Origin of the sequence: Streptomyces sp. NPDC058534 (genome assembly GCF_042717365.1) — a bacterium.
Taxonomy (GTDB): domain Bacteria; phylum Actinomycetota; class Actinomycetes; order Streptomycetales; family Streptomycetaceae; genus Streptomyces.
In genome coordinates this window covers 1-55,533 of sequence record NZ_JBHXNW010000038.1, presented here as the reverse complement: position 1 = coordinate 55,533, position 55,533 = coordinate 1, and the positions used below count along the sequence as shown (strand labels likewise).

General features: G+C 73.5%; 49 protein-coding genes, 3 pseudogenes and 3 riboswitches (1 of these 55 only partly in view). Of the genes and pseudogenes, 22 read left to right on the top strand and 30 right to left on the bottom strand.

From position 1 onward, the window contains the following. The 4 genes from ACFWR9_RS23290 to ACFWR9_RS23275 all read right to left on the bottom strand — a co-directional run. Window positions 1–628: the start of an APC family permease gene (locus tag ACFWR9_RS23290; protein ID WP_383845268.1), read on the bottom strand. The gene continues 737 nt to the left of window position 1, outside the view; 628 of the gene's 1,365 nt are visible here — the first part of the coding sequence; its start codon is at window positions 626–628; its stop codon lies beyond the left edge, outside the window. Window positions 629–724: 96 nt separating this feature from the next. Beyond that, complete coding sequence (locus ACFWR9_RS23285) at window positions 725–949, bottom strand: MbtH family protein (protein WP_383845266.1); 225 nt, start codon at window positions 947–949, stop codon at window positions 725–727. A gap of 80 nt (window positions 950–1,029) precedes the next feature. Further along, the gene (locus tag ACFWR9_RS23280) at window positions 1,030–1,413 is read right to left on the bottom strand and encodes a DUF6083 domain-containing protein (RefSeq protein WP_383845264.1); all 384 of its coding nucleotides are present in this window, start codon (window positions 1,411–1,413) and stop codon (window positions 1,030–1,032) included. 441 nt (window positions 1,414–1,854) lie between these two features. Next, window positions 1,855–2,250: a RidA family protein gene (locus tag ACFWR9_RS23275; protein WP_383845317.1), complete on the bottom strand. Its 396-nt coding sequence runs from the start codon at window positions 2,248–2,250 to the stop codon at window positions 1,855–1,857. A gap of 136 nt (window positions 2,251–2,386) precedes the next feature. Here ACFWR9_RS23275 and ACFWR9_RS23270 point away from each other — a divergent pair, with 136 nt between their 5' ends. Then, entirely contained in the window at window positions 2,387–3,358 is a 972-nt protein-coding gene (locus ACFWR9_RS23270) for a helix-turn-helix transcriptional regulator (RefSeq protein WP_383845262.1), read from the top strand. 67 nt (window positions 3,359–3,425) lie between these two features. Here the strand turns inward: ACFWR9_RS23270 and ACFWR9_RS23265 are convergent, their stop codons facing one another. The 3 genes from ACFWR9_RS23265 to ACFWR9_RS23255 all read right to left on the bottom strand — a co-directional run bounded on the left by ACFWR9_RS23265 (window position 3,426) and on the right by ACFWR9_RS23255 (window position 5,172). Continuing rightward, a complete protein-coding gene (locus ACFWR9_RS23265; RefSeq protein WP_383845260.1) occupies window positions 3,426–3,959 on the bottom strand; it encodes a GNAT family N-acetyltransferase in 534 nt (177 codons plus the stop codon). Between the two features lie 4 nt (window positions 3,960–3,963). Next, complete coding sequence (locus ACFWR9_RS23260) at window positions 3,964–4,398, bottom strand: hypothetical protein (RefSeq protein WP_383845259.1); 435 nt, start codon at window positions 4,396–4,398, stop codon at window positions 3,964–3,966. A gap of 87 nt (window positions 4,399–4,485) precedes the next feature. Further along, entirely contained in the window at window positions 4,486–5,172 is a 687-nt protein-coding gene (locus tag ACFWR9_RS23255) for an SDR family NAD(P)-dependent oxidoreductase (protein WP_383845257.1), read from the bottom strand. A 99-nt stretch (window positions 5,173–5,271) separates the two neighbouring features. Here ACFWR9_RS23255 and ACFWR9_RS23250 point away from each other — a divergent pair, with 99 nt between their 5' ends. After that, window positions 5,272–5,880, top strand: a complete 609-nt coding sequence (locus tag ACFWR9_RS23250; protein WP_383845255.1) for a TetR/AcrR family transcriptional regulator — start codon at window positions 5,272–5,274, stop codon at window positions 5,878–5,880. A 556-nt stretch (window positions 5,881–6,436) separates the two neighbouring features. Here the strand turns inward: ACFWR9_RS23250 and ACFWR9_RS23245 are convergent. Next, window positions 6,437–7,039: a TetR/AcrR family transcriptional regulator gene (locus ACFWR9_RS23245; protein ID WP_383845253.1), complete on the bottom strand. Its 603-nt coding sequence runs from the start codon at window positions 7,037–7,039 to the stop codon at window positions 6,437–6,439. A 127-nt stretch (window positions 7,040–7,166) separates the two neighbouring features. Between ACFWR9_RS23245 and ACFWR9_RS23240 the strand changes: the two genes are divergently transcribed. Then, complete coding sequence (locus ACFWR9_RS23240) at window positions 7,167–8,630, top strand: amidase (protein ID WP_383845251.1); 1,464 nt, start codon at window positions 7,167–7,169, stop codon at window positions 8,628–8,630. Between the two features lie 18 nt (window positions 8,631–8,648). On the opposite strand, the gene ACFWR9_RS23235 is transcribed toward ACFWR9_RS23240, so the two are convergent. After that, complete coding sequence (locus ACFWR9_RS23235) at window positions 8,649–9,260, bottom strand: DUF998 domain-containing protein (RefSeq protein WP_383845249.1); 612 nt, start codon at window positions 9,258–9,260, stop codon at window positions 8,649–8,651. 29 nt (window positions 9,261–9,289) lie between these two features. On the opposite strand from ACFWR9_RS23235, the gene ACFWR9_RS23230 reads away from it, so the two are divergent. Continuing rightward, on the top strand, window positions 9,290–9,499 hold the full coding sequence (locus ACFWR9_RS23230) for a hypothetical protein (RefSeq protein ID WP_122617925.1): 210 nt from the start codon (window positions 9,290–9,292) through the stop codon (window positions 9,497–9,499). A 25-nt stretch (window positions 9,500–9,524) separates the two neighbouring features. Beyond that, entirely contained in the window at window positions 9,525–10,145 is a 621-nt protein-coding gene (locus tag ACFWR9_RS23225; protein WP_383845315.1) for a dihydrofolate reductase family protein, read from the top strand. 58 nt (window positions 10,146–10,203) lie between these two features. On the opposite strand, the pseudogene ACFWR9_RS23220 reads toward ACFWR9_RS23225, so the two are convergent. Then, window positions 10,204–10,628: pseudogene (locus ACFWR9_RS23220) on the bottom strand (superoxide dismutase). Window positions 10,629–10,673: 45 nt separating this feature from the next. Continuing rightward, on the bottom strand, window positions 10,674–14,309 hold the full coding sequence (gene cobN / locus ACFWR9_RS23215) for a cobaltochelatase subunit CobN (protein ID WP_383845247.1): 3,636 nt from the start codon (window positions 14,307–14,309) through the stop codon (window positions 10,674–10,676). 29 nt (window positions 14,310–14,338) lie between these two features. Next, a riboswitch (cobalamin riboswitch) is annotated at window positions 14,339–14,487 on the bottom strand. Between the two features lie 55 nt (window positions 14,488–14,542). Between cobN and cobG the strand changes: the two genes are divergently transcribed. The 3 genes from cobG to ACFWR9_RS23200 are packed head-to-tail and all read left to right on the top strand — an operon-like array spanning window position 14,543 to window position 18,017. Then, window positions 14,543–15,856, top strand: a complete 1,314-nt coding sequence (gene cobG, locus ACFWR9_RS23210) for a precorrin-3B synthase (RefSeq protein ID WP_383845313.1) — start codon at window positions 14,543–14,545, stop codon at window positions 15,854–15,856. Next, a complete protein-coding gene (locus tag ACFWR9_RS23205) occupies window positions 15,853–16,524 on the top strand; it encodes a precorrin-8X methylmutase (protein WP_383845245.1) in 672 nt (223 codons plus the stop codon). Before cobG ends, ACFWR9_RS23205 begins: the two co-directional genes overlap by 4 nt. Beyond that, the gene (locus ACFWR9_RS23200; RefSeq protein ID WP_383845243.1) at window positions 16,521–18,017 is read left to right on the top strand and encodes a precorrin-2 C(20)-methyltransferase; all 1,497 of its coding nucleotides are present in this window, start codon (window positions 16,521–16,523) and stop codon (window positions 18,015–18,017) included. Before ACFWR9_RS23205 ends, ACFWR9_RS23200 begins: the two co-directional genes overlap by 4 nt. On the opposite strand, the gene ACFWR9_RS23195 is transcribed toward ACFWR9_RS23200, so the two are convergent. Further along, on the bottom strand, window positions 18,002–18,787 hold the full coding sequence (locus tag ACFWR9_RS23195) for a cobalt-precorrin-6A reductase (protein WP_383845241.1): 786 nt from the start codon (window positions 18,785–18,787) through the stop codon (window positions 18,002–18,004). The two genes, ACFWR9_RS23200 and ACFWR9_RS23195, sit on opposite strands and share 16 nt — an antisense overlap. A 59-nt stretch (window positions 18,788–18,846) precedes the next feature. Here ACFWR9_RS23195 and ACFWR9_RS23190 point away from each other — a divergent pair, with 59 nt between their 5' ends. Beyond that, window positions 18,847–19,965: a cobalt-precorrin-5B (C(1))-methyltransferase gene (locus ACFWR9_RS23190; RefSeq protein ID WP_383845239.1), complete on the top strand. Its 1,119-nt coding sequence runs from the start codon at window positions 18,847–18,849 to the stop codon at window positions 19,963–19,965. Between the two features lie 15 nt (window positions 19,966–19,980). On the opposite strand, the gene ACFWR9_RS23185 is transcribed toward ACFWR9_RS23190, so the two are convergent. Genes ACFWR9_RS23185 through cbiE form a run of 3 tightly spaced genes read right to left on the bottom strand, consistent with a single transcriptional unit; the run spans window position 19,981 to window position 22,353 of the window. Next, window positions 19,981–20,364 (bottom strand): glyoxalase superfamily protein, encoded by a 384-nt coding sequence (locus tag ACFWR9_RS23185; RefSeq protein ID WP_383845237.1) that lies wholly within the window; start codon window positions 20,362–20,364, stop codon window positions 19,981–19,983. Next, complete coding sequence (cobM, locus tag ACFWR9_RS23180) at window positions 20,354–21,103, bottom strand: precorrin-4 C(11)-methyltransferase (RefSeq protein WP_383845235.1); 750 nt, start codon at window positions 21,101–21,103, stop codon at window positions 20,354–20,356. Before cobM ends, ACFWR9_RS23185 begins: the two co-directional genes overlap by 11 nt. Further along, the gene (gene cbiE / locus ACFWR9_RS23175; protein WP_383845233.1) at window positions 21,100–22,353 is read right to left on the bottom strand and encodes a precorrin-6y C5,15-methyltransferase (decarboxylating) subunit CbiE; all 1,254 of its coding nucleotides are present in this window, start codon (window positions 22,351–22,353) and stop codon (window positions 21,100–21,102) included. Before cbiE ends, cobM begins: the two co-directional genes overlap by 4 nt. Before the next feature lie 197 nt (window positions 22,354–22,550). Between cbiE and ACFWR9_RS23170 the strand changes: the two are divergent. Together ACFWR9_RS23170 and ACFWR9_RS23165 are read left to right on the top strand one after the other, a co-directional pair. After that, window positions 22,551–22,941: pseudogene (locus tag ACFWR9_RS23170) on the top strand (GNAT family N-acetyltransferase); the annotation flags it as partial. Window positions 22,942–22,977: 36 nt separating this feature from the next. Beyond that, window positions 22,978–25,626 carry a SpoIIE family protein phosphatase gene (locus tag ACFWR9_RS23165; protein ID WP_383845231.1) on the top strand — a complete coding sequence of 883 codons (2,649 nt, stop codon included), beginning with the start codon at window positions 22,978–22,980 and terminating at the stop codon, window positions 25,624–25,626. Window positions 25,627–25,635: 9 nt separating this feature from the next. On the opposite strand, the gene ACFWR9_RS23160 is transcribed toward ACFWR9_RS23165, so the two are convergent. Next, window positions 25,636–26,322, bottom strand: coding sequence for a (2Fe-2S)-binding protein (locus tag ACFWR9_RS23160; RefSeq protein WP_383845230.1), 687 nt, complete (start codon window positions 26,320–26,322; stop codon window positions 25,636–25,638). Between the two features lie 33 nt (window positions 26,323–26,355). Then, the gene (locus tag ACFWR9_RS23155) at window positions 26,356–26,751 is read right to left on the bottom strand and encodes a (2Fe-2S) ferredoxin domain-containing protein (RefSeq protein WP_383845228.1); all 396 of its coding nucleotides are present in this window, start codon (window positions 26,749–26,751) and stop codon (window positions 26,356–26,358) included. A gap of 62 nt (window positions 26,752–26,813) precedes the next feature. Then, a riboswitch (cobalamin riboswitch) is annotated at window positions 26,814–26,938 on the bottom strand. Window positions 26,939–27,062: 124 nt separating this feature from the next. After that, a riboswitch (cobalamin riboswitch) is annotated at window positions 27,063–27,245 on the top strand. A 37-nt stretch (window positions 27,246–27,282) separates the two neighbouring features. Between ACFWR9_RS23155 and ACFWR9_RS23150 the strand changes: the two genes are divergently transcribed. From ACFWR9_RS23150 to ACFWR9_RS23140, 3 genes are read left to right on the top strand one after another with little or no spacing between them, the layout of a single operon-like run. Beyond that, complete coding sequence (locus ACFWR9_RS23150; RefSeq protein ID WP_383845311.1) at window positions 27,283–28,308, top strand: ABC transporter substrate-binding protein; 1,026 nt, start codon at window positions 27,283–27,285, stop codon at window positions 28,306–28,308. Next, window positions 28,305–29,411 (top strand): FecCD family ABC transporter permease, encoded by a 1,107-nt coding sequence (locus tag ACFWR9_RS23145; RefSeq protein ID WP_383845227.1) that lies wholly within the window; start codon window positions 28,305–28,307, stop codon window positions 29,409–29,411. Before ACFWR9_RS23150 ends, ACFWR9_RS23145 begins: the two co-directional genes overlap by 4 nt. After that, window positions 29,408–30,220, top strand: a complete 813-nt coding sequence (locus ACFWR9_RS23140) for an ABC transporter ATP-binding protein (protein ID WP_383845225.1) — start codon at window positions 29,408–29,410, stop codon at window positions 30,218–30,220. The genes ACFWR9_RS23145 and ACFWR9_RS23140 overlap by 4 nt, the downstream gene beginning before the upstream one ends. A gap of 30 nt (window positions 30,221–30,250) precedes the next feature. Here the strand turns inward: ACFWR9_RS23140 and ACFWR9_RS23135 are convergent, their stop codons facing one another. After that, window positions 30,251–30,664, bottom strand: a complete 414-nt coding sequence (locus tag ACFWR9_RS23135) for a DUF4190 domain-containing protein (protein ID WP_383845223.1) — start codon at window positions 30,662–30,664, stop codon at window positions 30,251–30,253. 188 nt (window positions 30,665–30,852) lie between these two features. Between ACFWR9_RS23135 and ACFWR9_RS23130 the strand changes: the two genes are divergently transcribed. The 3 genes from ACFWR9_RS23130 (at window position 30,853) to ACFWR9_RS23120 (ending at window position 34,442) form a co-directional block, all read left to right on the top strand. Beyond that, window positions 30,853–32,868: an ATP-binding protein gene (locus ACFWR9_RS23130; RefSeq protein ID WP_383845221.1), complete on the top strand. Its 2,016-nt coding sequence runs from the start codon at window positions 30,853–30,855 to the stop codon at window positions 32,866–32,868. Window positions 32,869–33,057: 189 nt separating this feature from the next. Continuing rightward, window positions 33,058–33,669 (top strand): ECF RNA polymerase sigma factor SigK, encoded by a 612-nt coding sequence (gene sigK / locus ACFWR9_RS23125; RefSeq protein WP_383845219.1) that lies wholly within the window; start codon window positions 33,058–33,060, stop codon window positions 33,667–33,669. Beyond that, on the top strand, window positions 33,666–34,442 hold the full coding sequence (locus ACFWR9_RS23120) for an anti-sigma factor domain-containing protein (RefSeq protein WP_383845217.1): 777 nt from the start codon (window positions 33,666–33,668) through the stop codon (window positions 34,440–34,442). The genes sigK and ACFWR9_RS23120 overlap by 4 nt, the downstream gene beginning before the upstream one ends. Here ACFWR9_RS23120 and sbnA read toward each other — a convergent pair. The 6 genes from sbnA to ACFWR9_RS23090 form a co-directional block, all read right to left on the bottom strand. Continuing rightward, window positions 34,423–35,457 (bottom strand): 2,3-diaminopropionate biosynthesis protein SbnA, encoded by a 1,035-nt coding sequence (gene sbnA, locus ACFWR9_RS23115; protein WP_383845215.1) that lies wholly within the window; start codon window positions 35,455–35,457, stop codon window positions 34,423–34,425. The two genes, ACFWR9_RS23120 and sbnA, sit on opposite strands and share 20 nt — an antisense overlap. A gap of 38 nt (window positions 35,458–35,495) precedes the next feature. Continuing rightward, entirely contained in the window at window positions 35,496–36,566 is a 1,071-nt protein-coding gene (gene sbnB, locus ACFWR9_RS23110) for a 2,3-diaminopropionate biosynthesis protein SbnB (protein WP_383845213.1), read from the bottom strand. Next, complete coding sequence (locus tag ACFWR9_RS23105) at window positions 36,563–37,594, bottom strand: TauD/TfdA family dioxygenase (protein WP_383845211.1); 1,032 nt, start codon at window positions 37,592–37,594, stop codon at window positions 36,563–36,565. The genes sbnB and ACFWR9_RS23105 overlap by 4 nt, the downstream gene beginning before the upstream one ends. Window positions 37,595–37,619: 25 nt before the next feature. Next, entirely contained in the window at window positions 37,620–40,091 is a 2,472-nt protein-coding gene (locus ACFWR9_RS23100; protein WP_383845209.1) for an amino acid adenylation domain-containing protein, read from the bottom strand. Next, window positions 40,091–42,613, bottom strand: coding sequence for a Pls/PosA family non-ribosomal peptide synthetase (locus ACFWR9_RS23095; protein WP_383845207.1), 2,523 nt, complete (start codon window positions 42,611–42,613; stop codon window positions 40,091–40,093). The genes ACFWR9_RS23100 and ACFWR9_RS23095 overlap by 1 nt, the downstream gene beginning before the upstream one ends. 325 nt (window positions 42,614–42,938) lie before the next feature. Further along, a complete protein-coding gene (locus tag ACFWR9_RS23090) occupies window positions 42,939–43,505 on the bottom strand; it encodes a DUF4383 domain-containing protein (RefSeq protein ID WP_383845205.1) in 567 nt (188 codons plus the stop codon). Window positions 43,506–43,672: 167 nt separating this feature from the next. Here ACFWR9_RS23090 and ACFWR9_RS23085 point away from each other — a divergent pair, with 167 nt between their 5' ends. The 5 genes from ACFWR9_RS23085 to ACFWR9_RS23065 all read left to right on the top strand — a co-directional run bounded on the left by ACFWR9_RS23085 (window position 43,673) and on the right by ACFWR9_RS23065 (window position 49,350). After that, entirely contained in the window at window positions 43,673–44,542 is an 870-nt protein-coding gene (locus tag ACFWR9_RS23085) for a cryptochrome/photolyase family protein (RefSeq protein WP_383845203.1), read from the top strand. A 102-nt stretch (window positions 44,543–44,644) separates the two neighbouring features. Then, a complete protein-coding gene (locus tag ACFWR9_RS23080) occupies window positions 44,645–45,790 on the top strand; it encodes a polyprenyl synthetase family protein (RefSeq protein WP_383845201.1) in 1,146 nt (381 codons plus the stop codon). Continuing rightward, window positions 45,787–47,364, top strand: a complete 1,578-nt coding sequence (locus ACFWR9_RS23075) for a phytoene desaturase (RefSeq protein ID WP_383845199.1) — start codon at window positions 45,787–45,789, stop codon at window positions 47,362–47,364. Before ACFWR9_RS23080 ends, ACFWR9_RS23075 begins: the two co-directional genes overlap by 4 nt. Next, window positions 47,351–48,346, top strand: a complete 996-nt coding sequence (locus ACFWR9_RS23070; RefSeq protein ID WP_383845197.1) for a phytoene/squalene synthase family protein — start codon at window positions 47,351–47,353, stop codon at window positions 48,344–48,346. Before ACFWR9_RS23075 ends, ACFWR9_RS23070 begins: the two co-directional genes overlap by 14 nt. Continuing rightward, window positions 48,343–49,350, top strand: a complete 1,008-nt coding sequence (locus tag ACFWR9_RS23065) for a DUF5914 domain-containing protein (protein ID WP_383845196.1) — start codon at window positions 48,343–48,345, stop codon at window positions 49,348–49,350. The genes ACFWR9_RS23070 and ACFWR9_RS23065 overlap by 4 nt, the downstream gene beginning before the upstream one ends. Here ACFWR9_RS23065 and ACFWR9_RS23060 read toward each other — a convergent pair. The 6 genes and pseudogenes from ACFWR9_RS23060 to ACFWR9_RS23035 form a co-directional block, all read right to left on the bottom strand. After that, window positions 49,299–50,852: an FAD-dependent oxidoreductase gene (locus ACFWR9_RS23060; RefSeq protein WP_383845309.1), complete on the bottom strand. Its 1,554-nt coding sequence runs from the start codon at window positions 50,850–50,852 to the stop codon at window positions 49,299–49,301. The genes ACFWR9_RS23065 and ACFWR9_RS23060 overlap by 52 nt on opposite strands. Window positions 50,853–50,902: 50 nt before the next feature. Next, window positions 50,903–51,637 (bottom strand): methyltransferase domain-containing protein, encoded by a 735-nt coding sequence (locus ACFWR9_RS23055; protein WP_383845195.1) that lies wholly within the window; start codon window positions 51,635–51,637, stop codon window positions 50,903–50,905. Continuing rightward, window positions 51,634–52,875 (bottom strand): lycopene cyclase family protein, encoded by a 1,242-nt coding sequence (locus ACFWR9_RS23050; RefSeq protein ID WP_383845307.1) that lies wholly within the window; start codon window positions 52,873–52,875, stop codon window positions 51,634–51,636. Before ACFWR9_RS23050 ends, ACFWR9_RS23055 begins: the two co-directional genes overlap by 4 nt. A gap of 29 nt (window positions 52,876–52,904) precedes the next feature. Further along, on the bottom strand, window positions 52,905–53,615 hold the full coding sequence (locus ACFWR9_RS23045; RefSeq protein ID WP_383845193.1) for an SDR family NAD(P)-dependent oxidoreductase: 711 nt from the start codon (window positions 53,613–53,615) through the stop codon (window positions 52,905–52,907). Between the two features lie 103 nt (window positions 53,616–53,718). Continuing rightward, window positions 53,719–54,108 (bottom strand): annotated as a pseudogene (locus ACFWR9_RS23040) (FAD-dependent oxidoreductase); the annotation flags it as partial. Between the two features lie 99 nt (window positions 54,109–54,207). Continuing rightward, window positions 54,208–55,203: a MerR family transcriptional regulator gene (locus tag ACFWR9_RS23035; RefSeq protein WP_383845191.1), complete on the bottom strand. Its 996-nt coding sequence runs from the start codon at window positions 55,201–55,203 to the stop codon at window positions 54,208–54,210. Window positions 55,204–55,533: the final 330 nt, after the last annotated feature.

The window sequence follows — 55,533 nt, the reverse complement described above, 5'->3', positions numbered from 1 at the left end:
TGACCAGCGCGTAGCCGGAGCCCCCGGCCTCGAACTCGCCGAGCCGGGAGGGGTCGCCGTCCCCGGTGAGGACCGCCCAGGCGCCGACGGCGAGGATGACGAAGAGGCCGGTCAGTTCGACCAGGGTGAGGACCACGTTGGTCTTCACCGACTCGGACACGCCGCGCAGGTTGAGGGCGGCGAGGGCGAGGATGAACAGGATCGCGATGAGCGTGGGCGGGAAGAAGTCCGTGAACTCGGAGAGGTAGTCGCCGCTGAAGGCGCGGGCCGCCGCGCTGGCCGAGGACAGGCCCGAGCACATCACCATGAAGGCGACGATGAAGGTGAGGAACGGCACCTGGAACGCCTTCTGCGTGTACAGCGCGGCTCCGGCGGCCTTCGGATACTTGCCGACCAGTTCGACGTACGAGGCGGCCGTCAGGATGGCGACCACGAACCCGATGGCGAACGGCAGCCACAGCGCGCCGCCGACCTTGCCCGCGACCTGGCCGGTGGTGGCGTAGATGCCGGTGCCGAGGATGTCGCCGATCACGAAGAGGATCAGCAGCTTGGGGCCGATGGCCCGCTTCAGCGAAGTGTCGTCCGCTCCTCCCGGCGAGGCGGTGGCGTCGCTTCCGGCTTTCGTCACGAGGTTCCCCCTGGGGCGGCTGACACGGACAAGGTGTCGACTGCCCTGCGGATCACCGAGTCATGCCCCCGCTTACTCCAGGCGGAAGCATGCGCGCTACCCCAACGGCGTGTCGGACGCCGTGCTCTCGATCAGGCTCTTGGGCCGGAGATCGGTCCAGTGCTTCTCCACGTATGCGAGGCACGCGGCGCGGGTGTCCTCTCCGTGGACGACGGTCCACCCGGCGGGCACATCCACGAAGGAGGGCCAGAGGGAATGCTGTCCCTCGTCGTTGACGAGTACCAGGTACACACCGCTCTCGTCGTCGAACGGGTTGGTCACGACTCCTCCTTCGACTTAACTTAGGCGAGGCTAGCCTTAGTCCGTCGCGGGAGGCAACATCGCACGTTCCGGAGGTCGCCCTACCCGGCGTCCGGCCACTCGTGAGGCTGCTCGGGCGGCTCGGGGTCGCTCTGCCGCGCCGCCGCCCGGGCGTTCTCGTCCCGGAGTGCCGTCAGCCAGGGCCAGAGGTCCGGCAACCGCTGCTTCGCGCAGGCCAGTCGATGCTCGATCCGGCACCGCTGGTCCCGCTCGGCCGGATACACGGCGTACACCGTCACCCGTCCGTCGGACAGCTCGATCCACCGGTGTTCGGCCGGCACCAGGTGTGCCAGCACCCTGACCTCCGGTTCCAGCAGCACCCAGTCCTGGTCCAACGTCATCACCCGGTCCTGTGGCAATCCGCAGAACGGGCAGGCGTACTGGCCGACTTCCAGTCGGCGGACGTCACCATGCGAAGCCGTCATTCCTCCAGCGTCCGCAACAGGTCGGCCGAGGCGTAGGGCGCGAACCGGACGGGACGCCCGGGGCACCGTCAGGCGGGAGGGGCGGCGCAAGACCCGGCAGGTGCATCCGGCACCCACCGTCGGCCGGCGGAAGGCCGAGATGCCCGGGACCTGTCCGCCGGCCGCGCGACCGCACAGGTCAGCCGGTCAGGGTGAAGGTCTGGGCGGCGGACTGGGAGCAGGGCTGCCGGGAGAGGCGGGCTCGCCCTCTTCCCCACTCCCTCGGTGTGGGTGAACCCCTGCGAGACGAGGGTGACCGGCATCGCCATCACCTCGGCGAGCCCGGACCAACGCGGGTGCGCCGAACGCCTCCTCGACCTCACCCTGGACGCGCCTGGCGACCCGCCCTGCTGCTCGCGCCGGTTGAGTCGGCACGAGCAGCAGGGGCGTGGCGAGGTCGCGTCACGCGACGGCGGTTCCCTCCAGCTCGACCAGCTGGCCGGGGATCGCAAGTCGCGAGACCCCGAGCATCGTGGAGGTGGGCGCCACCCCTGCGGCGCCCAAGCGTGCCGCCAGCACGCCGTAGTGCGGGAAGAGGAGATCGACGTCGGTCGTGTAGACGTTGAGCCGGACCAGGTTCGCGAGGGACATGCCCGCCTCGCCGAGCACGGCCTCCAGGTTGTCGACGCTCAGCGCCAACTGCGCGGCCATGTCGCCGTCGTGCTGGGGTTTGCCGTCGCCGTTCATCGCGGTCTGGCCCGAGATGTACAGGGTCCGTGTGTGCCCGGAGACGACCTCGCCCTGGTTGAATCCCAGTTCCTTCGACCACGTCACCGGGTTGACCGCGGTTCGTTCCACTGCCACGTCAGCTCCATTCGGTTCATCGGGAGTACGGACGACCATCGGCCCGGTTGTCGCCGGCTTCGACGTCGTGTCAGCCAGCGTGCCAATGAATCATGACACCCATAGTCATGTATTCGGATAGAGTTCCCGCGTGCGCGCCGACCGGCTGGTCTCACTGGTGCTACTGCTCCGACGGCGTGGTCAGTTGACCGCGGACACGCTCGCTCGCGAGCTGGAGGTGTCCACCCGCACCGTGCTGCGCGACATCGAGGCGCTGTCCGCGGCCGGCGTCCCGGTCTACGCCGAACGCGGCCGGCACGGCGGTTTCGCGCTGTCGCCCGGTTTCCGGACGGAGCTCACCGGCCTCAATCACGACGAGACCCTCGCCCTGCTGACCACCGGATCGAGCCGCGGCGAGCAGGTGTTCGGCCTCGGCCCGGCGCTCGCCTCGGCCCTGCGCAAGGTGGTCGACTCGCTGCCCGAGAACCATCGGGCCACCGCCAGCGACGCGGCACAAAGGTTTCTCGTCGACCCGGAGGCCGACCTGCTCTCCCGTCGGGTGGCGACCGAGCAGGTACCCAACGCCACGATGATCGAGGTCCGGCGCGCGGTGCTCGCCGGACGCAAATTGCGCATCCACTACGCGGCGGTGGACCAGAGCCCGAAGTGGCGCACGGTGGACCCGATCGGCCTGGTCACCGTGCGCGGCCAGAGCTATCTGCTGGCCACGAGATCGGGCGCGGACCGCACCTACCGGCTGTCCCGGGTCCTGGCCGCCGAGGAACTCCCCGAAACTGCGGAGCGGCCGGACCGGGTCGATCTGGACCGGATCTGGCGGGAACGTTCCGCGCGGTTTCTCTCCAGCGGCGACCACGTCACCGTGCTGGTACGGCTGAGCCCGGCCCGGCGCGAGGACCTGCTGGACACCGCCCTGGCCGTCCGCGCGGAGGAACCCGACGCGGATGGCCGGCTGCGGCTGGAGGTCACCTTCCAGGACGCACGACACGCCGAGTGGGCGTTGTGGCGGCTCGGCATGGACGCGGAAGCCCTGGCCCCACAGTCGTTGCGTACCGCCCTGCGCGACCGCGCCGCCGCGATCGTCGCCCGCTACGAGGACACGTGAGCCGGAGGGGGCGACGGGCCCTGTCGGCAGGCGGCTGCTGTGCACGGCCGGGAGACCGGGACGTTCCTCAGCCGTCGCGGGCGATGCGGAACAGCACGTTCGGGCGCAGGGGGCCCTCGGGTGCGGCCGGGTCGTCGAAGTCGTCGGCCGTGTCCCGGGTCATGCCGATCCTGCGCATCACCGCCTGGGAAGGGACGTTGGTGGCCGTTGTCACGGCGAGGATCTCGGGAAGGTCCAGGACCTCGAAGCCGTGTGCCAGCACGGCCCGCGCGGCCTCGGTGGCGTAACCCCGGCCCCAGGCCGACCGGGCGAGCCGCCAGCCGATCTCCACACCGGTGAACGGCAGCCCGTCCTCCACCTCGTCCAGCCCCGCGAAACCGATGAACTCGCCCGTGGCCCGGACCTCGACGGCCCACCATCCGTAGCCCCGCCGGTCGAAATCGGCCTGGAAGCCGGCGACGGAGGCATCGCTCTGTTCACGGGTGAGCGGGTCGCCCAGGTGCTCGCGCACGTCGGGATCGGCGTTCATCGCCGCCCACGGTTCGAGGTCGGAGTCGCGCCAGCGGCGGAGGACGAGGCGATCGGTACGCAGTTCGGTCATGCGCTCAGCCAAGCCAGCCGTGCCTTGCGAAGCAATCGCATTTACCGGTCCGCCGGTTCAGCCGAGGCGGCGGGCGGCCGCGTCGTAGGTGTCGGCAGGGGTGGTGTTGAAGGCGATCGCGGCGTCGGGAGCGTGGCGGCGGATCAGGTTTGAGCACCTGCTCGAAGAGGTCCAGCTGGTCGTCGGACGTCCGCAGGCCGCCACCGACGACGACGCACTCCCAGGGGCGGGCCGCCAGTGCGGCGGCGACCACGGCCGCCACGTCGTCGCTACCGTCCAGGCCGAACAGGCAGGTCTCCACGCCGACGCCGTGCTCGGCGAAGCGGGCGATTCCCGCCTCGATGGCGTCGGCCACCGGCTCGGGGTCCCAGGGCCCGAGCACGCGATACGGGTCGAGCCCGATGACGAGGACGCGGGGCGCCGGGGGCGTTGTGGCCACCTCTGGACCCTACGTCGCGGTGGCCGGGCGGACCAGCCGGTGGTCGGCCGGCGGTCCGTACCGCCCCGCGCGATCGTCGCTACGCGCCTACCAGCGCAACTCCCCGTTCTCGTCCTGGAAGGTCCCTGTCGGACCGTCCGCGCCCAGCGTCGCCAGCCGCACGATGGTTCTGGCGCTCTCCTCCGGTGTCCGGCCGCCTTCGAATCCCGCGGTCATGTCGGTGGCGGTGAAGCCGGGCTCGATCGCGTTGAACCTGATGTCCGGCTGGGACTTGGCGTACTGAACCGTCAGCATGGTGGCCGCCGACTTGGAGGCGGAGTAGAGCGCGGCCGGCAGGTGGTACTCCGGTCGGTCGGGGTTGTTCACCGCCCAGAACGACCCGGCGCTGCTGGAGACGGTGACCACGGTGGGGTTCGATGATCTGCGCAGCAGGGGCAGTGCCGCCTCCGTGACGCGTACTACGCCCACCGCGTTGGTGTCGAACACCCGGAGCGCCGTGGGGCCGTCGAGGGCTCCGTCTCCCAGGATGCCCGCGTTGTGCACCAGGACGTCGAGCCGGCCCTCGGCCGCGTCGATCGTCGCCAGCGCGCCGCTCACCGACGCGTCGTCGGTCACGTCGAGTTGCACGAAGCGTGCGGCGAGCGCCGCCGCGGCCTTCTCCCCTCGCTCGGTGTCACGCGCGCCGATGTAGACGACGTGACCCAACGCCTGGAGCTGTCTGGCTGTCTCGAAGCCGAGGCCCTTGTTGGCCCCGGTGATGAGGGTGACGGTCATGAGCTTCCCATCGAAGATACCCACTTCCGCATCGATCGATACGGAATTAGAACCGTAGCACTTCTGTAGCGGTCGATGCGGAAGAGCTAGACTGCGGGGGTGGAGACAAAACAGTGCGGCCCCATCGGCCGACCGCGGGGATTCGACACCGACCAGGCTCTCGAGCGCGCCATGCTGGTCTTCTGGGAGCACGGCTATGAGGGAGCCAGCCTGTCCTGCCTCACCCGCGCCATGGGCATCTCCACCACCAGCATGTACGCGGCTTTTGGCAACAAGGAGGAGCTGTTCCGCAAGGCCCTGGAGCGCTACACCGAGGGCCCGAGCGCGTACCTGGCCCGGGCGCTGGAGGAGTCGACCGCCCTCGGCGTCGCGACCGCGATCCTGGCCGGCACCATTCGCACTACCACTCGCCCGTCGCATCCCCAGGGGTGTCTGGGCGTCCAGAGCGCCCTGACGGCCAGCGAATCCGGGCGTGAGGTCCGTGAGCTGCTCGTCGCCTGGCGCAACGACAGCCACTCGTCCGTCCGCGACCGGTTCCGGCGGTCCGTCGACGAGGGCGACCTGCCTCCGGAGACCGATCCGGGGCTGCTGGCCCGCTGCCTCACCACCTTCGCGTTCGGCCTCGCCGTGCAGGCCGCGAGCGGCGTCTGCCGCGATGAGCTCCAGGAGGCGGCCGACGCCTTCCTGCGCACCTGGCCGCTTTCCTGACGTCCCGGTGAGTCGGGAAGCCAGGCGCATGCCGTGACGGGAGGTCAGTTCGTGAAGCGGCTGACGCTTTCCGGGTGGATGACGAGACGGACCTGTTCCACCGCCGGCATCCCGGCGAGGTCGTCGGCCCGGGCAGGGTCGTCGAGGTCCCAGTAGCGGGCGGCCAGGCGGGCGCACAGCTCGTGTGCTCCGTCGGTCTCCAGCGTGGTGCGCCGGCGACCGCCACCCAGCGCTCGCGTTCACCGACCGGGGAGGCCACGACGAGGGAGGCCCGGGGGTCCCGGCGCAGGCGCCGCACCTTGAGTGTCTCCGGGCCCGTGAACAGCTTCATCACTGTCCTTCCAATCGATTCCTGCCGACCGCCGCCGATCGCGGCCGATCACAGCCGATTGAACACCGCCTACGCCCGAGATCGCGGCGTAGACCGCCGCGGCCCTGCGAGAGGAGGAGCTCTGCCTCCGACGTCAGGCGCTCACCGTGGGCGGCGCGGAGCAGCAGGTGATCATCGTGTACCAGGCGGCGCCGGGAAGGCCGTCGGCCGAGGCCCTCGCCCGCCTCACCCGAGCGTGGAGGACGGGTCCACGATCCCCTCGACGATCCTCAACAGCCGGTCCCCCACCCGGTCGATGCTTCCGTTCCCTGTGCTGACCTGGGCGCCTTCGAGGAGGAAGGTGAGCTGGGCCGCGGTCTGTCCGGGGTCCGTCATCCCGGCCTCGACGCACATGGCGGTCAGCCTGCTCGTCTGGCGGGCCTTGTGTTCCTCGATCACCTGCCGTGCGGGGTGGGCGCGGTCGGGCAGTTCGGCGAGGGAGTTGATGAAGGGGCAGCCCCGGTGCGAGATCGCCGGCAGCCCTTCGGCGATGAAGCGGGCCAGGCCCATGATCTGGTCCTTCGGACGGCCGGGATGGTCGGCCTCGACGCGATCGAAGGCGGCCTGGTAGTCGGCGGCGACGATCCGCAGCCACTCCGCCACCAGGGTGTCCTTGGTCGCGAAGTGCCGGTAGACCGCCATCTTGGTGGTCTCGGCCTTGTCGGCGATGGCCTGGACGCTCACGCGCCGGATCCCCTCGCTCTGGAAGAGTTCCTCGGCCGCGTCGAGGATGCGCTCGCGAGGGGGCAGCTTCGCCACCCTGCTCGGCCTTCTGACGGTCGATGTCATGACTCCTCCGCGGCGTCCGTTCGGCTGGGGGCCCTTTCGTCTCCTGTTACGGTACCAGTCCGTCCCGGACGATACCGTTGAGTATCATCCGGGACTGTCCGGTACCGCTCTCTCCTGTGGAGTGACGATGAAAGTGACCGAGTACGTGCGTCTTGACGCGGTCGGCCTCGCGCGACTGGTGGCCCGGGGCGAGGTGACCCCCGCCGAGCTCGAAGCCGCCGCACGCGAGGCCACGCTTGAGGTCAACGGGCGGGTCAACGCGGTCGTGGAGACCTGGCCCACCGACGGCGAGCCCGCCCCGGGCGGCACGCCGCTGACCGGGGTGCCCTTCCTGATCAAGGACATCGGAGTCACCATGGCCGGGCGGCGCTCGGAACTGGGCAGCCGCCTCGCGGCCGGGAACGTCGCCCGCGCCGACTCCTTCCTGATGCGGCGCTTCCGCCGCGCCGGGCTCGTGACGTTCGGCCGTACCGCGACGCCGGAGCTGGCCTACAGCATCACCACGGAGCCCGTGCTCTACGGTCCGACCCGCAACCCGTGGGACCTGGAGCGCAGCGCGGGCGGATCCAGCGGGGGTGCGGGCGCGGCCGTCGCCGCCGGGGTCGTTCCGGTCGCCCACGCCACCGACGCCGCCGGTTCACTGCGGATTCCCGCCGCCTGCAACGGGCTCTTCGGACTGAAGCCCACCCGAGGCCGTGTCTCCATGGGCCCCGACGCCGACGAGACCTTCAACGGCCTCGCCGTGCAGGGCGGCGTGAGCCGGACCGTCCGCGACAGCGCGGCGCTGCTCGACCGCGTCCTCGGACCGGAACCCGGCGACCCCTATGCCGCCCGGCAGCCGTCCCGCCCCTACCTGGAGGAAGTCACCCGCGAGCCGGGCGCACTGCGGATCGGTGTCCTCACCCATGCCTGGGGCGGACGTCGCACCACCCCGCCGGTGACCGACGCGGTCACCCGCACCGTGCGGCTGGTCGAATCGCTCGGCCACCGGGTGGAGGAGGCGACGGTCGGTCTCGGAGCCGACTGGGAGGAGTTCGTGTCGGCCACCGCCCAGCTGTTCACGGCCAACCTCGCCGCCACGGTCGACGCGTTGGCCGCCGCATTCGGCCGGCCGGCCGACGCCTCCACCCTTGAGGCGGCGACTCTCGCGGGCTACCACTACGGACAGCGGGTCAGCGGCCCCCGGTTCGTCGCCGCCCTCGCGATACGCAACGCGGTCGCACGGAGCCTGGCTCGGTACTTCACCACGCACGACGTCCTTCTCACCCCCACCCTCCCGGAGCTTCCGATGCGGCTGGGTGCCTATACCGAGGACGCGGCGGCCCTGGACGGAGCCGGCTGGATCGACCGCCTCAACGACCGCTCGCCGTTCACCATGGCGTTCAACGTGGCCGGCAACCCGGCCATGTCCGTGCCGCTGACCGCCGACCCCGGGACGGGGCTCCCGATCGGCATGCAGTTCGCCGCCGGTCACGGACGGGAAGACCTGCTCTTCCGCCTCGCGGGGCAACTCGAACGGGCGCAGCCGTGGGCAGACCGCGCCCCCGCGGTCCGGGCCGGGAACCACACCGGCCGCGGCACCTCCCGGTGACCCCGACCGCCGCGGGGGCTACGGGCGGCCCGGGGTCCGCCGCACCCGGTTCCCGGTGTGGCGGAGGCAGGAGGCGACCACGATCAACGGCCACAGGGACTGGACGGCGGTCACGGCCCGCTCCGCGATGCCGACGTCGCCCTGTCGGTGCATCTCGATCAGGAACCACGCCCCGCCGACCGCCATCAGCGTCGTCACCGTGATCGAGGGCATCAGCCGCAGAGCCCAGGGGGCGGCCGAACCGCCGTTGACGGCCAGGACCGGCCACACCGCCAGCAGGGTGAATCCGACGACCGCCACCGCACCGTGGCGCAGGGATCCCCCGCTGGTCGGCGCGGGAAGCACCACCACGCCCAGGGCGGCGAGACCGCCGCCGGCCAGCGCCACCCGGCCGGCGGTGGCGGCGGCCCGCAGTCCCCAGGCGGTCAGCAGATGGCAGGCGCCCAGGGCGACGAACGCCGCCGACATCACCCAGAATCCCGGGGCTCCGTAGGCTCCCAGGGCGCTGATCGTCTGGGAGACGGGGTCATACGCAGGCCCTTCGAACAGCGCCGCGCCCGCCCAGCCTCCGATCAGCAGGACGGGCGCGCACCCTGAGGTGAGCAGGACCCATCTGGGGACAAGTCGCATCAAACAAGATTAAAGCGGAACCTGGAGGCATGGCCAGGCGTCCTGTGGTGGTGGGACGGCCGTCGCCCAGCGGCGGCCGGCGGGTCCGTGCGGACGGCGAGATCCTGGGACTGGCGTACGGCGTGCGGGATGTCGAGGAGTTCCTGCGGCGGGCCGGCCTTGAGGACGTCGACGTGGAGACCTCGGACCTGATCGAATGGCGCGGCGGCGGTCCGGAGGTCTGGTCGGTACGGACGTAGCGACCCCCACGACGAGGAGAGAGCCATCACCACACACACGGGCAAGGTGATCTGCGACATCACGGTCACGGCCGACGGGTACTCGGCCGGGCACGGCCAGACCGAGGAACGCCCGTTCGGCGACGACGGCGGGGACGGCACGGGTGACAGGCTGCACGCCTGGATGTTCGACACGCCCGACGAGAACAGGGCCGAGCTCGACCGGATGGCCGCCGCCGAGGCGTTCATCATGGGACGCAACATGTTCGGGCCCGTGCGGGGCGAGTGGGACCGCCCGTGGAACGGCTGGTGGGGCGACGATCCGCCGTTCCACGCGCCGGTGTTCGTCCTCACCCACCACGCGCGCGAGCCTCAGCCGATGGCCGGGGGCACGACGTACCACTTCGTCACCGACGGGATCGAGTCGGCGCTGGCACAGGCACGGGCGGCGGCCGGCGGCGGTGACGTCCAGGTGCAGGGCGGCGCGACCACCGTCAACCAGTACCTCGCGGCCGGCCTGATCGAGGAGCTTCGGCTGCACATCGTGCCGCTCACGCTCGGCGCCGGCACCCGGCTCTTCGACGGTGTCCCGTCGCTGCGGCTGGAGCAGATGGCCTCACGCGCGGCGACACAGGTCACGCACGTGACCTACCGCGTGCGCTCCTGACGCGGAGGGCCTCCGGCCGAGTACTTCCGGCCGGAGGCCCCACGCCCGAGCGGTGCGGTCACGGAGCGAGCAGGAGGCTGTCGCCGCGCTCCTTCGCGGCGGCGTACCGCCTGGCCACCTCCTGCCAGTCGACGACGGCCCACATGGCGTCGATGAAGTCGACCTTCTGGTACTTGTACTGGAGGTAGAAGGCGTGCTCCCAGGCGTCGAAGACCAGGATCGGCGTGGAGCCCTGCGTCGTCGCGGCGGCCTTGGTGAGCTGCGCCTTGAAACCGGCGAAGGAGCCGAACGGTCATGTTGTGCCAGTAGATCGAGTGCAGGATGTGCCCGGAGAGGTGGAAGGCGAGGTTCTTCTCCAGGCCGTTGATCGCCCCCCACTGCTCCTTGTCCCGCGGCGAGCTGCTCCAGCGTGTCGTTGGCGCCCTTCACGTAGGCCGCGTGGTGCTTGTCGTGGTGCAGCTCGGGGAGCGAGTACACCGCCATGTCCAACAACCGGTCCGGCGTCGTGCACCCGCCCCCGACAGGGCGTCAGTCCTCCCCCTCCAGGTCGCCCTCGGTCTCCAGGTACACCTGCCGCAGGGCTTCCAGGACGGCCGGGTCGGGCTTCTCCCACATGCCGCGCGACTCCGCCTCCAGCAGGCGCTCGGCGATGCCGTGCAGGGCCCAGGGGTTGGCCTGCTGGAGGAACTCGCGGTTGGCGGGGTCCAGGACGTACGCCTCGGTGAGCTTGTCGTACATCCAGTCGGCGATCACGCCCGTGGTGGCGTCGTAGCCGAAGAGGTAGTCGACGGTGGCGGCGAGTTCGAAGGCGCCCTTGTAGCCGTGGCGGCGCATCGCCTCGATCCACTTGGGGTTGACCACCCGGGCGCGGAAGACGCGGGAGGTCTCCTCCACCAGGGTGCGGGTACGGACCGTCTCCGGGCGGGTGGAGTCGCCGATGTACGCCTCGGGGGCGGTGCCGCGCAGGGCGCGGACGGTGGCGACCATGCCGCCGTGGTACTGGAAGTAGTCGTCGGAGTCGGCGATGTCGTGCTCGCGGGTGTCCGTGTTCTTGGCCGCCACGGCGATCCGCTTGTACGCCGTCTCCATCTCGTCGCGGGCCGGGCGGCCGTCGAGTTCGCGGCCGTAGGCGTAGCCGCCCCAGACGCTGTAGACCTCGGCGAGGTCGGCGTCGGTGCGCCAGTCGCGGGAGTCGATGAGCTGGAGCAGACCGGCCCCGTAGGTGCCGGGGCGGGAGCCGAAGATGCGGGTGGTGGCGCGGCGTTCGTCGCCGTGTTCGGCGAGGTCGGCCTGGACGTGGGCGCGGACGTGGTTGGCCTCGGCCGGCTCCTCCAGGGACGCGGCCAGGCGTACGGCGTCGTCCAGCAACCCGATCGTGTGCGGGAACGCGTCGCGGAAGAAGCCGGAGATGCGCAGGGTGACGTCGATGCGCGGACGGCCCAGCTCCTCGTACGGGATGGCCTCCAGGCCGGTGACGCGTCGCGAGGCGTCGTCCCAGACGGGGCGCACGCCGAGCAGCGCGAGGACCTCCGCCACGTCGTCGCCGGCGGTGCGCATGGCGCTGGTGCCCCACAGGGACAGGCCGACGGAGGTGGGCCATTCGCCGTTGTCGGTGCGGTAGCGCTCCAGGAGGCTGTCGGCGAGGGCCTGGCCGGTCTCCCAGGCGAGTCGGGAAGGTACGGCCTTGGGGTCGACCGAGTAGAAGTTGCGCCCGGTCGGCAGGACGTTGACCAGGCCGCGCAGGGGCGAGCCGGAGGGTCCCGCGGGAACGAAGCCGCCGTTCAGGGCGTGCACGGCGTGGTCGATCTCGGCGGTGGTCGCGGCGAGCCGGGGGACGACCTCGCGGGCGGCGAACTCCAGTACCGCGGCGACCTGTTCGCCGTGTTCGGACGGTACGGCGGCCAGGTCCCAGCCGGCGTCGTCCATGGCCTGGACCAGGGCGCGGGCCTGTTCCTCGGCGGCGTCGGCCGTGGTGCGGGTGGCGGCGGACTCGTCGAGGCCGAGGGCTTCGCGCAGGCCGGGCAGGGCGGTGGTGCCGCCCCAGATCTGGCGGGCGCGCAGGATGGCGAGGACGAGGTTGACGCGGTCGGCGCCGGCCGGCGGGTTGCCGAGGACGTGCAGGCCGTCGCGGATCTGAGCGTCCTTCACCTCGCAGAGCCAGCCGTCGACGTGGAGCAGGAAGTCGTCGAAGCCGTCGTCGTCCGGACGGTCCGCCAGGCCGAGGTCGTGGTCGAGCTTGGCGGCCTGGATCAGGGTCCAGATCTGGGCGCGGATCGCCGGGAGTTTGGCCGGGTCCATGGACGCGATCTGCGCGTACTCGTCGAGGAGTTGCTCCAGGCGCGCGATGTCGCCGTAGGAGTCGGCGCGGGCCATCGGCGGGACGAGGTGGTCGACGAGGGTGGCGTGCACGCGGCGCTTGGCCTGGGTGCCCTCGCCGGGGTCGTTGACGAGGAAGGGGTAGATCAGGGGCAGGTCGCCGAGGGCGGCGTCGGGGCCGCAGGCGGCGGACAGGCCGGCGTTCTTGCCGGGCAGCCACTCCAGGTTGCCGTGCTTGCCCAGGTGGATCATCGCGTCGGCGCCGAAGCCGCCGTCCTCGGCCCGCGCGGCGATCCAGCGGTAGGCGGCGAGGTAGTGGTGGGAGGGCGGCAGGTCGGGATCGTGGTAGATGGCGATGGGGTTCTCGCCGAAGCCGCGCGGCGGCTGGATGAGGATCAGCAGGTTGCCGCGGCGCAGGGCGGCCAGGACGATGTCGCCCTCCGGGTTGCGGCTGCGGTCGACGAACATCTCCCCCGGTGCCGGGCCCCAGTGTTCCTCGACGGCCGTGCGCAGTTCCCCGGGCAGGGTCGCGTACCAGCGCTTGTAGTCGGCGGCCGGGACGCGGACCGGGTTGCGGGCGAGCTGTTCCTCGGTGAGCCAGTCCTGGTCGTGGCCGCCCGCGTCGATGAGCGCGCGGATCAGTTCGTCGCCGTCGCCGGACGCGAGGCCCGGGACCTCGGCGTCGGTGTCGGCGCCGAAGTCGTAGCCCTCCTCGCGCAGTCGGCGCAGCAGGGCCACCGCGCTGGCGGGGGTGTCCAGGCCGACGGCGTTCCCGATGCGGGAGTGCTTGGTCGGGTAGGCGGAGAGGACCAGGGCGAGGCGCTTGTCGGCGGCCGGGATGTGCCGCAGGCGGGCGTGGCGTACGGCGATGCCGGCGACGCGGGCGGCGCGCTCGGGGTCGGCGACGTAGGCGGGGAGGCCGTCGGCGTCGATCTCCTTGAAGGAGAACGGCACGGTGATCAGGCGGCCGTCGAACTCGGGGACGGCTATCTGGCTGGCGGCGTCCAGCGGGGAGACGCCCTCGTCGTTGCTCTCCCAGTCGGCGCGGGAGCCGGTCAGGCACAGGGCCTGGAGGATGGGGACGTCGAGGGTGGTGAGCGCGCCGGCGTCCCAGGACTCGTCGTCACCGCCGGCGGACGCCTCGGCGGGCTTGGTGCCGCCGGCCGCGAGGACAGTGGTGACGATCACGTCGGCCGCCCGCAGGTCATCGATGAGTTCGGGCTCGGGGGCGCGCAGGGAGGCCACGTAGCGGGGCAGCGGCCGCCCGCCGGCGTTCTCGACGGCGTCGCACAGGGCGTGCACGAAGTCCGTGTTGCCGCTCATGTGGTGGGCGCGGTAGTAGAGCACGGCCACGGTCGGGCCATCCGCGTCCTGGCGCGGCGCGCGGTCCAGCGGGCCCCAGGTGGGGGCGGGCGTCGGCGGGTCGAAGCCGTGGCCGGTGAGCAGCACGGTGTCGGACAGGAAGCGGGCGAGCTGCTCCAGGTTGGCCGGGCCGCCGTGGGCGAGATAGGCGTGGGCCTCGGCGGCGAGACCGACGGGGACGGTGGAGGCCTCCATCAGCTGGGCGTCCGGGGCCTGTTCGCCGCTGAGGACCACGACGGGGCGGCCGTCGGCGAGGAGCAGGTCGAGACCTTCACGCCAGGCACGCAGTCCGCCGAGGAGGCGTACGACGACCAGTCCGACGCCGTCCAGCAGGGCGGGCAGGTCGTCGAGCGGGAGCCGGGCGGGGTTGGCGAACCGGTAGGCGACCGGGCCGGTGGCGGCGCGGGCGCTCAGCAGGTCGGTGTCGGACGTCGACAGGAGCAGGATGCTGGGGTGCGAGGCACGCTCCCCGGAAGAATGCGGCATGCGGCGTCTGCCCTTCCTCGGGGTCCGCGCCCCGGGCGGTGAGAGACGGCGGGAGTTCCTGACTCGTCCGGCCCTCAGGGTGGCCGGACTCACAGTGGCGGGACCGCGCCGGATTCACACCGGGCTTCCTCCCCTGTCGCCGTCTGGCGGTGGGCGGACCGGATGATCCACCCAGGAGCATAGTAAGGGTCCCGCCGGGAAGGGCGGCAGGTGCCACCGGTGTGACGGTCGGTATGCTCGCGGCCATGTCCTCGGCACTCCCTTCCATATCCTCCCAGGCCACAGCGGTCTCACGGGACCGTGGTGACGCCTGCCCGGGGACGCTGCGGCTGCACGCCGCCGACGACGGTGCCCTCGCCCGCGTACGGATACCCGGCGGGGCCCTGGGCGTCGTTCAGGCCGAGGCGCTGGCCGACGCCGCCCGGCGGCTGGGCGACGGGGAGCTTCATCTGACGTCCCGGGGCAACGTGCAGCTGCGGGGGCTGCGCGACGGCTGCGGCGGGGAGCTGGCCGGGCTGCTGGACGCGGCCGGGCTGCTGCCCTCGCCGGGGCACGAACGGGTGCGCAACATCGTCGCCTCGCCGCTGTCCGGCCTCGACGGGCACGGTCCGCGGGACGTACGGCCGTGGCTGTCGGCCCTGGACGCGGCGTTGTGCGCGAGCGAACGGGCGCGGGAGCTGTCGGGCCGGTTCCTGTTCGCGCTCGACGACGGCCGCGGGGACGTGGCCGGACTCGGCGCCGACGTCACCGTGCGGGCGACCGGCGGCGATGCGGCGCAGGTCGCGCTGCACTCGGTGGACGCGGCCTGGCGGGTGGCCGCGGACGAGGCGTCCCGGGCGGCGCTGCTGGCGGCCGAGGCATTCCTCGACGTCGCCCGCGAGTCCGGGGAGCGGGTGTGGCGGGTGGACGAACTCGCCGTACCGGCCCATGTCCTGACGCGGGCGGTGGACCGCCGTCTGTCCGAGGCGGGAGTCGGCCACGTCAAGGAGCGGCCGGCCACCACACGCGCGGACGGGCCTCCTCCCGGGCTCCTCGGGGACGCCCTGTGCGCGCACGTGCCGCTGGGCCGTCTCACCGGCCCGCAGTGGCGGGAGTTGACGCACGTCGCCGCTCTGACGCCGGACGCCGAACTGCGGTTGACACCGTGGCGCGGCGTCGTCGTACCAGTCGGGGGCCTGAGCGCATCGGACACCGCCGCCGCCCTCGACCGCCTCCGTGCCGTCGGTCTCGTCACCGACGCCTCCTCCCCCTGGCCGCGCGTCGGCGCCTGCATCGGCCGCCCGGGGTGCGGGAGGTCGCACGCCGACGTACGGGCCGACGCGGCCGGCACCCTGCCCGCCGCGGGCCGGTCCCCGCTCCCCTTGTACTGGTCCGGCTGCGAACGCCGTTGCGGCCACCCGCGCGGCGACCGGATCGACCTGGTCGCCGTCCCCGAGGGGGGCTACCGCCTCACCGCCACCGCCGGCCCCCCGGACGGGCCGGCGCGCACCACGGTCCTGACGGACCCCTCCGATCTCGCCACCGCACTGGCGGCGATCACTCCATGAGCCGTACGACGACCGAGAGCAGCGGGAAGAACACCGTGACCACCCACGCATACGAGAAGGACGGAGCGGCCATCTACCGCCAGTCCTTCGCCACGATCCGGGCGGAGGCGGACCTCACGGGCCTGCCCGCCGACGTCAGCCGGGTCGCCGTCCGGATGATCCACGCCTGCGGCATGGTCGACCTCGTGCGCGACATCGGCCACACGCCCACGGTGGTGGCCCGCGCCCGCGAGGCCCTGCTGGCCGGTGCGCCGATCCTCTGCGACGTGCAGATGGTGGCCAGCGGTGTGACCCGCAAGCGGCTGCCCGCGGACAACGAGGTGCTGTGCACCCTCTCCGACCCGGCCGTCCCGGGGCTGGCGGCGGAGCTGGGCACCACGCGCAGCGCCGCCGCGCTGGAGCTGTGGCGCGACCGCCTTGAGGGCTCCGTGGTCGCCGTCGGCAACGCGCCCACCGCCCTCTTCCGGCTCCTGGAGATGATCGAGGAGGGGGCGCCGAGGCCCGCGGCCGTCATCGGTGTGCCCGTCGGCTTCATCGGTGCCGCCGAGTCCAAGGAGGCCCTGGCGGCCCACCCCTCGGGCCTGGAGCACCTGGTCGTCCGGGGCCGTCGCGGAGGCAGCGCCATCGCCGCCGCCGCACTCAACGCGATCGCGAGCGAGGAAGAATGAGCGGCAAGCTGTACGGGGTCGGGCTCGGACCCGGCGACCCGTCCCTGATGACCGTGCGCGCGGTCGAGGCCATCGCCGAGGCGGACGTGATCGCGTATCACAGCGCCCGGCACGGACGGTCCATCGCCCGCTCCATCGCGGAGCGGCACCTGCGCGCCGACCACGTCGAGGAACGGCTGGTCTACCCGCTCACCGTCGAGACCACCGACCACCCGGGCGGCTACCAGGGCGCCATGGACGACTTCTACGCCGAGGCGTCGGCGCGGCTCGCCGCCCACCTCGACGCGGGCCGCACGGTCGCCGTCCTCGCGGAGGGCGACCCGCTCTTCTACGGCTCCTACATGCACATGCACAAGCGGCTCGCCGACCGGTACGACACCGAGGTGATCCCCGGTGTGACGTCCGTGTCCGCCGCCGCGGCCCGTCTGGGCACGCCGCTCGTCGAGGGTGAGGAGGTGCTGACCATCCTGCCGGGCACGTTGCCCGAGGAGGAGCTGACGGCCCGGCTCGCCTCGACGGACGCGGCCGTGGTGATGAAGCTGGGCCGTACCTTCCCCAAGGTGCGCCGCGCGCTGGAGGGTTCGGGACGGCTGGGGGCGGCCCGGTACGTGGAACGGGCCACGATGGCGGGAGAGCGTCTCGCGGACCTGGCCGACGTGGAGGCCGGCTCGGTGCCCTATTTCTCGGTGGCGGTGCTGCCGAGCCAGGTGGACGCCGAGCCGCCGGTGCCGGAGCCGGGTGCCGTCGGGGAGGTCGTGGTCGTCGGGACCGGGCCGGCCGGGCCGTTGTGGCTGACGCCCGAGACCCGCGGCGCGCTCGCCGCCGCCGACGACCTGGTCGGCTACACCACCTACCTGGACCGCATCCCGGTCCGTGCCGGTCAGCGGCGCCACGGTTCGGACAACAAGGTGGAGGCCGAGCGCGCGGAGTTCGCGCTGGGGCTCGCCCGGCGGGGACGCCGGGTCGCGGTCGTCTCCGGCGGCGACCCCGGGGTCTTCGCCATGGCCACGGCCGTGCTGGAGGCCGCCTCGGCCGAGGAGCACGCGGACGTTCCGGTGCGGGTGCTGCCCGGGGTGACGGCCGCCAATGCCGCCGCGGCCCGCGCGGGGGCGCCGCTCGGCCACGACTACGCCGCCCTGTCGCTGTCCGACCGGCTCAAGCCGTGGGAGGTCATCGCCGGGCGGCTGCGGGCCGCGGCCGGCGCCGACCTGGTGCTGGCGCTGTACAACCCCGGTTCCGGCAGCCGGACCTGGCAGGTCGGCAAGGCCCGCGAACTGCTCCTCGAACACCGGGCGCCGGACACGCCCGTCGTGGTCGCGCGGGATGTGGGCGGTTCCGGCGAGCGGGTGCGGATCGTGCGGCTGGCGGACCTGGATCCGGCCGAGGTCGACATGCGCACGATCCTGCTGGTCGGCTCGTCCCAGACCCGGGTGGTACGGCGCGGCGACGGCGAAGAGGTCGTGTGGACGCCCCGCCGCTACCCGGAGACGTGAGGGGCGCCGCCCGTGGGCCGGCGCCTCGCGGGTGCCTCCCGGACCCACCGCGCCGCCTCCCGGGGCCCGCTCACGACCGGCACACCCTCGGGCACCGACGGCCGGCGCACCACGACCACCGGCACCCCGGCCTCACGGGCGGCCGCCAGCTTCGGCGCGGTGGCCTCTCCCCCGCTGTCCTTGGTGACCAGGACGTCGATCCGGTGCCGGCGCAGCAGCTCGCGTTCCCCGTCGAGCGTGAAGGGGCCGCGGTCGAGCAGTACTTCCATGCGGGGCGGACACGGGCCGTCGGGCGCGTCGACCGACCGCACGAGGAACCACAGGTCGCGCAGACCGGCGAAGGCGGCCAGTCCCGTGCGGCCGGTGGTGAGGAACACCCGCGCGCCGAGTGCGGGGAGCAGCGTGGCGGCCTCCGCCAGGGAGCCGGCCTCGTGCCAGTCGTCCCCGGCGACCGGCGCCCAGCCGGGGCGGCGCAGGGCGAGCAGGGGTACCCGGGCGGTGGCGGCGGCGCGGGCGGCGTTGAAGCTGATGGTGCCGGCGAACGGGTGGGTGGCGTCGATGAGCAGGTCGACGGTGTGCGCGCCGAGCCAGGCGGCGAGTCCTTCGGCTCCGCCGAAGCCGCCGACGCGCACCTCGCCGGGTGGCGTCCTGGGCGCGGCCACCCGTCCGGCCAGGGAGTTCGTCACACGGAGCCCCGGCAGGGGTTCGGCCGCGAGAAGTTCGGCGAGCCTGCGGGCCTCCGTGGTGCCGCCGAGGATCAGTACGTGCACGGCAGAGTCGTTCCCTTTCTACGGTTTCGTCCTTTGCGTGGGACACGAGTGAGCGGGGCATGAGCGTCGAGGCCGCGGGCGGTCGCGGCGCCCAACTCAAGCACACCGGTCTGCGTCCCGGCTGGACCACGGGTGCCTGCGCGACCGCGGCGACGACCGCCGCGTACACCGCGCTGCTCGCCGGTGACTTCCCCGACCCGGTGACGATCACCCTGCCCAGGGGGCAGACCCCGTCCTTCGTCCTGGCGGCCGAGGAGCTGGCGGACGGATACGCGATGGCGGGGGTCGTGAAGGACGCCGGGGACGATCCGGACGTCACGCACGGGGCGCTGGTCCGGGCGACGGTACGGCGGCTGCCCGCCGGGGCCGGAGTCGTCTTCCGGGCGGGTCCTGGCGTGGGCACGGTCACCCGCCCCGGCCTCCCCCTGCCCGTCGGTGAACCGGCCGTCAACCCCGTGCCCCGGCAGCTGATGCGCGACCACGTCGCGCGCGTCGCCGAGCGGTACGGCGGCAGCGGCGACGTCGAGATCACCGTCTCCGTCGACGACGGCGAGGAGATCGCCCGCTCCACCTGGAACCCCCGGCTCGGCATCCTCGGCGGCCTCTCCGTCCTCGGCACCACCGGGATCGTCGTGCCGTACTCGTGCTCGGCTTGGATCGACTCGATCCGGCGGGGGGTGGACGTGGCCCGTGCGGCGGGCCGTACGCATGTCGCGGGGTGCACCGGCTCCACCTCGGAGCGGACGGTCGTCGAGGAGTACGGGCTGCCCGAGGACGCGCTGCTGGACATGGGCGACTTCGCGGGGGCGGTACTGAAGTACGTCCGCCGTCATCCCGTGGACCGCCTGACCGTGTGCGGCGGCTTCGCGAAGCTCTCCAAGCTCGCCGCCGGCCACCTCGACCTGCACTCCGCCCGCTCACAGGTCGACAAGGGCTTCCTCGCCGGGCTCGCCCGGCGCGGCGGCGCCGACGAGGCCCTGGTCGCCGAGGTGGCGGGGGCCAACACCGGGCTCGCCGCCCTCCAGCTGTGCCGGGCGGCCGGGGTTCCGCTGGGCGACCTGGTGGCGAGGGCGGCCCGCGACCAGTCGCTGGCCGTGCTGCGCGGGGCGCCGGTCGCGGTCGACGTGATCTGCGTCGACCGCGCGGGGACGGTGGTGGGCCGCAGCGGGGTGGCCTGAGTCGCGGCCCTGGAACTAGCCGTCCTCGGGGCTGGTCTCGTCCCTGGCCGGGCCCACCCGGAGGCGGTTGCCGTCCGGGTCCCGGAGGGCGAGTTCCCGTCCCCAGGGCTCCTCCTCGGGCACGACGCCGAACTCGGCGGCGACCGCGTCGAGGTCGGTGACCCGCAGGTACACCAGGGTGTCCGGGCGCGCGTCGCCCTCGTGCTCCGACAGATAGAGCCGGACCCGCCCGCGGGCGACCTCCGTGAAGACGGGGAATCCCGGTTCGAAGCGGTGCTCCCACTGCTGGACGAAGCCCAGCCGCGTGTACCACCGCACCGCCGCCGCGGCCTCGCGCACCCGCAGGATCGGGATGACCTCTTCAGCCGATTCGGCGGATTCGGCGGATTCAGCAGACATGCCGTTCCCTCTCCGTCGAGTACAGGTGGCTGTCGCGGAACTGCTCCGCGCCGAGCGTCCGCCCGACCATGATGACGGCCGTGCGCAGCACCCCCGCGTCCTTCACCTTCCCGGCGATCTCGTCGAGCGTGCCGCGGATGACCAGCTCGTCGGGGCGGGAGGCGTAGGCGACGACGGCGGCGGGGCAGTCGGCGCCGTAGTGCGGCAGCAGTTCGCCGACCACGCGGTCCACGTACCGGGCGGCCAGGTGCAGCACGATCAGTGCGCCGCTGCGGCCGAGGGTGGCGAGGTCCTCGCCCTCGGGCATGGGGGTGGCCTGCTGGGCGACGCGGGTGAGGATGACGGTCTGCCCGACCGTCGGTACGGTCAGCTCCCGCTTCAGCGCGGCCGCCGCGGCGGCGAAGGCCGGCACGCCCGGGACCACCTCGTACGGCACCCCGGCCGCGTCCAGGCGTCGCATCTGCTCCGCGACCGCGCTGAACACGGACGGGTCTCCGGAGTGCAGCCGGGCCACGTCGTGGCCCTCCTCGTGCGCGCGGACCAGCTCGGCCGTGATCTCGTCCAGGGTGAGCTGCGCGGTGTCCACCAGCCTCGCGTCCGTGGGGCACTCCGCGAGCAGTTCGCGCGGCACCAGGCTGCCCGCGTACAGGCAGACCCGGCAGGCGGCGAGCGTCCGGGCGCCGCGCACCGTGATCAGGTCGGCGGCGCCGGGGCCGGCACCGATGAAGTACACGGTCATGTGTCTGCTCCTGCGGGTGGTTCGACGGTCTTCTCCACGGCCCACTGGGTCACCGGCATCGCCTGCCGCCACCCGGTGAAGCCGCCCACGGGGACGGCGTGCGCCACGGCCAGGCGGACCAGTTCGCCGCCGTGGCGGCGGTGGGCGTCGGCCAGCAGTGCCTCGGATTCCAGCGTCACGGTGTTGGCCACCATGCGGCCGCCGTCCGGCAGCGCGTCCCAGCAGGCGGCCAGCAGTCCGGGGGCGGTGAGGCCGCCGCCGACGAACACCGCGTCCGGCCGGGGCAGCCCGGCCAGCGCCTCGGGGGCGGCACCGGTCACCACCTGGAGGCCGGGCACGCCGAGCCGTTCGGCGTTGCGGGTGATGCGCTCGGCGCGGGCGGGGTCGCGTTCGACGGTGATCGCCCGGCAGGCGGGATGCGTACGCATCCACTCGACGGCGATCGAGCCGGAGCCGCCGCCGACGTCCCACAGCAGTTCGCCGGGGGCGGGGGCGAGGGCGCCGAGCGTGGCGGCCCGAATGTGCCGTTTGGTGAGCTGCCCGTCGTGCTCGTAGGCCGCGTCCGGCAGGCCCGGCACCGCGCCCAGACGCAGGGCGTCCGGGGCCCGGCGGCACTCGACGGCGACGATGTTGAGGGGGTCGCCAGGCGGATGGGGCCAGTCGTCGGCGGTGGCCGGCGTCGTCGTGCGCTCCTTCGCGCCGCCGAGCTGTTCCAGCACCCGCATCCGGCTCGGACCGAAGCCGCGGTCCCTGAGCAGGGCGGCGACGTCGTCGGGGGTGGTGGCGTCCGCGCTGAGCACGAGGAGGCGCCGGCCGTCGTGCAGGGCGGCGGCGAGGCGGGCCGCGGGCCGTCCCACGAGCGTGACGACCTCGACGTCCTCCACGGGCCAGCCGAGGCGGGCGCAGGCGTGGGAGACGGACGAGGGGTGCGGCAGGACGCGCACGGCGCCGGGCCCGAGTTCTTCGGTGAGGGCGCGGCCGATGCCGTAGAACATGGGGTCCCCGCTGGCCAGTACGGCGATCCGGCGGCCGGCGTGCGCGGCGAGGAGGGCGGGGACCGCCGGCCGCAGCGGGGAGGGCCAGGCGACCCGTTCCCCGGCGTACTCCGGGGGCAGCAGGTCGAGTTGGCGTGCGCCGCCGATCACGACGTCCGCGTCGAGCAGGGTCCCTCGCGCGGAGTCCACGAGCCCTTCCCAGCCGTCGGCGCCGATCCCGACGACGGCCGGTGCGGGGGTCTGGGCGGTGGTCACTGCTGAGTACCTCGGGGTCCGGGAGACGCGGAAGACGCGCTCTGTCGAAGACGCACTCTACGGGGCGCCCACCTGCGCAGGGCCGCTCGGGTACACATCGCCCCATTCTTCCGCTGCCGGTGACCGCCTGATGACCTCCGGCATCCGGGTCCACCGCGGTACCGGGCTGCTCGCGCACACCGGCGCGCTGCGTGCGGTGGACGACCCCGGCGTCGTTCCCCGCCGACCGCTGCCACCCGCAGGCCGCCGCCGGCCTCGACGCCGACCGCACCGCCGACTGGTTGTGCGGCGCCCGGGAGATCGACGAACTGGCCGTCCGCCAAGCGGACCGCGGCGCCGGTCTCGCGGGTGACCTGCTCGACGCGGTGACCGAGGACGCGCCCGGGGGGACGCGCCTGGCTGCTGACGTCGGTCCGCAACGGACGGGCCGTCGCCTTCTACCGCCGCCGGGGCTGGACCCAGGTCACCCACCCCTCCCCCGACGGCCGGGGCGTCGTCGTCTTCCTCGGCCCGCGCCATCCCGCCCGGTCCTTGGCGCCGCTTCCCCTCCGAGCCTCCTGGTCACGCATCGGCCCCGGCGTGGCCTGACTGGTCGCACCTGCGTCAATGATGAAAACTGACGCTATGGACCGCTTGCCACGGCGGAGCATCGCCGGCCAGGTCTTTCTGCTGCAGGTCGGCACAACGCTGCTGCTCATCGTCACCGCGGTGGTGTTCCTGGTGTTCCAGGCGCAGCGCGACAGCACCGACGACGCCCGCCGCACCGCCCTGGGCGTCGCGGAGGCCTTCGCCACGGCTCCGGGCACGGCGACGGCACTCACCGGAACCGACCCCACCGCCGTACTCCAGCCCCGTACCGAAGCCGTCGGCAAGTCCTCCGGCGTCGACTACGTCGTGGTCTTCGACGACGAGGGAATCCGCTTCACCCACCCCGACCCGGCACTGATCGGGAAGCGCGTCGTCGGCCCACCGGGACTGCTGGACGAGGTCTTCGGCGGCCGGTCGGTCACCCGGACGTTCGACACGAGCGTGGGCCCGACGGTGAACGCCGACGTCCCCGTGCGGGCGGCGGACGGCCACGTGGTGGGCGGTGTGGCCGTCGGCATCACGATCACCAACGTCAACGAGTCGGCCCACCGCCAACTGCCCGCCCTGCTGGCCGCGGGCGCCGCCTCACTCGCGCTGGCCCTCGGCGCCGCGGCCCTGGTGAGCCGGCGGCTGCGGCGGCAGACCCACGGTCTCGGACCGGTCGAGATCACCCGCATGTACGAGCACCACGACGCGGTGCTGCACACCATCCGGGAGGGCGTGCTGATGGTCGACGGCGACCGCCTGGTACGCGCCAACGACGAGGCGCGGCGCCTCCTCGATCTCCCCGAGAAGTGCGAGGGTCTCCCCCTCGGCCGCCTCGGACTGGGCCCGGGGATCGTCGAGCTGCTCACCTCGGGCGACACCCGCACGGACGAGATGCACACGGCCGGGGACCGGCTCCTGGCGGTCAGCCTGCGCCGGGTGGAACGGGGCGGCGTGACCACGGGCTCCGTGGCCACGCTGCGGGACACCACCGAGCTGCACCGACAGCGGAGCAGGGCGGAGCGCGCCCACAAGCGGCTGGAACTCCTCTACCACGCGAGCGCCCGGATCGGCACCACACTGGACGTGGTGCGCACCGCCGAGGAGCTGGCCGAGGCGTCGACGCCCCGCTGCGCGGACTTCGTCACGGTCGAACTGCTGGACGCGGTGCGGCGCGGCGCGGAGCCCGCCCCGGGCGACCTGGTCATGCACCGTGTCGCCCTGCACGGCGTCCGTGACGACGTCCCGCTGATCCCGGTCGGCGAGGCGATCGCCTTCCGGCCCGGCACGCCCATCACGACCGGCCTCGCCTCCGGCCACGCGGCCCTCGTCGCCGACCTGCGCGCGGAGGAGGGCTGGCAGCGGCAGGATCCCGTCCGCGCGCCCAGGATCCTCGGCTACGGCATCCACTCGCTGATCTCCGTTCCGCTGCGCGCCCGGGGCATCGCGCTCGGAGTGGCCAACTTCTGGCGCGGTGCGGGCTCCGAGCCGTTCACGCGGGAGGACCTGTCCATCACCGAGGAACTGGCGTCGCGGGCCGCGGTCGCCATCGACAACGCGAGGCGCTTCCACCGCGAGCACACCGTCGCGGTGGCTCTGCAGCGCAGCCTGCTGCCGCACGGGCTGCCGGTGCAGAACGCCCTCGACGTCGCCTACCGCTACCTGCCGGCGCAGGCGGGCGTGGGCGGCGACTGGTTCGACGTGATCCCGCTGTCCGGCGCGCGGGTCGCCCTGGTGGTGGGCGACGTGGCCGGTCACGGGCTGCACGCCGCGGCCACCATGGGCCGGCTGCGGACCGCCGTGCAGAATTTCGCCGGTCTCGACATGGCTCCCGACGAACTCCTCGGCCACCTCGACGAACTGGTGGCCGGCCTCGACCGGGACCGCACCGACGCGAGCACCGGTACGGACATCGTCGGTGCCACCTGTCTCTACGCCGTCTACGACCCGGTCTCCGGTGACTGCACCATGGCCCGCGCCGGGCACCCGCCGCCGGCCGTCGTCCGCCCGGACGGCAGCGTGGACTTCCCCGAGCTGCCGCCCGGTCCTCCCCTGGGCCTCGGCGGCCTGCCCTTCGCTCCGGCCGAGTTCCGGCTCCCCGAGGGCAGTCGGCTCGTCCTGTTCACCAATGGACTGGTGACGGGCCGGGGCCGGGACATCGAGGCCGGCCTCGACCTGCTCCGCAGCCGGCTCGCCGACGCGGACCGGACACCGGACGAGACCTGTGCCGTGCTGCTGGACGCCCTGCTCCCCGACCGCCCCGACGACGACATCGTCCTCCTCGTGGCCCGTACCCGGGCCTTCCCGGCCGACCGGGTCGCCGAGTGGCACGTGCCGCGTGACCCGGCGGCCGTCGCCGGCGGCCGGGCCGATGCGACGCGCCAACTCACCGAGTGGGGCCTCGAAGAGACGGCGTTCATCACCGAGCTGATCCTCAGCGAGCTGGTCACCAACGCCATCCGGCACGCGGCCGAACCGGTGCGCGTCCGGCTGCTGCTCGACCACAGCCTGATCTGCGAGGTCTCCGACGGCAGCAGCACGGCGCCCCACCTGCGCATGGCCGCCACCACCGACGAGGGAGGCCGCGGCCTGTTCCTCGTCGCCCAGTGCGCCCGGCGCTGGGGCACTCGGTATCACGCGCAGGGCAAGGTCATCTGGACCGAACAGCCTCTGAACGCCCTCGACACCGAGGGCCGGTGACCGTCCCCGCTACCCGGCCAGGCAGCAGTCGCCGCACTTCGAGCCGTTCGGCGCGCGGTAGTAGAGACAGCAACTGCGGCGCCGGAACGTGAGATCCGGACCGGTGATCTCTCCGGTGCCCACGAGCCGTCCGGTGTTCAGCAGCTCGGTGGTGAGGCCGGTGAGCGGCTCGCGCAGTGCGGGGTGGGCCGTCAGCAGGGCGCGGGCCGCCTCGACGAGCGCCGAGGCCGCGTTGCCGTCCAGCAGTCGTGGGGCGACCTTGACGCGCAGCCCTTGGGCCAGCGCCTCCAGGTGCGCCGTCACCTGCTCGTACAGCGCGAGGGCCGGGGACGGCAGTGGGCCGGTGCGCAGACCGGCGGGGCGCGGCATGCGCAGGGCCGGTCCGTCGTCGGCCCGCTCCAGCCGGCTCAGGTCCGGGACGATCCCGTGCAGGAGTACGCAGGCCAGGGCGGGCGACCAGAGGCGGGCCGCGTGGCCGAGGTGGGCGATGGACACGCCGATCCGCGGTTCGCGCGCCCGGTGGCGGTGCGCGACGGCCTCGGCGAGGTCGGTGAAACCCCGCGAGTAGGAGAGGCCGAGCGGATGCCGGCCCGCGTCGCCGCCCCCGACGCGCAGGACGAAGAAGCCGCCGAGGGCGGCCACGTCGTGCAGGGCGGCGGTGACGTCGGCGGGCGATGCCTGGGCGTTTGCGGACACCGGGCGCTCCTCGTGCGGGTGGTGAACGCGGTATCAGGAGGCCGTAGGGCGTCGCGGGGGCGTGATGGCGTACAGGTCGAGGATGTCCGGTCGGGGTGCGACGCCGGGGCCTCCGGCGCGGACCCAGTCGGCGATGTCCTCTGTGGCGTCCGGGTCGTTGACCAGCCCCAGCCAGACGGGACGGGCGCCGGCGGCGCGGCCCGCCGCGGAGGGCTGGACGACGATCACGTTGGCCTGTTCGCACACGTCGAGGCAGTCCGACACCCGCACGGGCACCCGGGCCCGCAGACGCGCCGTCTGCGCCGCGTGGTCGACGCCGATGATCTTCGGGGTGCCGCAGCAGCAGTCCCGGCAGACGACGACCCGTGAGGGCGTCGGGTCCGCGGGTCCGGTGGGCGTCGCTTCGGCCGGGCTCGCTTCGGCGGGCATGCGGCATCGTCCCTCTCCCCGGGGAGATCCGCCCCGGTGGTCCGTCGAGGAGGCGACCGCGTGAGTCTCCTGGCTCTCGGGTCGTCGCTCGCCCCGCCCCTTCCCACCCGGTACGGGCAGTGGTCGTGTGGGGGCTCGCTCGCCGATCACAGTGGCGGGACCGCGCCGGAATCGCACCGGCTTCCTCGGGCCGCCGTCGCCCAATTGCTCCGGGCATCCTCGCATCCCGTCCCCGGAGCTGTCAGCGGGGCCCCGCCCCGTGGACGGGCACTACGTGCACGCTGAACACCCGTGCTTTGCGCCCGGCCCAAAGGAACGTAATATCGCCAGGTCATAGCCGCGACGGGAGACAGGAAGCCGGTGCGAATCCGGCACGGTCCCGCCACTGTGACCGGGCACAGCGTGCCCTCGACCTGCCCCCGCGCCCATCGGGCGGGCAGCCGGGGGCCGTCGGCCCGGGAGTCAGGACACTGGCCTGTCGCGGGCCCGATCCGAGGAGCGCGGACTCCCCAGGAGGCTTACGTGTCAGCCCTGTTCTCCCCTGCCCGACGCCGCCGGACGCTGCGCGGCACGGCCGCGGCGCTCGCCCTGTCGGCGGCCCTGGTGACCGCCGGGTGCGGCTCCTCCGACGAGGCCGGCGACGCCGGCCCGGACGGTCCGGCCTCGGCGTCCTCCCTCGCCGGTTTCCCCGTCACCATCGACAACTGCGGTGTGAGGACGACCTACGACAAGCCGCCGTCCCGGGTGGTCACCATCCACCAGCACCCCGCGGAGCTGATGCTCGCGCTCGGCCTGAAGGACCGCATGGTCGGCACCGCCTTCCCCGATTCGGCCGTCCTGCCCGAGCTGAAGAAGGACTACGAGGCGATACCCGAACTCGCCGAGCGGGAACCTTCGTTCGAGAAGATCCTCGACGCCGAGCCCGATCTCGTCTACGGCGGCTACGGCAGCGCCTTCGCCGAGAACGAGGGCCGCTCCCGCGAGGCGTTCGCCGACGCGGGCATCGACACCCACCTCAACCGCGAGTACTGCGATGAGAAGCGGGTGACGATGAAGGACACCTACGCCGAGATCCGCACCGTCGCGAGCGTCTTCGGCGTACCCGACCGGGCCGACAAGCTGATCGCCGACCTGAAGAGCCGCGTGGCCAAGGCGTCCGCCGCCGTGAAGGGCGAACCGGAGGTGCCGGTCTTCGTCTACGACAGCGGCGACAAGAGCGCCTTCACCGCGGGCGGCAAGGGCCTGGGCACCGACCTGATCCGGCTGGCCGGCGGCAAGAACGTCTTCGGCGACCTCGACGAGGTGTTCGGCGACGTCTCCTGGGAACAGGTCGTCGAGCGCAGGCCCGAGGTCATCGCCATCTACGACTACGCCGGAGCCGGCAGCGTCGAGCAGAAGAAGGAGTTCCTGCTCTCCCAGCCGGCCCTCGCCGACGTCCCCGCCGTCAGGAACAAGCGGTTCGTCGTCCTGCCGCTGACCGCGACCCTGGTCGGCATCCGGTCGGCGTACGCCGTCGGCGACCTCGCCCACGGACTGCACCCCGAGAGCTTCCGGTGACGGGCACCGCCACCGAGGCGGTCGCCGAACCGGACCCGTCGGCGCGGCCGCGCCGGGCGGGGCGTACGACCATGGCGGGAACGTCGCTCGCCCTTGCGGCCCTGCTGGTGGCCTCCGTGACGGCCGGCCTGGCCATCGGCTCGGTCCAGGTGCCGCCCGGCCAGGTCTGGGGGATCGTGACGCACGCCCTGGGCGCCGACTTCACCCAACCGGACTGGTCCCGCGCGCGGGAGACCATCGTCCTCGACGTACGAGCGCCGCGCGTCCTGCTGGGAGCGGTGACCGGTGCGGGTCTCGCGGTGGTCGGCACCGCCCTTCAGGCCCTCGTCCGCAACCCGCTCGCCGAGCCGTACCTGCTCGGCGTCTCCTCCGGCGCGTCCCTCGGGGCGGTCTCGGTCATCGTCTTCGGCGTCGGCTTCCTCGGGCCCCTGTCGCTGTCCGCCGCCGCGTTCGCCGGCGCCCTCGGCGCTCTGGTGATCGTGTACGCCACCGCCCGCACCGGCGGGCGCATCACCTCGACGCGCCTGGTCCTGTCCGGGGTGGCGATCGCGGCGGTGCTCACGGCCGTCCTCGACCTGCTGCTGCTCACCACCGACCGCGGCAACGAGGCCCGGGCGGTGCTCGCCTGGACCCTCGGCGGTCTCGGCGGCGTCAACTGGGAGACCCTGTGGCTGCCGGGTCTGGGGGTGCTGCTGGGCATCGGCGTGCTCCTGGTGCAGGCCCGCAACCTGAACCTGCTGCTGGCCGGTGAGGAGGCGGCGACGACGATGGGGCTGGACGTGGCCCGCTTCCGGGCCCGCATGTTCGTGCTGCTGTCCCTGGTCACCGGCGTACTCGTCGCCGCGTCCGGCCCGATCGGCTTCGTCGGGCTGATCCTCCCGCACGTGGTACGGCTGTTCGTCGGCGGCGACCACCGCCGGGTGCTGCCCACCGCCGCGCTCGCCGGAGCGGTCTTCCTGATCTGGGCCGACATCGCCGCACGCACCGTCGCCGCGCCCATGGAGATCCCGGTGGGCGTGCTCACCGCGCTGTGCGGCGGGCCGTTCTTCCTGTGGCTGATGCGCCGGGACGCCCGGCGCGGTACCGACCGAGGAGGGGCATGAGCGCCGCGACCGACCTGTCCGTCGAGGGCGTCACCCTCACCGCCGGAGCACGCCACCTGGTGCGCGACGTCTCCCTGACCGCCTCGGCGGGCGAGGTGATCGGCCTGGTCGGCCCCAACGGCAGCGGCAAGTCCAGCCTGCTGAGGGCCGTCTACCGCGTCCTGCGCCCGGACACCGGCACGGTCCGCGTCGACGGCGCCGACACCTGGTCGATGCCCGCGCGGCAACTCGCCCGCACGGTGGCGGCCGTGGTGCAGGACTCGGCTGCGGACTTCGACCTCGCCGTCCGGGAGGTCGTGGCCATGGGCCGCACGCCGCACAAGCGGATGCTGGCCGGGGACACGGCCGAGGACGCCGCCATCATCGACGACGCCCTCACCGCGGTGGACGCCGACCGGTTGGCCGACCGTCCCTTCGACCGGCTGTCGGGCGGCGAGCGCCAGCGGGTCCTCATCGCCCGTGCCCTCGCCCAGCGGCCGGCCCTGCTGGTCCTGGACGAGCCGACCAACCACCTCGACATCCGCCATCAGCTGGACGTCCTCGGCGTGCTGCGCCGGCTGCCGGCGACCGTGCTGCTCGCCCTGCACGACCTCAACCTCGCCGCGTACTACTGCGACCGCCTCCATGTCCTGCGCGAGGGGGAGGTCGTGGCCTCGGGCCCGCCGGCCGAGGTGCTCACGCCGTCGCTGCTCGCCGACGTGTACGGGGTCGTGGGAGAGGTGAGCGTTCATCCGCGTACGGGCGCGCCGCAGGTGACGTTCCTTCCCGGCGAGCTTCCGAGCGGTCTCATGACGGAAGGGCCGCGCTGACGCGGCGGGCATCGCCGCGAGCAGCCCCCGTCAGTTGTTCACGTCCTGCTCGAAGTCGTCGGCGCAGGCGTCTCGTTCGCTCTGCGAGTCGGCGTGCTGGACGCAGTCGTCGAAGTCCTTGAACTCGTCCGAGTTGAGGATCGACGCGCCGATCGCGATGATCACCACGGAGGCGATCAGACCGAGCACGCCGAGTACGGCGCCGACGATGGACATCCCACGGCGCGGCGCCCGTCCGCCGCGCGCCCTGCGTGCGCCGATGATGCCGAAGACCAGGGCCAGCAGACCGAGCAGGGCACCGCCGATGACGGTCCAGAAGAGCAGGACGGCCAGGATGCCGAGGACGAGGGCGGCGACCGCCATGCCGTTGGAGCGGTTCACGTCGGCGTCGTGGTGCGTCTGGTGGGCGTTGCCGGGAGTTCCGGGGTGTTCGGGGAACGACACGTCGTCACTCTCATCTCTGTTTCCGTTCCGGTGAGTTGCCGTAGGTGCCGGATGCCCCGATGTCGATGGCGGATGCCTTCGAGAACGGTTTCGGGCGTCCCCCGGTCGGGTGACGCGGCCGCGTGCGGCGGGTCGCTCCGTGGCCGAAGGTCTCCCCTGAACACGGACCGGCACGACAGACTGGGTACGTGCTGAGCAACCTCCCTGAGATACCGACCGGTTTCGTCGGCCGCGCCAACGAACTGGACCGCCTGGACGAGGCGCTGCGTGAGCCGCGCCTCGTCACCCTCACGGGGGTGGGCGGGGTCGGCAAGAGCCGGCTCGCCCTCCAGGCCGCGGACCGGGTGCACGACGCCGGCGGCCGGGCGGTCGCGTGGGCCGATCTCTGGCCGCTGCCCGACGACCGGCTGCTCACCGCCACGGTCGCGGACGCGCTCGACTTCTCCGACCACACGGCGATCGACCCGGTCGACGCGCTGGGCAGATGGCTCGCCGACCAGGAACGCCTGCTCGTCCTGGACTCCTGTGAGCACGTCACGAGCGGCTGCCGCGACCTGGTGGACCGGCTGCTCCGGGCCAGTCCGGGGCTGACGGTGCTGGCGACCAGCCGGGAGCCGCTCGGTCTGACCGGCGAACGGGTCATAGAGGTCGACCCGCTCCCCGCGGAGACGGACGCGGTGCAACTCCTGCGTGACCGGGCCGCCGCGCTCGGCGTCGCCCTGGACGGAACCACGGATCTGCTCGCCGCGGGCCGCCTGTGCCGGTGGCTGCAGGGCATCCCGCTCGCGGTCGAACTGGTGGCGGGACACCTGGCCGACCAGAACATCGGGGAGGTCGAGGAGGCGCTGCTCTCGCGCCTGGACATCGCCGCGGACCGGAGCGCCGGCCCGCCCCGGCACCGCGCGGTGCGCACCACCGTGGGCTGGAGCCACGAGCTGTGCACCCCGACCGAGCGCCTGCTGTGGGCCCGGCTGTCGGTCTTCCGCGGCCCGGTCGACGCCGACACCGTGCTCGCCGTGTGCGGCGGCGGCCCGCTCACCCCACCGCTGCTGGCGTCGGCACTGCAGGGCCTGGAGCGCAGGTCGGTCCTGACCGTGCGCGGCGGCCGCCACCGCATGCTCGACACCGTCCGCGAGTACGGGCGGATGTGGCTCGACGAACTGGGGGAAGCGCGGGAGGTGTCCGAGCGGCACGCCCGGTTCTTCCTGGACCAGGCGCGCCTCGCCGACGCGGGCTGGCTGGGCCCGGACCAGACCCGCTGGTACCGGTGGGTAGAGGACGCCCACGCCGATCTGTGCGCCGCGCTCGACCACTACCTCACCAGGCGCTCCGGCACCGCGGTCGAGCTGACCGGCCTGCTCGGGTTCTTCTGGAGCTGCTGCGGCCACCTCCCGGAGGCCGCCGACTATCTGGAGGACGCCCTCACCCTGCCCGAGGCAACCGGCCCGGCGCGGGTCCGGGCCCTGTGGGCGCTCGGCGTCGCCCAGGTCCTGCGCGGGGACATCCAGGTCGCGAGCCACCTGGCGGAGGCCTGCGGGCGTGAGGCCGAGCAGGCGGAGGACGCGGACGGCCTGCTGCGGTCGGCGTACCTGGTGGGCCTCATCCATCTGCTCACGGGGCGCCCCATGGCCGCCGGGCACACGGCCGACCTGACGCTGGCGCGGTCGGCGGGTGTCACGACCCCGGGCGCGATGATGTGCCGCCTCGTCCGGGTCTTCGCCCTCACCGGCCAGGGCTTCCTGGACCGGGCGCGGGAGGAGGCCGAGTCCCTGCGCGCGGACTGCGTCGCGCTCGGGGAATGGTGGACCCGCGCCTACACCGACTACCAGCTGGCCCTCATCTCGCTCTTCCAGGACCGTGCGCCACAAGCGGTCACGTACGCCCGTTCGATGCTGGACGGCAAGCGCCGCATCGGTGACGGCTTCGGGCTGGCGCTGGGCCTGGACGTGCTGGCGGCGGCGCTCGCGGCCGAGGGATCCGCCGAGCCCGCGGCGCAGGCCTACGCCGTCGGCGAGACCCTGTGGAGTTCGGTCGGGCACCCCCAGCGCGGCACGCCGGAGCTGGGCCCGGTGCGCGTCCACTACGAGAGCACCGTCCGCTCGGTGCTCGGCGACGAGGGGTACGAGACCGTGATGCTGCGCAACATGAGCCGCGAACCGGAGGAGGTGCTGGCCGAACTGCTGGGGTCGTCCACCCGGGAGTGACCTGGGGCGGCGAGTGCGGGCGATCGGCATCCAAGGGGGCGACGGCTACGAACCATGAGTGAGGGCCGTGCGGCCCCCCACACCTCCCGTCGTCCGGCAAGGAGGTGAACGCGTCAGGCAGACGGCTCCCGACCGCGTGCGCTCCCCGCTGGGATGCCCCAGTGTCGAGCAGAGCACGGAGGAGCGGCCATGGACGACGGAGCCGGAACGGGCGCGGAGAGCGACGGGCGGCCGGGCACGGAACGGTCATCCGGCGAGAGCCGGGTGGACGAGTTGCTCACCCGTGCCGCCGCCGGCGACGAACAGGCGTTCGCCGGGGTCTACGACACCCTGGCGCCGCCGGTGATGGGACTGGTCTTCCGGGTGCTGAGAGACGAGGCGCAGGCGGAGGAGGTGACCCAGGACGTGATGGTGGAGGTGTGGCGTACCGCCGACCGGTTCCGCCCGGAGCGGGGAGCCGCCCGGAACTGGGTGCTGACCCTCGCGCACCGGCGAGCCGTGGACCGGGTGCGGTCCGTGGTCTCCGGCCGGGCCCGTGAGCTGCGCACCGGCGCCGCGGAGCTGGACCGGCCCTTCGACGCCGTCGCCGAGGAGGTCGAGGAGCGGGAGGAGCACCGCACGGTCTTCCGCTGCCTGGAGAAGCTGTCCCGGCAACTGCGGCTGCCCCTGGTGCTGGCCTACTACGAGGGGCTGACCTACGCGGAGGTGGCCGATTCCCTCGCCATCCCGGCGGGCACCATCAAGTCACGGATGCGTCAGGGGCTGCGGCGCCTGCGCGAGTGTGTGGAGACGGGATCATGACTGTGGGCGGCGGCGACCCGCATCTCGACGTCGGTGCCTACACGCTGCACGCTCTGCCCCCCGACGAGGAGGCCGCCTTCGAGAACCACCTGGCGAGCTGCGCGGCCTGCCGGGAGGAGGCCGACGAACTGGCGGCGACGACGGCCCTGCTGGGCGCGGCCGAGCACCGGGCGCCGTCCCCGGAGGTGCGGCGGCGGGTGCTCGCGCAGATCGGAACCGTACGTCAGGAGCGCCGCGTCGCCCCTGACCATGCTCAGGCCGAGGCCGCCGCTCTCGCGGCACGGCGTCGGCGCAGAGGCCGACGCGCGCTGGGGTTCGCCCTCGCGGCGTCCGTCGCGGCGGCCGCGGCCCTCGGGGGGGTCGCCTGGTGGCAGCAGTCGGAAGCGGACACGGCCCGGGAACAGATCCACGAGGCCCGGGCCGGCGCCGACGCGCTCGCCGGTGTGCTGGCCGCCTCCGACGCCACCATCAGCACCGCGAAGCTGTCGGACGGCGCGACGGCGAGCGTGGTGTCCTCGCGCGCCGAGGGCGAGGCCGCGTTCATCGCGTCCGGCCTCCCACCGCTCAGCGGCGACCAGGTCTACGAACTCTGGTACGGGAAGGGGGCCGAGCACCGGCCGGCCGGTCTGCTGTCCGGCGCGGGCGGGGACCTGGCCCACGTGATGGAGGGGCCGCTCGGCGGGGCCACCACGGTCGGTATCACGGTGGAACCCGCCGGCGGATCACCACAGCCCACCACCACGCCTCTCGGCGTCATCTCCCTCCCCGCGTGACCCGCGAGGACGGCACGGACGGCAGGGACGTCAAGTACTCGGCACCGCCGGGCGGTCGCCCCGGGTCGAGGGCGTCGTCGCCGTAGAGGGCCTGTACCCAGTTGCTCTGGTAGACGGTGTCGAGGTAGCGCTCGCCGAGGTCCGGTGCGATGGCCACGGGGGTGAGGCCGGGTGTCCCGTGCCGGGCCAGCCAGCTCGCCGCGCCGCTGACCACGGTGCCGGTGGAACCGCCGAAGAGGAAACCGCGCCGCGCCAGAGCACGGCAGGTGCGGATGGTGTCCACCTCCTCGACGCGCACCACCTCGTCCACGTACGCCTCGTCGAGGAGCGGCGGCCGGGTGCTCATGCCCAGCCCCGGGATCATCCGGCGGCCCGGCGGGTCGCCGAAGATGGCGGAGCCCACACTGTCCACGGCGACGATCCGTACCGGCCGCTGCCAGGAGCGGAACCAGCGGGCGCATCCCATGAGGGTGCCGGTGGTCCCGACGCCGATGAACAGCACGTCCAGTCGCGGGAACCGGCGGGCGATGGCGGGAGCGGTCCGGAAGTAGTGGGCCCGCCAGTTGTCGGCGTTGGTGTACTGACTCAGCCAGACATAGCGCTCGTCCGCGGCGCACAGGGCGCGCACATGGGCCAGCCGTGCGCCCAGCAGGCCCCCGGCGGTGTGCTCGTCGGAGACGACGTGCACCTGGCTGCCCAGGGCTTCCATCATCAGCCGGGTGGTCAGGTTGCAGCGGGAGTCCGTCACGCAGACGAACCGGTATCCCTTGCTCGCCGCGATCATGCTCAGCGCCACGCCGAGATTGCCGGAGGAGGACTCCACCAGGATCGAGTCCCGGGTCAGGGTCCCGCCGCGCTCGGCGGACTCCACCATCTCGTTCGCGGCCTTCAGCTTGATCGAACCGGCGAAGTTGAAGCCTTCGCACTTCAGGAAGAGCGGGTGCCCGAGCATCGGTGCGAGGTCGACGTAGAGGTCCTCCTCGTTGAAGGCCTGAGGGGTGGTGATGACTGGCACGATGCTCTCCTCGGTATGACGGGTGCGGCGGGCCGTCCTCAGCCGTGGCGCCGCAGTTCGTGGAAGAAGTCGTCGATGATCCGCAGGGTCCCGGACCGGGCGACCGCGTCGTAGACGAACTTGCCGACGGCGAGGTCGAGTACGCCCAGGCCGAACGGCGAGAAGACGACCGGCCGTCCGGCCGGGACCGTCACCCGGCCGGCCATCACGTCGTCGAGCGTGCCGTGCAGGAAGGCGCGGCTGCCGGTGAGACGTTCGGTCAGGTGGGGTGAGGTGGAGGCCCTGAGGCAGTGGTCGATGTCGTCGACGATGTTGGTGGCGGACAGGAGCACCTGGGGGGCCAGGTCGCGCAGGGACACGTGCAGCACCACCGGGTTGTGGCGGAACCAGGACGGGTCGTCGATGTGCGGCCGGTCGGCGACGGTGGCGAAGACGATCAGGTCGCTGTTGCGGACCAGTTCCTCGGCGCCGCGGTACACCGTGACCCGGCCGACGGCCCCGGACTGCTCCAGGTAGGTCCGGAAGCCGGCCGCGCTCTCGGCCGACACGTCGTGCACGCCGATGGTGTCGAAGGACCAGCCGGTGCCTTCGAGGTACGTGTGGATGTAGCGGGCGATCAGGCCCGCTCCGACGAAACCCAGCCGGGCGGGGCGGACTCGCCCCCGGCTCAGCCGGTCGGCGGCCGACGCGGCGGACGCGGCGGTCCGGGCGGCGCTGATGATCGAGCTCTCCAGACAGGCCAAGGGGTAACCGGTGTCGTGGTCGTTGAGGACGAGGACCGCCGATGCCCTGGGGAAGCCGGAGGGGACGTTGGTGGGGAAGCTCGATATCCACTTGATGCCGTCCACCCCGTTGTCGCCGCCCAGGGAGGCGGGCAGCGCGATGATCCGTGCGGTGGGCCGGTCGGTGAAACGGAGGAAGGAGGACGGCGGGTTGACGGTGCGGCCGGCACCGTGCAGGCGGTACGTCTCCTCCACGACGTCCACCACGGCCTTCTCCTCTCCCTGGAGGGCCTCCTGGACCTGACTGCCGGGGATGACGGCGAAGGGCGGCACGGACGGCGTGTCCGCGAGCGCGGTTGCGGCTGTGCCGGGTCGTACGGTGGTCATGTCGCTGTCCCTTCGGATCCTTGAGCGTGTGGCAGTACGGGGTCCCCCATCGCCACCAGCACGTCGCGCGGTCCCTCGTACGCCTCCCGGCTGTGCGCGGTACGGATGTTGTCCACGATCATCAGGTCCCCGGCCTGCCAGGGCCGGCGTACCGTGTGCGCCTCGTAGGTCTTGTTGATCTGCTCGACGACGTCCGGGGGCACCGGGTCGCCGTTGCCGTACAGGGTGTTGAAGGGGAGGCCGTCGGGCCCGTACTCCTCCACGAGGAACTCCCGGACCTCGGGGGCCGTCGTCCACTCGTTGAGGAACGCGATCTGGTTGAACCAGCAGCGCAGACCGGAGACCGGGTGGCGGACCACGGCGCCGCGGTGCTGCCGGGTGCGCAGCGAACCGTCCGGCTGCCAGGACCAGTCGATGGCGTGGGCGCGGCAGTACGCCTCGACCCCGGCGCGGTCGTCGGTGCCGAAGGACTGGGCGGGCGTGGTGCCGATCTCGTCGTGGTAGGCGCGGGTGAGTATCCAGCCCTCCCGCTCGAACCGGTCGGCCACCTCGGCGGGCAGCGACCGCAGTACGGCGGCCGAGTCGGCCACGGCGGTGGCGCCGCCCGCGGTGGGCGGCCGGAGGCAGGCGAACAGCAGGAGTCCGGGGCACCGGGTCGCGTAGCTCATCTCGTGGTGCATGCACATCGGTTGGTTCTGCGGCCATGCCGACGACGAGTAGACGCCCTCCGCGTGGCGGTCACGGGCGGCGAAGCCCTCCCGTTCGGTCATCGGAGCGGCGGCCAGCCGGTCGAGGACCGCCTCGACACCGGCCGGGTCGCGCAGGCCCAGACCGCGGACCGTCACCGCGCCGTGCTCGGCGACGAGGCCGTTCAGCGTGTTCCGGTGCTCGGCCACCCAGGCCGCGGGGTCGGGAGAGCCCTGGGCCTCCAGGACCGGCGGTGCGTCACTGTCCGGTGCCGGAATGATCCCGGTGGGTGGGACCTGCGTCGGGGCGGCCGGGTGCTTGCGGAACAGTGCGGACAGCATGGGGTCCTCCTTCGGAGGTGTCTCTTCAGGTCCCGGCCGCCGGTGCGGCGGATGCCGCGCCGGTCCGGGTGTCGAGCAGGCGGGCCAGATCGGCGAGCGCCGAATGGCCGGTGAGGTCGCTCAGGGAGATCGCCCGGTCGAGGGCGACGGCGAGCCGCACCGCCGACAGGGAGGTGCCGCCCAGCGCGAAGAAGTCGTCGCCCCGGCCGATCCGGTCGGGTGGCAGGCCGAGCACGTTCGCCCAGGCCGCCGCGAGCCGTTCCTCGGTGGGTGTCCGCGGGCGCCCGTGGTCGTGGTCGGGGGCGCCGGGTTCCTCGGCGAGTGCGGCCAGCGCCTTCCGGTCGGTCTTGCCGTTGGGGGTGAGCGGCAGGCTCTCCACCCGGTGGAAGGCGGCGGGGACCATGTACGCGGGCAGCAGGTTCGCGAGCCGCTCGCGCAGTTTGTCGGCGGATACGCCCGGGTCGCCCGCGCAGAAGGCGGCCAGTTGCCGGCCGTGGCCCTCGGGGCCGGTCACCACGACCGCGCAGTCCCGGACCCCGGCGACCCTCAGCAGCGTGTTCTCGACCTCGCCGGGTTCGACGCGGAATCCGCGGATCTTCACCTGCGCGTCCGCACGGCCGAGGAATTCCAGCTTGCCGTCGGGCCGCCAGCGGCCGATGTCGCCGCCCAGGTAGAGGCGTGCGCCCCGCCGGTGCGGATCGGGCAGGTAGGCGGTGCGGGTGCGCTCCGGGTCGTTGACGTAGCCGCGGCCGACGCACACGCCGGAGAAGGCGATGGTTCCCGGGGCTCCGAGCGGGACGGGAGCGAGGCGGTCGTCGACGACGTAGACGCGCACGTTCTGGACGGGGCGGCCCAGTGGGGTCCGGCCGGTGGCGGGCGGCTCGTCCATCACCTCGTGGTTGGTGTCGTCCGACGTCTCGGTCAGTCCGTAGGCGTTGACCAGGCGGACCCCGGGCCCGGAGTCGAACCAGCGCCGGACGAGTTCGCCCTTCAGCTCCTCGCCGGTGACCGACACGCACCGCAGGTCGGGCAGTTCGCGGGGGCGGCGTTCCAGCGCGCTCAGGACGACGTCGAGGTAGGAGGGGACGAGCTGGAGGACACCGACCCGGCCCTCGGTGATCGTGTCGAGGAAGCGGTCGGCGTCGAGGATCGCGTCCTGGCCGATCAACAGGGTGCGTCCGCCGGTCAGCAGACCCGCCAGCAGTTGCCACAGGGAGATGTCGAAGCACTGCGACGCCGTCTGCGCCACCACCGTGCCCTCGCCGATGCCCAGGTCGTCGATCTTGGCGTGGAGATGGTTGAGCAGGCCCGCGTGCTCGCACATCGCGCCCTTGGGTTCGCCGGTGGAGCCCGATGTGAAGAAGACGTAGGCGAGCCCGTGGGCCGGTACGCGCAGGCCGGGGGCCGTGCCGTCGGTGGGCCGTTCGGTGACGTCCGGGACGGGCAGTGCGCGGGTGCGGGGCAGGGAGGTGAGGGCCCGGTCCAGGTTGGCCGTGCTGTCCGGTTCGGTGAGTACGAGGTCGCAGCCGGCGCGGCCGAGCATGGTGGTCACGCGGTCGGGCGGGTAGTGAGGGTCGACGGGCAGGTAGGCGGCGCCGGCCTTGAGGACGGCGAGTACGGCGGCGGTCCAGTTCAGGTCGCGCTCGGTCGCCACCGCGACCACGTCCTCGGGGCGCACCCCCTCCGCGAGCAGGGCACGTGCCAGCCGGTTGGCGCGGGTGTCCAGCTCCCGGTACGTCCAGTGCCGGTCGCGGTGTACGACGGCGACGGCTTCGGGGTGCTTCCGGACGCGCTCCTCGAACAGTTCGTGGACGCGGCGGTCGGGCAGGTCCCTGCGCGGTCCGGCGAGTCCGTCGAGCTGGAAGCGGACCTCGTCGGGAGAGAGCAGGGTCCGCAGGTCGTGCGGGGTGTCGGGGTCGGCGGCGATCTGTTCGAGGGCGGCCAGGTGGTATCCGCCGATCCGGGCTGCGCAGCCCGCGTCCAGCGCGTCGGTGCGGTAGCGCAGGCGCAGCACGCGCCGGCCGTCCCGCTCCCCCGCCGTGACGGCGAGGACGGTGCCGTCGGGGAGGGTCGTGGACGCGTCGCCGGTCGGGTCGAGGACGGCCTCGAAGCGGCGCGTGGGCCGCGGGTGAGTGGTGGGTGCCGGCGCCGCCCGCCGGGCCGCGTGGACGAGTCGGCCCCAGGTGCCGGGGCGGATCGTCAGTTCCCAGGGCAGCGGTCCGGGGCCGGCGGACGTCAGGTGCCCGGCACGGACCGTGCGGTCGCCGGAGAGCAGCGACAGCACCTTGGCGTGCGCGGCCAGCACGATCGCGGTGAGCGGTACGCCGAGTTCACCGGCCCGCCGGTGCAGGGCCGCCGTCAGGCCGTCGGGGAGGGTGACGGTGTGCTCGGCCGTGCCGGGCACGGGTGTGCGCGTCCAGCGCGGTACGGCCGTTCCGCCGCCGTCGGCCGGAGCCTCGGGAACGGGGGCGTGCCGTTCGGTCGTCACGGTCGCCATCACGATTCGCCTCCGCCGCCGTCGGATACGGGGCGGGCCGGATTGCCCACCCAGCGGGCGCGGGCGGGCACGGTCTCGCCCTTCATCAGGAACACGTCCGCCGCCAGTTCCGCCCCGTCGCCGACCGTCACGCCGTAGTGCACGAGGGCGCCGACTCCGAGGGTGCAGCCGGAGCCGATCACGCTGCGGTCCGACTTGAAGGTGCCGTCCTCCTGCGAGTGGCACTGCACGACACTGCCCGCGTTGAGCGTGCAGTCGTCGCCGATGGTGACCATCGGGCGCTCGGTCAGGCTGCAGCCGTCGTCGAAGACCCGGGCTCCGACCCGGACACCGAGCATGCGCCACACGACGCTCTTGAACGGTGTGCCGTTGAGGACCGGGAAGTACGTCTCGAAGGGGATCTTCCAGTAGCGTTCCCGCAGCCAGAACCGGGGGTCGTAGATCGAGCAGAACAGCGGTCCCGGGGGATGCAGGGCAATGACGGCCCGCTCCACCAGGACGACGTACATGAGGGCGAAGGGCAGCAGGACGGCGTTGGCCAGCGCGATGACCGCCGTGCCCCACTGCGGGTACAGGCTCCCCGCCGACGCGTAGAGAAGGGTGACGCAGAAGAAGAACAGCCAGCCCGTGAACAGGTGACAGGCCATCGTCGTCGCGTTGTGGCGGTTCTTGGCCGCCAGCCGGCGGCGCAGTCCGTCTCCCTCCTTCAGCTCGTCGAAGGTGCTGTCCCGCGGCACCGAACGCGGGATCTCGAAGGAGGGGGAGCCGAGCAGCCCGACGTCGTGCCGCACCGGACCGTCGAGGGGGATGTTCACCTTGGTCGCCAGGAGGCAGTTGTCGCCGGTCCTGCCGCCCGGAGGATAGGCGATCCGGTTGCCGAGGAAGTTGTGCGCGCCGATGGCGGTCCGCGTCAGCCGGAACGAGGAGCCCGAGTACTCGGCGTTCATCAGCGAGAGGCCGTCGGCGACCATGGTGCCGGTGCCGACCACGCTGACGAAGGGGCTCTCGTGCTTGACCACGGTGCCGAAGTTCGAGCCGGTCTGCTCGATCCGGCACAGGTCGTACCCGATCCAGCGCAGGTAGTGCACGATGCTCGTGCTGTCGCCGAACAGTCGGGTGAGGGACTTCCGGTTGCTGATCAGGGCCGTCGCCCGGTGCAGGCCGTGATGAAGGCCGTAGAGCGGGTACGTCCGGCCGGGGACGACCCATCTGCTCGTCAGACGCGGGACGGTCCCCACGACCACGATCGCGAGGAGCACGGCACCGAAGAAGGTCACGGACGTGATCACCAGCAGGTCGGCGTAGAACACCCAGCCGGCCGGTGTCACGCGTCCCTGGCCCGGCACCGAGGCACCCACCAGGACGCGGCCGAGCAGTACGTCGACCATCCCCACCGCGAGCGGCAGGTAGACCAGCAGCGCCGTCAGGAGCAGGAAGGTTCCGTAGCCGGCGCGCCGTGCGGTGCCGCAGCGGGCGGGCTCCACCCGGCGGAAGTCGGGGCCGCCCGGCTGCGCGGGTGACCCGTACCAGCGCTCGCCGTCCGGGACCGCCTGGCCGGTGTGCAGCGAGGAGGCGTGGCCCAGCTGGGAGCCGCGCCCGAGTGAGGTGCCGATGTCCAGGACGGTCGCCTCGCCGACGACCGCGTCGGGGCCGAGGGCGACGGAGCCCGTCTCGATCACTCCGTCGGTGGCGCGGTAGCAGTTGAGCAGCGAGTCCTTGCGGACGACCGTGCCGTCGCCGATCGTCAGCAGATCGGTGCACACGGGCAGGCCGCGCGACAGGAACGTCACTCCTCGGCCGATGCGCGCCCCCAGCGCCCTCAAGTACAGGGGGTACAGCGGTGTGCCGGCGAACAGGACGAGGGGGCTCGCCCGGATCAGCGCCTTGACCAGCCAGAAGCGGACGTAGACGAGGCTCCAGACCCGGAACCGGGTCGGCGTCCACCGGCCGATGAGCAGCCACTTCGCGATCACGGGGAGGGCGGACAGGACGACGAGGAGCACGGCGCCGAACGCGACGGACCTCAGGTAGGTGTCGAGTACGCCGGTTCCGGCGGAGATCCAGTCGTAGCCCAGGGCGGTGACGACGGCGAGGAGCCCCGCGTAGCCGAAGTAGCTCAGGACTTGCAATGCGCCGCAGAGCACATGGTGGGGCCGGCCCGTCGGCGGCGCCCGCGTCACCGGCGCCTCGCACACGGTCGTCGCGGGCTCGGGAGCCGACTTCTGCGTGTGCGCGAGCGCCGCCGTCAGGGCGCCGACGCTCGGATGCCGGTAGATGTCGCGCATCGACACGGACGGCAGGTCCGGCCGCTTCCTGACCCGCGCGCAGAAGTGTGCCATCACGAGGGAGTCGGCGCCGAGGTCGTTGAAGAAGTGACTGTCCGGGTGCACCTCCTCCACGTGGACCACGTCGGCGAGCAGCTGGGCGAATATCTCCTGCGTACCGTCGGCCGAGGAATCCGCGGACTCTCCGGGAAGGTGGGCGGGGGTCGTCTTCCGCACCTCTAGCCGCTGTCCCGTCATGAGGGCTCCCTGGGCTGCTGTCTGTCGGACGTCTTGCCGTCTGCCAGGTATTCGTCGCCGGGAGGGAGAGGTATGAGGGGAGCGCGGGTTTTCTTGCCCGGAGAGGTCCGCGACTTCCGCTACGGCTGGGTCGGCATCGACGACGGGAGTTTCGACTTCCCGCCGGACACCGTTCGTGTACGGGAGGCTCTCCCGGTACGGCGCGGCAAGGGACTCGTTCTGTCAGGGGCCGGGGGGTCGGGGATTCACCGCTCGCCGCCGGTGACGGGGTGACCGGGCGGACCGAAGGGCGGATGGGCTCCGGCCTGCCGGCCTTCGCGGGTGCTCACCGACGACCGCGACGCGGAGGCTTCGCCGCCCCGGGCAGGGCTCGGGCGGCGTCCGCCGTACCCGGCAGGGCGCTCCGCGCGGCCGCTTCCTCCCGCGCCGCCTGCTCGGGGTGGATCGCCGCCCAGTAGGGGTTGTCGTGCGAGAGCTTGCTGGAGACCCGGCCGTACATGCCGAACGTGGCGATGAACAGTCCCATGACGAAGCTGAAGATCACGTTGGCCATGCCGAAGCCCAGGATGTTGGCCGGGCGGTCCAGCACGAAGATGTGGGCGAAGCCGCTGAGGAAGAAGAGCGCGCCCACCACGATGTTGAGGGTGGAGGCGAAGTTGCCGCCGATCACCGCCCCGCCGAGCAGCGCCAGTCCCACCACGGTGGAGATGACGCTGAGGGCGACGTTCGTGGTCATTCCGGCGACCGTGTCGCCCTCCGTGCGGAACGGGCTGAGGGTGTCGGCGAAACCGAGGGCGGCGAAGGCCAGCAGGACGAGACCGCAGAACCCGGCACCGTAGCGGTAGACGCTCGCGAGGTGGTGATCGACGGGCAGTTCGTCTCGTAGCTTCATGCACCTGTTTCGCCGGCCGCGCCCGGATCGGATGCGCCGGTACGTCGTTCACCCGGGTGGACCAGAGGGCTCGCCGCGTACTCCGTCGCGACGGGCGCGGTCGTGCCGTTGCGGTCATGATCTCGTACGAGAGACGGAATCGGAGTGAGCGCCGGGAGGAAGCGGTCATGGGAAGCACCGTGCACTGGCTCTTCGGGGACCAGCTCGGGCCGCACTTCCTCGCGCCGGGCGAACACGGGCCCGGCGGGGACACACCGCTGCTGATGGTGGAGGCCCGGTCGGTGTTCCGGCGGAGTCGCTTCCACCGGGCCAAGGCGCACCTGGTGCTCTCCGCCATGCGGCACCGGGCAGCCGAACTGGGCGACCGGGTGACCTATGTGCGGGCCGACACCTACCGGGAAGGGCTCGACCGGGCCGCCGGCGGACGGCCGGTCACCGTCCACCACCCGACCTCGTACGCCGCTGTCCGACTGGTGCGCTCCCTCCCCCGGGTCACCGCCGGGCCGGCGCGGGGGTTCATGGTGCCGACGGACGACTTCGCCACGTGGGCGGACGGGCACGGTGGCGGGCGGCTGCGGCAGGAGGACTTCTACCGCTGGGTGCGCCGGCGGCACGAGCTGCTGATGGACGGGGACAGCCCGGCGGGCGGTCGCTGGAACTTCGACCACGACAACCGGCAGCCGCCCCCGCGCGAGGCCGACACCCTGCCGGTTCCCGCGCCCTACCGGCCGCGCGAGGTCGTCGGCATGTCCCAGTACGCCGACGGGGGCCGGATGACGACCAAGCCGTACACGTCGGGCGGAGCCTACGTGCACCGGATGAGCGACCTGTGCGGGCCGTGCCGCTACCGGCCGGGGGACCGGACCGGCGAGCACGCCTGCCCCTACACCGCGGGCTACTGGACCTTCCTCGACCGGCACCGGGAACGGCTCGGCCACAACCACCGCACCGCCCGTCCGGTCCGCCGGCTGGACCGGCTCACCGACCTGGCCGACGTGCGCCGCCAGGAACGGGCCCGCGGCGACGCGCCCCCTTGAGCAACGAGCCTTGGGCAACGGGCGGGAATTCGGCGCATCCGTTCGGGCCCGCCCGGCGGAAGCACGGGTGTGCAGGTGACCGAGAGCGAGAAGGGGTTGTGCATGCTGGGACCGCCGTCCACGGTGGCCGAGCCGGTCAGACCGGCCGACGGCCCGCTCACGGCCCGCGACGCCGTCCAGGCCGCCGAGGCGGAACTCGAAACCGTCCTCGACGCCAGGCTGCGGCAGGCCCGCGAGGTCGATCCCGTGTACGCCCACGACGTCGCCGAGCGCGTCGCCGCCTTCGTACGGCGCGGCGGCAAACGGCTGCGCACGGCGTTCGCGTGGTGCGGGTGGCGGGCCGCCGGCGGAGCCGGGGACGCCACGGCGGTCCTGCGCACGGGCGCGGCCCTCGAACTCGTCCAGGCGTGCGCGCTCGTCCACGACGACGTGATGGACGGATCACCGCTGCGCCGCGGCGCGCCGGCGGTCCACGTCGACCTCGCCCGCACGCACCGGGCCGCGGGGATGAACGGTTCCGCCGATGCCTTCGGCGCGTCCGCCGCCGTACTCGTCGGCGATCTGGCCCTGGCGTGGGCGGACGACCTGCTGACCGAGACGGCGCTCGGCTCGCCGTACGGCGCCCGGCTGCACCGAGAGTGGCAGGACATGCGCGGCGAGATGGTCGCCGGCCAGTACCGGGACCTCCACGCGCAGGCCACCGGGGCGTTGGGCGTCGACGAGGCGCTGAGCGTCGCCACCCTCAAGAGCGCCCTGTACACGGTCGAACGCCCGCTGGCGCTGGGCGCGGTACTGAACGGTGCCGACGGGCCCGCCCTGGGCGCGCTGCGGGCCGCCGGACGGTGTGCCGGGCTCGCCTTCCAGCTCCGCGACGACCTGCTCGGCGCCTTCGGCGACCCGGCGGTGACGGGCAAACCGGCCGACGACGACCTGCGCACGCGCAAGCTGACGTGTCTGCTCGCCGTCGGCCTCAGGGCCGCCGAGGCCACCGGCGACGAGGACGCCGCCGCCGCGCTGGCCCCGGGGACGCGGCCCGGGCCGGACGACGTGGTGCGCCGGATGCGCGACGCGCTGGAACGCACCGGGGCGCGGGCCGTCGTCGAGTCGACCATCACGGAGCTGGCCGCGAAGAGCCTGCGGCACTTCGCCCGGACCGGCGCGGAGCCCGCCGTACGCCGTGAGTTCACCGCACTGGTCGAGCAGGCGTCCGGTGTCGTCGCGGGGCGCACCACCGGGGAGGCCGCGTGAGGACGGTGACGGGGCCGACGGATCACGTGGTCGTGGTGGGCGCCGGACTCTCCGGTCTCGCCTGCGCACTGCACCTGCTGGGCGCGGGCCGCCGGGTGACGGTCGTCGAACGGGACGACGGGCCGGGCGGCCGGGCGGGCCGGGTGAGTCTCGGCGGCTACGAGATCGACACCGGGCCCACGGTGCTGACCATGCCGCACCTGGCCGACGAGGCGTTCGCCGCCGTGGGCGACCGCCTCGACCGTCATGTCGAGCTGATGCCCCTGCATCCGGCGTACCGGGCGTGTTTCGCCGACGGGACCGCCCTCGACGTCCACACCGACGGCGAGGCGATGGAGGCGGAGGTGCGGCGGTTCGCCGGTCCTGCCGAGGCGGCCGGCTACCGCGGGCTGCGGAACTGGCTGGAGCGGCTGTACCGGGCGCAGATGCGGCGCTTCATCGACACGAACTTCGACTCGCCCTTCCAACTGCTGCACCCCGACCTGGCCCGGCTGGCGGCGCTGGGCGGTTTCGGGCGGCTGGACCGGCGGATCGGCCGTTTCATCGCCGACCCGCGGCTGCGCCGTGTCTTCTCCTTCCAGGCGCTGTACGCCGGTGTGGCTCCGGCCCGGGCCCTCGCGGCCTACGCGGTGATCGCCTACATGGACACCGTGGCCGGCGTCTGGTTCCCCAAGGGCGGCATGCACGCGCTGCCCCGCGGGATGGCGGACGCGGCGGGCGCGGCGGGGGCCGGGTTCCGCTGGTCGTCCGAGGTGACGTCGCTGGAGCGGTCGGCGGGCCGGGTGCGTGCCGTGCGGCTGTCCTCGGGCGAACGGATCCCCTGCGACGCCGTGGTGCTGACCTGCGAACTGCCCGCCGCGCACCGGCTGCTGGGCCGCGCGTCGAGGCGTCCGCTGCGGCTGCGCCACTCCCCCTCGGCGGTCGTGCTGCACGCCGGAACCGACCGGACGTGGCCCGGTCTCGCCCACCACACGCTGTCCTTCGGCGGCGCCTGGGAAGCCACCTTCGACGAACTGACCCGCACGGGGAGGCTGATGAGCGACCCTTCCCTGCTGATCACCCGGCCGACGGCGCACGACCCCGGCCTCGCACCGCCGGGCCGGCACCTCCATTACGTTCTCGCCCCGTGCCCGAACACCGAGGTGGGGCCCTCCGCCGCCGCGTGGCGGGATCTGGGGCCGCGCTACCGGGACGGCCTGGTCGCCGAGCTGGAGCGGCGGGGCCTGGACGGGTTCGCGGCCGGTGTCCGGGAGGAGCTGCTGGTCACGCCGCTGGACTGGGCGGCGCAGGGGCATGCGGCGGGCAGCCCGTTCTCGGTCTCCCACACCTTCGCCCAGACCGGCCCGTTCCGCCCGCGCAACCTGGTGCACGGCGTGGACAACGTCGTACTGGCGGGCTGCGGCACCACTCCGGGCGTCGGCGTGCCGACGGTGCTGATCAGCGGCAAGCTCGCCGCCGCCCGCGTCACCGGCGGGGCCCGTGCCGCCGCCCGTACCGTGCACCCCCGTCCGGCGCGGCGAGCCGAGTGTGCCGATGCCACCCCGACCGCGGAAGGCTCCCATGGCCCGTCGTGAACTGGATGCCGCGCACATCACCGATCCCGGCCTGCGCGCCGCCTACACCCTGTGCAGACGGCTCAACGCCCGCCACGGCAAGACCTACTTCCTGGCCACCCGCCTGCTCCCGCTGGAGCGCCGCGCCTGCGTGCACGCGCTGTACGGCTTCGCACGCTGGGCCGACGACATCGTCGACGACCTGGACCGGCACCGGACGCCCGGGGAACGCGACCGGCTGCTGCGGGTCCTGGAGAGCGACCTCGCGCACGGGCTGCGGACCGGTGAGGGGGCCGAGCCCGTGGTCCGGGCGGTCGCCGACACCGCCGAACACCACGGCATCGAGCACTCGCTGTTCGCCGACTTCCTCGTGTCGATGCGCGGCGATCTGCACGTCACGGACTATCCCACCTACGCCGACCTGCGCGCCTACATGCACGGCTCGGCCGCGGTGATCGGCCTGCAGATGCTGCCGGTGCTGGGCACGGTCGTCCCCCGCGAGGAGGCGGCACCGCACGCGGCGGACCTCGGGGTGGCCTTCCAGCTCACCAACTTCCTGCGGGACGTCGGCGAGGACCTGGACCGGGGCCGCGTGTACCTCCCGGCCGACCTGCTCGCCGCGCACGGTGTGGACCGGCCGCTGCTGGAGTGGAGCCGCCGCACGGGACGCCGGGACCCGCGGATCCGCGCGGCGCTCGTCGCCGTCGAGGCCATGACGAGGGAGGTGTACCGGGCGGCGGAGCCGGGCATCGCCATGCTCGATCCGCGGGTGCGTCCGTGCGTCCGCACCGCGTTCACGCTCTACGGCGGGATTCTCGACGCGATCGCGGAGCAGGACTACGCCGTGGTGCACCGCCGTGTGGTGGTGTCGCGCGGGCGTCGCGCGGTCACGGCCGCCGCCGGAGTGGTGGGCGTCGTGGGCGCGCGCAGGCGTGCCCGCGCCGCGCACCCGGCGCCTTGGACGGGCGATGCGGCGCCCCGGACGAAAGGACCCGTGCGGTGAGTGACCGAGCGGACCGGGCGGGCTGGACCCCGCCGCTGCGGCGGCGCGGCCGGTCGGACTGGGCGACCCAGGCCCCGACCTGGCGGGAGGCGCGCCCGGCACTGATCGACGACGCCCTCAAACGGGCCTCGGCGCGTCCCTCGGGCAACTGGTTCGTCGTCGGTGCCGCACGGGACGTGCGCACCGGTGGCCGCCCCTACGGCAGAACCGTGGGCGGCACGGAGGTGGTGCTGTGGCGGTCGGACTCCGGTGAGCTGCACGCGGGTCCGGGGGCGTGCCCGCATCTGGGCGCGCCCCTGCGGGAGAGCCGGGTGGTGTGCGGGACGCTGGTGTGCCACTGGCACGGACTGGCTCTGGACGGCGGGCCGTTCGCCGGCTGGGAGCCGTACCCGGTCCACGACGACGGAGTCCTGGTGTGGGTCCGGCTGGACGTGGTCGGCGGCGAGGAGCCCTCGGAGCGTCCCGTGGTCCCGGAGCGGCCCGCGGCGGGCGGCGGGGTGGACGCCGTCTTCACGGCCGTCGGGGGGTGCGAGCCGCAGGACGTGGTCGCCAACCGGCTCGATCCGTGGCACGGCTCGTGGTTCCACCCGTACTCGTTCGTGGACCTGACGGTGGCCCGGCCGCCGCTGGGCGACGCGGACGACGTCTTCGTCGTCGACGTGTCGTTCCGGGTGACGGGCCGTCTGGTGGTGCCGGTCCGGGCGGAGTTCACCGCGCCGGAGCCGCGTACGGTCGTCATGCGGATCACGGAGGGTGAGGGGTCCACGTCCGTCGTGGAGACCCATGCCACGCCGCTGACCGCCGAGGGGGCCGCGCGTCCGCGGACCGCCGTCGTGGAAGCGGTCGTCGCGGCCTCCGACCGGCGGGGCTTCGCGCTCGCGCGGGCCGCCGCGCCGGTGCTGCGGCCGTTGATGCGCCTGACGGCCGGGCGGCTGTGGCGCGACGACCTCGCCTACGCGGAGCGGCGGTGGGCGCTGCGGAGCACGGGCCGGTTCCCGGGCTGAGCGCGGCGGTTCCCGGCCCGGCCGAGCGCCCGCAGTACGGGTGACCGGCCGGCCCGGGGCACCGTCCACAGCACCTGGCCCCGCACTCCCCAGCCCGCGAGCAGCACCCCGGCAGCCAGGAACCCGGTGGTGGCCGCGCGTTCCATGAGGGCCACGGGCAGGTCGCAGCGGATGGCGTCGCCGGCCAGCGTCACGTTCGGGTGGGGGGTCAGGACGGTGGGCCGCCGGGAGTAGGAGCCGACCGGGAAGAGGGGGCAGTCCGCGCGCCATTCGTGCCGGGCGTCGACGGTCCGGGCACTCCGTGTCTCGGGGTAGACCCGGCGGAGGCTGTCGAGGAGGCGGTTCTGCACGGTCTCGGGGTGGGCGTCGGCGGGGACCGCGTAGGCGTGCAGTTCGACCACCGAGCCTCCGGTCCGGGCGGCCCAGCGGGCGGCCTCCCTCTCGTAGCGCTCCAGCACGCTGATGTTGTCCAGTCCGTCGTATCCGCTGGTGCCGAGGAACCCGGCGCGGTCGGCGTGGACCGGTCGGTCCAGCCAGAGCCGGGAGACGAGGAAGGGCGGTGCGGTGCCGAGCGAGGCGATGTCCTCGCGCCAGGCCGGCGTGCCGAGCCCGGGTGACGCGCCGGCGAGGCCGCGCAGGGCTCCGGGGTCGAGGGCGAGCACCGCGGCGTCGTACCGGTCCACGGCGTCGTCGCACCGCAGTTCCACTCCCCCGTCGTCGTCCGGGTGGACGCCGCGCACGGGTGTGCCGGTGCGGATGTCGGTCCCGAGGCGCTGGAGGTAGTCGCCGAGCGGGTCCCACAGGGCCTGGGGGAACGGCTCGTCCGGTACGTCGAAGAGCAGGCCCTCGGCCGAGCCGAGGAAGTAGATGTGGAACATCAGCAGCAGTTCCGCGGCGGACAGTTCACGCGGGTCGGCGAAGAAGCTGCGGGAGAACACCTCGAAGGCCAGATGGTGCGCGGCCTCGGGGAAGCGGACGCGTTCCAGGAACGCCGTGGCGCTCATGGAGTCGAAGCGGTCGTAGACCTCGGGCACCCGGACGTCGAGGAGCGGCAGGGCGGCCCGGGCGTCCATGGCGGCGAGGTCGCGCCAGCCGAAGGTGGGGCTCAGGGCGACGAAGCCGAGCGCGCTGAGCGGCGGGGTGCGCGGGACCCGGGCGAAGCTGTCGGTCAGCCCGCCGCTGTGCCGCAGCGGGTAGTCGGGCAGCGGGCGCAGCCGGTCGAGTCCGGGGTCGGTACGCCGCAGCAGGCCGCGCAGGTTGTAGTACTGGCGGAAGAAGGCGTGGAAGCCGCGGCTCATGGTGGCCTCGGACCCGTCGGCGAGGCGGGTGGGCCGGCCCGCGAGCCGGCCGCCGAGTGTCTCCTCGCGTTCGTACAGGGTCACGCGGGCGCCGCGTTCGGCCAGCAGGGTGGCCGCGGCGAGACCGGCGATTCCCCCGCCGACCACGGCGACGGCCGGGGCGTCCACGGGGTCGAAGCGGTCCCGGCCCGGTGCGGGCATCATGATCTCGGCCTTGCGGTCGCGTCCGCGCCGGGCCGCCGGCCGGGCGGCGCTCACCGGGCCGCCTCCGCCTGCGGGGCGGCGGCACCGTTGCGGGCCAGGAAGGTGTGCACGATGCCGGTCTGCCAGCCGGCGACGGGGGCCGCGCGTACGCCGGTGAACCCCGCGTCGCTCAGGCGCGCCGTGAAGGCGGGAGCGGTGTCGAAGTGGACGACGCTGTGCCACAGGTGCCGGTACAGGGCGCGGTCGCCGCTCAGGGTGCCCGCGGGGATGATCAGGCCCCGGCAGACGGCCGTCCACAGGGCGTGGTGGGCGGCGGAGCCGCTGAGGCTGTACTCGTGGACGGCGAGCCGGCCGCCCGGCCGCAACAGGGTGCGGACCGCGGCGAGGACCTCGTCCGGGTCGGTGACGTTGCGGAACAGGTAGGCGGCGAAGACCGCGTCGTACGGTCCCTCGCCGGTCGTGACGACTTCCTCGGCGGTCAGGTGCCGGAAACGGACGCGGGCCGGCCAGGGTTTGGCGAGGGCGCGCCGCAGCATCCCCGCCGAGGCGTCGACGGCGGTGATCCGGGCGCGGGGTGCGGCCCGCAGCAGGGCTCGGGTGGAGGCGCCGGTGCCGCAGCCGAGGTCCAGGACGTGCAGGCCGGCGCCGGCGCGGGGCAGCCGGAGCCGGCGCGCCGAGCGCAGGAGGTCGGTGCGGTAGCCGGGGTTGAGGGCCGTGAGCCGGTCGTAGGTGTGCGAGGCGTGGTCGAAGGCGCGTGCCAGGTCGTGGTCGCGCAGGAGTGTCATCGGTGGTTCTCTCCGGTTCGTGGGGTGCCGTGCGGGCGCCGGGGCAGGAAGGGGAGTTCTAGGGCGGTGCGGAGCATCGGGCCCACGGGGGTGCGCAGGCCGATGCCCCATTCCTCCCACGGGGTGGTGTCGCCGTCGAGGAAGCGCAGCAGCCGGTGCGGCGGGATCCGCCGGAAGAGGCCGGTGAAGAATTCGGGGCCGTTGATCCGGCCGGTGTCCAGGGCCCGCAGCAGCACCGCGTCCATGGCGAGGGCCCGCCGCCCGTGCGGAGGCGGCACGAGGGCGCGGCCCTGGTGCAGGGCCGCGGCGATCGCCCGGCTCTGCCGTTGCACGGCGGCGAAGGTGTATCCGGTCGCCGGGCGGGTGGCACCGCCGGCGGTGCCGATCCGGAACACGGCGGGGCCCACCCGGCGGGCGAAGCGCGCGTCGGTCATGGGGATGACCCCCTGTTCCGCCGACTCCACGGTGAACGCGCCGAGTTTCAGGACGTCGTGGGTGTAGTGGGCCAGCGCCGCCTCGTACGCCTCGGTGGTCAGCGGGGTCCGGGAGAACTCGGTGTACTCGACGAGCGCACGGTCCGGCGCCAGGGGCAGTACGTAGCCGAAGGCGAGGCCGTGGGGCGGTTGCGGGACGCGGAAGTCCATGAGGTCGGCGACGTCGGGGTCGAACCGGGGCGCGTCGGTGCGCAGGAACCAGCCGCGGAAGTGCTGCGCCAGCTGTGTCCGGGCCGGGGGCAGGGCGGGCCTGGGGCGGGAGTCGAACACATGGCGTGCGCGGAGCAGCCGCGTGTGGCCGTCGGGGGTGGTGCAGCGTACCTCCGCCGTGCCGTCGGCGCTGTTGCGCACCGTGTCCGCCGTCGCGCGCAGGACCCGCACGCCCGGCGTTTGGGCCAGCCGCGCGTGCACCAGCCGTTCGAAGTCCGTGGACCGGAGCATGCGGTAGCGCAGGGGTGCCGGGTGGACGGTGACGGCGCGGCCGTCGCTGCCGTGGACGCGCAGCCGTGACCAGGAGGCGCTGATCGCCGCGTCGAAGTCGTCGGCGCCGTGGGTGTCATGGGTGTGGGGGTCATGGATGTCGCGGGTGTCGTGGTCCCAGTAGCACCAGGTCCGTTCGGGGGGACGCAGCGGGCCGTCCGGGGCCTCCACGAGGGTGACGGTCGGGGAGGCGGAGGTCGTCAGCCGGAGCGCGAGGCTGAGTCCGGCCGCGCCGCCGCCGACGATGACGACGTCCGACGTCATGTCGGGCGCGGGGGCGGGGACAGGCCGGCTCACCTGGCGCGCCGTTCGACGACGGGTGTTCCGTCCGGGTCGGTGCGGACCAGTTCGGCGTCCGCTTCCAGCGCGTCGGCGACGGCCGCCACGACCCGGTGCGGGTCGCCTCCGGCCGGCATCGGCGGGGCCGTGCCCGCGACGGGCCTGTCGGCGAAGCCCGTGTCGAGGTGTCCCGGCCGGGCCTCCAGGACCCGGATGCCGTCGGCCCGTACCTCGCGGCGGGCCGCGTCGAGCCAGGCGCTCAGCGCCGCCTTGGACGCGCTGTAGTCGGCCATGCCCGCCTGGGGGCGCCGTGCGACGACACCGGTGAAGGCGGCGACGGCCGAGCCGGGGCCCAGGACGGTGAACGCGGCGCGGAAGAAGGCGGTGGGCGCGAGGACGTTGACCGCTGCCAGGTGCTCCGCGATCTCGTCGCCGACCTCCGCCGCCGGACCGAAGGCCACCGACCCGAAGGCAGTGACGACGGCGTCCAGCCCGCCCAGCGCCGTCGCCGCGTCGTGGACCGCGCGGGCGCAGGACGCGGGGTCGTAGGCGTCGAACAGGACGGTCGGGGCGCCCGGGTGGGCGCGTGCGCCTGCCGCGAGCCGCGCGGGGTCGCGTCCCGCCAGTGCCGGACGCGCTCCCCGGCCCCGGAGTTCGGCGGTGAGGGCACCGCCGAGGACGCCGGTGGCACCGGCCACCAGCACGCGCGCGCCGTCGAGGTTCACTGTCCACTCCCGATCGCAGGGGCAGGGCGGCGGTGTCGCCCGTCATCCGTGTGTTCCGTGTGCCGGCCCGTGATGGATGCGGCGGGTGCCGTCCGGTCGACGGTCAGTCGCCGGCCCGGTCCGCGAGCAGTTCCCGGGCGGCCCGGGTGCCCGAGGCGAGGGCGCCCTGCACACTCCCGGTCGCGCGGTGGTCGCCGCAGACGTACCGGCCCTCGGAGACACGCGTCGTGCGGCTCGTCGGCCACGGCGGTTTCATGGCGGGCAGTGCTCCCCGGACGATGTACGTGGCGACCGGTGCCCAGTCGCCGGTGTCGGTGCCGTACCGGTCCGTGCGCATCCGGCCGCCCACGCCGTCGGACGCCTCCAGCAGCGTCACCCGCCGTCCGGCGCGGCACAGGTCCAGCGCGCAGGCCAGACCGGCGAGCCCCGCTCCGACGACGACCGTGTCCGGAGTCCCGTGGTGGTGAGTCGTCATGCGCGCCCCTCCTTCGACACCGGCCTCCGCCCTTCGGGAGACCGGATCCACCCGAGCACGTTCCGCCCGGTGAGGCCAGGCGGCACCGCCGTCGGGTACCCGAGAGGACGAGCCACGTCACCTGTGTACGACCGACTCGAACGCCGCGACGGCCTCCGAGAGACCCGGCGGGTGCGGCAGCCCCGGTGAGGTCCGCCCCGCCCAGCCGGGGCCGAGCGTCAGCACGACGGGCTTCCTGCGGGCGCCGCGCACGCCCCACTCGATCGCCGAGACGTGCTGGGCGAGCGGCCGGCTGGCCGTGGTGCGGGACTGCGCCCACAGCCCCACCGCGGCCGGGCCGGTCCTGCGGACGGCGGCCACGAGCGACTCGACGGGCAGCGCGCCGCCGAACATGCGTACCGGCAGGCCCCGTTCGGCCAGCGCGGCGGCCAGGACCTCCAGGGGCAGCGTGTGGTTCTCCGCGGGCACACAGGCGAGCACGGTGGTGGCGCCGGGCCGGTCGGCGACGACGGGCGGCGCGTGGCGGCGCAGGGCGCCGGAGACGTGCCAGGACAGGAAGTGCTCGACCTCGACGTACCGCTCGCCCGCGGTCTCCCACTTGCGTCCGACGGCCTGGAGCGTGGGCATGATCACCTCCGTCCAGGCCGGGACCAGGCCGTGCTCCTCGATCGCGTCCTCCAGCAGCTTGTCGAGGGCGGCGGCGTCGAGACGCAGGGCCGCGCGGGCGATGCCCTTGCACTCCTGACGTACGTCGCCGAGCCGCATGCCGGTGCCGGCGTGGCTGCGTTCCGGGGGCGCCGGGGGCACGGGAGGGGTGGCGCGCGAGGGCGGGTCCGGGGCGGCTCCGCCGAGGGCCAGGCGGGCGGCCTCGGCGGGCGGGAGCCCGGTCGCCGTCAGCGCGCACATCCGTTCCAGCCGGGCGAGGTCGTCGGCGGTCCAGCGGCGGTGCCGGCCGCCGGTGTGCGCGGCGGGACCGAGCCCGTAGCGGCGGTCCCACGACCGGACCGTGGTCGGCGCCACCCCCAGACGGCGCGCCACCTCACCGGTGGTCAGGCCGCCGCCGCGCCGGGCATCCGCCTCGGCATTCGTCTCATCGTCCCTGTTCAGACGCATGTTCCCATCTTACGACGCACAAACGACGCATGTTGTGCGCGTCGTTCGCTCTCACAAGACTGTTTCCAGGGCTGCTGCCAACCAACACACGCCGTCCGGAACCCGCCGCGCGGGTGGCTCTCCGCCTCGGACAGCGCAGACGGCAGGAGGAACAGGTCATGAGCACCGAAGCGCGCGACTCCTACGTCGCCGCCGGCCCGCTGGAGAGCGTCTCTAGAATTCTGTGGTTGCCCGGGTGTTTCGGGCTTTTCGGGCGCGGCGTGGCCGTGTGCGGTCGCCATCGGTGGGTCCGATCCTCGGGGTGAGGGGGTGGACTGGGGTGGCGTGCAG

Excerpts from the sequence above, each read along its gene's own strand:
- ACFWR9_RS23280 (WP_383845264.1), bottom strand. The coding sequence starts at position 1,413 with ATGACGGCTTCGCATGGTGACGTCCGCCGACTGGAAGTCGGCCAGTAC.
- ACFWR9_RS23265 (WP_383845260.1), bottom strand. The coding sequence starts at position 3,959 with ATGACCGAACTGCGTACCGATCGCCTCGTCCTCCGCCGCTGGCGCGAC.
- ACFWR9_RS23255 (WP_383845257.1), bottom strand. The coding sequence starts at position 5,172 with ATGACCGTCACCCTCATCACCGGGGCCAACAAGGGCCTCGGCTTCGAG.
- ACFWR9_RS23245 (WP_383845253.1), bottom strand. The coding sequence starts at position 7,039 with ATGACATCGACCGTCAGAAGGCCGAGCAGGGTGGCGAAGCTGCCCCCT.
- ACFWR9_RS23240 (WP_383845251.1), top strand. The coding sequence starts at position 7,167 with ATGAAAGTGACCGAGTACGTGCGTCTTGACGCGGTCGGCCTCGCGCGA.
- ACFWR9_RS23235 (WP_383845249.1), bottom strand. The coding sequence starts at position 9,260 with ATGCGACTTGTCCCCAGATGGGTCCTGCTCACCTCAGGGTGCGCGCCC.
- ACFWR9_RS23230 (WP_122617925.1), top strand. The coding sequence starts at position 9,290 with ATGGCCAGGCGTCCTGTGGTGGTGGGACGGCCGTCGCCCAGCGGCGGC.
- cobN (WP_383845247.1), bottom strand. The coding sequence starts at position 14,309 with ATGCCGCATTCTTCCGGGGAGCGTGCCTCGCACCCCAGCATCCTGCTC.
- cobG (WP_383845313.1), top strand. The coding sequence starts at position 14,543 with ATGCTCGCGGCCATGTCCTCGGCACTCCCTTCCATATCCTCCCAGGCC.
- ACFWR9_RS23205 (WP_383845245.1), top strand. The coding sequence starts at position 15,853 with ATGAGCCGTACGACGACCGAGAGCAGCGGGAAGAACACCGTGACCACC.
- ACFWR9_RS23200 (WP_383845243.1), top strand. The coding sequence starts at position 16,521 with ATGAGCGGCAAGCTGTACGGGGTCGGGCTCGGACCCGGCGACCCGTCC.
- ACFWR9_RS23190 (WP_383845239.1), top strand. The coding sequence starts at position 18,847 with ATGAGCGTCGAGGCCGCGGGCGGTCGCGGCGCCCAACTCAAGCACACC.
- ACFWR9_RS23185 (WP_383845237.1), bottom strand. The coding sequence starts at position 20,364 with ATGTCTGCTGAATCCGCCGAATCCGCCGAATCGGCTGAAGAGGTCATC.
- cobM (WP_383845235.1), bottom strand. The coding sequence starts at position 21,103 with ATGACCGTGTACTTCATCGGTGCCGGCCCCGGCGCCGCCGACCTGATC.
- ACFWR9_RS23165 (WP_383845231.1), top strand. The coding sequence starts at position 22,978 with ATGGACCGCTTGCCACGGCGGAGCATCGCCGGCCAGGTCTTTCTGCTG.
- ACFWR9_RS23155 (WP_383845228.1), bottom strand. The coding sequence starts at position 26,751 with ATGCCCGCCGAAGCGAGCCCGGCCGAAGCGACGCCCACCGGACCCGCG.
- ACFWR9_RS23140 (WP_383845225.1), top strand. The coding sequence starts at position 29,408 with ATGAGCGCCGCGACCGACCTGTCCGTCGAGGGCGTCACCCTCACCGCC.
- sigK (WP_383845219.1), top strand. The coding sequence starts at position 33,058 with ATGGACGACGGAGCCGGAACGGGCGCGGAGAGCGACGGGCGGCCGGGC.
- ACFWR9_RS23120 (WP_383845217.1), top strand. The coding sequence starts at position 33,666 with ATGACTGTGGGCGGCGGCGACCCGCATCTCGACGTCGGTGCCTACACG.
- sbnB (WP_383845213.1), bottom strand. The coding sequence starts at position 36,566 with ATGACCACCGTACGACCCGGCACAGCCGCAACCGCGCTCGCGGACACG.
- ACFWR9_RS23105 (WP_383845211.1), bottom strand. The coding sequence starts at position 37,594 with ATGCTGTCCGCACTGTTCCGCAAGCACCCGGCCGCCCCGACGCAGGTC.
- ACFWR9_RS23100 (WP_383845209.1), bottom strand. The coding sequence starts at position 40,091 with ATGGCGACCGTGACGACCGAACGGCACGCCCCCGTTCCCGAGGCTCCG.
- ACFWR9_RS23095 (WP_383845207.1), bottom strand. The coding sequence starts at position 42,613 with ATGACGGGACAGCGGCTAGAGGTGCGGAAGACGACCCCCGCCCACCTT.
- ACFWR9_RS23090 (WP_383845205.1), bottom strand. The coding sequence starts at position 43,505 with ATGAAGCTACGAGACGAACTGCCCGTCGATCACCACCTCGCGAGCGTC.
- ACFWR9_RS23085 (WP_383845203.1), top strand. The coding sequence starts at position 43,673 with ATGGGAAGCACCGTGCACTGGCTCTTCGGGGACCAGCTCGGGCCGCAC.
- ACFWR9_RS23080 (WP_383845201.1), top strand. The coding sequence starts at position 44,645 with ATGCTGGGACCGCCGTCCACGGTGGCCGAGCCGGTCAGACCGGCCGAC.
- ACFWR9_RS23070 (WP_383845197.1), top strand. The coding sequence starts at position 47,351 with ATGGCCCGTCGTGAACTGGATGCCGCGCACATCACCGATCCCGGCCTG.
- ACFWR9_RS23060 (WP_383845309.1), bottom strand. The coding sequence starts at position 50,852 with ATGATGCCCGCACCGGGCCGGGACCGCTTCGACCCCGTGGACGCCCCG.
- ACFWR9_RS23055 (WP_383845195.1), bottom strand. The coding sequence starts at position 51,637 with ATGACACTCCTGCGCGACCACGACCTGGCACGCGCCTTCGACCACGCC.
- ACFWR9_RS23050 (WP_383845307.1), bottom strand. The coding sequence starts at position 52,875 with ATGACGTCGGACGTCGTCATCGTCGGCGGCGGCGCGGCCGGACTCAGC.
- ACFWR9_RS23035 (WP_383845191.1), bottom strand. The coding sequence starts at position 55,203 with ATGCGTCTGAACAGGGACGATGAGACGAATGCCGAGGCGGATGCCCGG.